Source organism: Tenacibaculum piscium, assembly GCF_021390755.1.
In the GTDB taxonomy this organism is placed as follows: domain Bacteria; phylum Bacteroidota; class Bacteroidia; order Flavobacteriales; family Flavobacteriaceae; genus Polaribacter; species Polaribacter piscius.
Window position 1 is genome coordinate 115344 of the sequence record NZ_JAJGWR010000001.1, and the last position, 57308, is coordinate 172651.

A 57308-nucleotide genomic window follows, 5' to 3' on the forward strand; every position below is an offset into this window, starting at 1 on the left:
ATAACCCATTATTAGCCGAATTTACGTTGCAAAATGATACGGAAATCGGTTTTCCAACAGTTGATTTATTTGTAAATGCAAGAGTTCGTAGAACTCGAATTTATTTTAAAGCAGATAATATTAGTTCTTTTGTGTTGGATAAAAATTATTTATCAGCACCGAATCATCCGTATCGAGATTTTGTAATTCGTTTTGGGGTGGTTTGGAATTGGTTTATTTAGAGCCTGTTTAAATTTTATCTAAAAAAAGTAATGTGAAAATAGCAAGGCAAGGGGTTAAAACCCCTTGTTGAAAAAATAAATTCAGCATGACGAGAATTTAGTTTTATTTAATTTTTAAACAGGCTCTTACTTTGATGTTTTGGCAAGTTCTCTAATTTTAATTCTGAAGGCGGCAAAAAGTAAGGTCATAAATGGGCTTAACCAGTTGAACATTGCAAAGAAAGCATAATCAACCACAGGTACACCTAACACGCCCGAATGATACGCTCCACAAGTATTCCAAGGAATTAAAACCGAAGTTACCGTTCCTGAATCTTCTAAAGTTCTACTTAAATTTTCAGGAGCTAATCCTTTATCTCGATACGCTTTTGCATACATTTTTCCTGGAACTACAATCGCTAAATATTGGTCAGAAGCCGTAAAATTCAATCCGATACAGGTAGCAACCGTACTGGCAAATAATCCAAAAACAGAATCAAATAAACCGAGCATAAAACTACTTATTCTTGCCAATGCACCAATGGCGTCCATAATTCCACCGAAAACCATCGCTAAAAGAATCAACCAAACCGTTCCTAGCATTTTTTTCATCCCACCTGCGGTAAATAAATCTTTTAAAACTTCATTATCCGTAGCCACAGAAGTTTCTACAGTAATTGCTTGCATCACGCCTTTATATGCCGATTTAAAATCTAAATTCTGTACGCCAGCAATTTGCGCGACTACATCTGGTTGAAAAATTAAAGCGAAAATTCCTCCTAAAACAGTACCTCCTAATAAGGCAATTAAAGGCGGTGTTTTTTTAACAATCAGTAAAATTACAAAGGCTGGAACTAAAAATAACCACGGAGTGATATTAAACGCTTTGTCAATATCGGCAAGCATATTTTGAGTGTCGGCCTCACCTGTTGCTGTTTGGGTAAATCCTAAGATGATAAAAAATATCATTGTAACTATAAAAGTAGGGATTGTTGTGTACGTCATATAACGGATATGTGTAAATAAATCCGTTCCTGCCATTGCCGGTGCTAAATTTGTGGTATCGGACATTGGTGACATTTTATCACCAAAATAAGCACCCGATAAAACAGCTCCAGCGGTCATTCCTAATGAAATTCCTAAAGCATCACCAATACCAATTAAGGCGATACCAACGGTTGCTGAAGTTGTCCAAGAACTTCCTGTGGCAATCGAAATTATTGCACTGATTATTAAACATGCCACTAAAAATATCGTCGGATTTAAAACTTGTAATCCGTAATAAATCATCGAAGGAATAATACCACTAATTAGCCAAGTTCCAGCTAAAGAACCAACCATCAGTAAAATTAAAATAGCGCCTGCGGTCGATTTGATATTTTCCGCAACTTCTTCCATCATTCTTTCGTAAGAAACCTTATTTTTAAAACCAACAATTGCCGCGACAGCTCCTCCTAATAATAATATAAATTGATTACTTCCACTTAACGCATCATCACCATATACAAAAACATTATACGCCAACATTATGATTAAAGCCAATACAGGAATTAAGGCTTCCCATATATTTAGCTCTTTATTTTCAATAATTTTTTGGTCTTGAATTTTAATTTCACTGATGTTTTTGTCTTCGTGCATTTATAGTATTTTTAGATATGTAATGTTACGATTTTACTAAGAATTACACAAATAGAATCCGTTTACAACATTATCGATAGATAAATTACACTAATTTGTTTATTTTGATGAATTTTTATCAGAAGATAATTATTGAATTATATCAAAAAAATAGCCTTGAAATTTTAAATTTCAAGGCTATTTTTATAGTATTAATAGGTTTTTAAAAAAGCTATTTTATTCTGATAATTCGGTAAAATATTGATAAAAATAAGGAATTGTTTCAATTCCTTTTAAGTAATTCCAAACGCCAAAATGTTCGTTTGGCGAGTGAATGGCATCAGAATTTAAACCGAATCCCATTAAAATACTTTTACTATTTAATTCTTGTTCAAATAACGAAACGATAGGAATACTTCCTCCGCTACGTTGTGGAATTGGTGTTTTTCCAAAGGTTTTGGTATAGGCTTTACTTGCCGATTTATAACCGATATTATCGATTGGCGTAACATACCCTTGTCCTCCGTGATGCGGTGTAACTTTTATTTTTACTGATTTTGGAGCAATACTTTCGAAATGATTTTTAAACAATTCGGTAATTTCTTTCCAATCTTGATTTGGCACTAAACGCATTGATATTTTGGCGTATGCTTTTGATGCGATAACAGTTTTTGCACCTTCGCCTGTGTAGCCTCCCCAAATTCCGTTTACATCTAAAGTAGGGCGGATTGCGTTGCGTTCATTCGTTGTGTAGCCTTTTTCCCCGTGAACATCTTCGATGTCTAGGGCTTTTTTATACGCATCTAAAGAAAAGGGAGCTTTTGCCATTTCAGCACGTTCTTCTGCGGATAATTCCTCTACAGTATCGTAAAAACCAGGGATAGTAATATGATTATTTTCATCTTGTAAAGAGGCAATCATTTTGGTTAAAATATTAATAGGATTTGCCACAGCTCCTCCGTATAAACCTGAATGTAAATCTCTATTTGGTCCTGTAACTTCTACTTCTACATAACTTAAACCACGTAATCCTGTAGTTATTGATGGAATATCATTGGCAATCATTCCTGTATCAGAAATTAAAATGACATCGTTGGCTAATTTTTCTTTATTTCGAGGAACAAACCAAGCTAAACTTTCAGAACCAACTTCTTCTTCACCTTCAATCATAAATTTGACATTACAAGGTAAATTTCCTGTGTTTGTCATGTATTCTAATGCTTTTACGTGCATATACATTTGTCCTTTATCATCACAAGCCCCACGAGCAAAAATTGCTCCTTCAGGATGAATTGCTGTTTTTTTGATGACAGGTTCAAACGGAGGCGAAGTCCATAATTCGATAGGGTCAGCAGGTTGTACATCATAATGACCGTAAATTAAAATTGTTGGTAACTTTGGGTCGATAATTTTTTCGGCATAAATAATAGGGTAGCCTGGTGTTTCACAAATTTCTACGGTATCACAACCTGCTTTTTCCAAACTATTTTTAACAAAATCGGCAGTATTTAATACGTCTTTTTTGTAGGCAGGGTCGGCACTTATAGAAGGAATTTTTAATAAATCGATAAGTTCATTTATAAATCTATCTTTATGTTGAGCAATGTATTTTTGTACGTTTTCCATCTGTTGTTATTTGATTTAACAAAAATAATAAAAATTTTGTGCTTCTGCTTTGTAGTTTCGAAGTATTGTTTATATTTGCACCCACAATTACCTAGTACGCGGGAGTGGTGGAATTGGTAGACACGCTAGACTTAGGATCTAGTGCCGAAAGGTGTGAGAGTTCGAGTCTCTTCTCCCGTACAGAATTTTAAATTCAATGAAATCAATGCTTTAAAAGTGTAAAAACTTTTAAAGCATTTTTTTTATGACTATAAATAAGTTAAAAGAACCTACAAAAGAACCTGTAAACGAGCAGTTAAAAACGCTAAGTTTACGCTTTAATATCTTAAAAAACTTGTATTCAGAACCGAAAATTTACCGATATAAAGAACTCATTAACGGCAAAAAGCAAATTAGTATAAACAAACAATGGCACGTTTACTACTATTATCGAAATCCGAAAAATGGTAAAATGGTTAAGTTTACGGAAAGAAAAGGAATTAACAGATTAAAGACTATTGCCAGTCGAAATTTAGCAAGTAAAAATTTACAAAAAGCATTAAAAAGATATTTGCAAGATGGATTTAATCCATTTGCTGAAAAAGAAATAAAAGTTGATGTAAATACTAAAATTTACACAAGTTCGGAAGCCTTGAATTTAGCTTTTAATCAAAAAGAACCAACTTGGAAAGAATCAACAATTGATGTAAATAAAGTATATCTTAATTCATTTACAAGATGGTTATCTGCCAATAACCTAAAAGATAGTCCTATTTCTGAAATAACTAGAAAGCATATTTCTTTTTATTTATCTTATTTAATCGAAGTAAAAAGTATCTCAAATACAAGTAGAAATAATCATAAACGATTACTTTCTTCTTTATTTACGCAATTAGAAGAAAGCGAAATTATACCGTTAAACTTTATCGGAAAAATAAGTTTCTTAAAAAGTACCGCCAAAAAAAATAAACCATTTAATGCAACGCAATTAGATGAAATTCTAAAATACACAAAAGAAAACGATCCTTATTTATATGACTACATTAAATTTATGTGGTATTCTTTTTTGCGTCCAATTGAAATAATACGTTTGAAAATTGAAAATATTGATTTTGATAATAATTCAATCGAAATTCAAACCAAAACAAAAGAACGTGATTATGTTAGATTAGTTTCTGCTAATAAAGAGTATCTGAAAACACTAAATTTAGATACTTTTGATAAAACAAAATCAATTTTTACTAAAGATAAAAAACCCGCTTTTTGGGAAACTAAAAAAGAAAAATCAAAAGAAAATTGGTTTACTAGAAGATTTAAAATCATTAAAACCAAGTTTAATTTATCTGATGACTATGGAATCTATTCTTTTAGGCATACGAGCGCATTAAGTTTATACTATCATTTTTTAAATAAACAAGGATTTAATGAGTATCAATCTGTTTTAAAAGTTCAGGAAATAATGCGCCATACTGACGAAAATACAACAAGAAAATATTTACGAGAAATAGGAGGGCAGTTGCCAAAAGACTGGTCTAAGAATTATGATTATGAATTAATCTAAAAACTACTTCTGTATCAATGCCATCATCTATTTACAATCAGAAAAAAGATGATACATAACTAAACTATAAAAAATGGCACAATCAATAGAACCAAATATTGCAGACCTAGCTAATGGCTGGATGAAATCATATAAATTACCGTATAAATTAGAACAAGAAAATATAAATAGTGAAATTGATAACGCTTTAAAAGATTACGAATCTAAAGGTGGCGGTAAAGGTGGAAATAGACCAGATGCAAAAGTTTTATTACAAGATAAAAATTTAAACTACTACCCTATATTAATTGAATACAAAGGTGAAAAAGGGAAATTAGTAAAACTAGATAAAGAAAATCAAGTTGAAAATATCACTATAAAAAACGAACCTAACTACAAAAATATAAGTTCTTTTGCTGTAAATGGAGCAATTCATTATGCAAATGCCTTACTACATCACACCAGTTACACCGATATTATTGCTATTGGTATGACAGGATATAAAGATGCTAAAGGTAATATTCATCACGAAATAGGTGTATATTTTGTATCTAAAGATAATTTAGGAGTTGGGCAAAAAGTAGGTGAATATTCTGATTTTTCTTTCTTAGCTCCTGAAAATTTTGATGCCTTTATCGAAAAAGTAAAATTATTAAGTCTTACTGATGAAGAACTTGAAAAACTAAAAGAAAGAAGAGAAAAAGAAATTGATAAAGTTTTAAAAAACCTAAATCAGCATATTTTTGACAATGAAAAAGGAGTTGGCGAAAATGACCGTGTTTATCTTATTGCCGCTTCTATTATTGCAACACTTGGGGTGGCGGGAAAAGTTCCTACTCTAAAAAAAGAAGATTTAAAATCTTCTCAAGAACACGGAAATACCGATGGCGAAATAATGGTTCGTAAAATTGAATCGTTTTTAAGAGAAAACAATATTCCTACCGATAAAAAAGACCTTATTATTAGAAGTCTTAAAAATACACTTTTAGCTTCTAATCTAAATAAAATTGAAAATGGTAAAACGCAATTAAGTCGAATTTTTACTAAAATTATTGATGATTTAGGTATTTATTACAAAATTGATTTAACTACCGATTTTACAGGAAAGTTATTTAACGAAATGTACGGTTGGCTTGGTTTTTCGCTAGATAAATTAAACGATGTTGTTTTAACTCCTGCTTATATTTCAAACTTATTGGTAAAATTAGCACGAGTAAATAAAGATTCTTATGTATGGGATTTTGCAACTGGTTCGGCTGGTTTGTTGGTTTCGGCAATGAATGAAATGTTGATTGATGCTAAAGAAAATATTACTTCGCCAAGTGAATTAGCTGAAAAACAAGTACACATTAAAGCCAAACAATTATTAGGGATTGAATTATTACCAAGCGTTTATATGTTAGCCATCTTAAATATGATTATGATGGGTGATGGTAGCTCTAACATCTTAAATAAAGATTCCTTAACCGATTTTGATGGAAAATATGGTTTTGGTGATACAGATAAAGAATTTCCTGCAAGTGCTTTTATTTTAAATCCTCCATATTCTGCTGAAGGTAACGGAATGGTTTTTGTTGAAACTGCCTTAAATATGATGCACAAAGGATACGCATCTATTATTATACAAAATTCAGCAGGAAGCGGAAAAGCAAAAGATTTTAACCTACGAATTTTAGAAAAACACACGCTTTTAGCAAGTATTAAAATGCCTGTTGATATTTTTATCGGAAAAGCAAGTGTGCAAACTAATATTTATGTGTTTAAAGTAAACGAAAAACATCATAAAGATGAAATGGTAAAGTTTATTGACTTTTCTAATGATGGATACACACGAAGCAACCGTAAAAAAGCAAGTAACAATTTAAAAGATACCGACCAAGCAAAAGAACGTTATCAAGAAATTGTAGATTTAGTGCGTTTTGGTAAAAGCAAACTAAAACTTTTTACTGATAAAGAATATTACGAAAACACCATTGACCCAAAAAATGGAGCTGACTGGAATCAAACAGCACCGATAGACACCAAACCAACATTAAACGATTTTAAAAAAACCGTTAGCGATTACTTAGCGTGGGAAATATCAACAATCTTAAAAAAACAAAATAACCAAAATGAAAATTCGGGAAAGTAATTTCCCCACTTAACAAAAAATTAAATAACGTTAAGTGGGGCGAGTTTAGAGTTGGTGATTTGTTTGAAATAGGTACAGGTTCATTATTATCAGGAGAAGAATTAATAAAAGGTAAAATTCCTAGAATTTCTGCTAAATCTGATAATAATGGTATTTTAGGTTATTATGATACCGCTAATAATACAAATTCAAGACATTTTAAAAATTTTATATCTGTTAATTTTTTTGGTACGAATGGTGGTATTTTTTATCATAAGGAAAAAACAAGTGTAGAAATGAAAGTTCATACTCTTAAAATCCCAAATAAAGAATTAAACGATAAAATTGCTAAATTTATAATTAGCACATTAAAAAATTCATTAACAGGATTTGGATATGGTAATCAACTATCAAGTTCTAAATTAAGAGAATTAAATTTTAAAATCCAACTACCAACGAAAAACGGGAAAATAGATTTTGATTTTATGGAAAATTTCATAAACAATTTAGAAACCGAACGCATCGCAAAATTAGATGCGTATTTGGTAGAAAATGGTTTACATGATTATGAATTATCAGCAAAAGAAAAACAAGTTTTATTAGATTTTGAAAATGATAAATTTCAATGGAGTGAATTTAAATTAGAAAATTTGTTTGGTAAAGCTACTCGTGGTAGAAGATTAAAAAGTGCTGATAGAATTTCTGGAGATTTACCATTTGTAACGGCAGGAGAAGCTAACGAAGGAGTTTCTGCATTTATCGGAAATAATATAATAGAATTTTCAGAAAATACAACAACAATTGATATGTTTGGTTCGGCAAAATATCGAAATTATAAATATGGAGGAGATGACCATATTGCGGTTGTTCATACTGATAAATTACCTAAAAAAGCATCAATTTTTGTAACATCGGCAATTCATAAATCATCTTATAACGGACAATTTAATTATGGTAGAAATTTTTATCCAAAACATGCTGATGTATTAAATGTTTCACTTCCAATAAAATCAAAAAAACCAGATTATGAAATTATGGAAACGTTGATTTCTGCAATTCAAAAAACGGTTGTAAAAGATGTTGTTTTATATGTTAAAAATAAAGGGAATTGTTAGATTTTCTTTTAAAAAAAATGCCCAAGTCATTCACAACTTGGGCAAAACAATCAAACAACAACTATTTTTTTAATTTCCCTTTAATTTCATACTTTTGCAGTAATTAAATGTACGTCAGAAATACAATATTACTACAAAAGTGTTTATTAGCTGGGAAGCTGTAAGCACTTTTTTTGTGCCTTATTTTATTCCGTAACTGTTAAAATTCCTTCAAAAATATTGTATTTTAAATCGGATAAATTTTTATTTTGATACCTATTTTTATCGGCATAAATATAATTTTCCTGATAATCGTCAAATTTTTGAGTGAACAAAATCACATCGCCATCAAATTGACTTTTTGAACCGCCTCGCATTTTTCCGTCCGTAGTTTGTTGGAAAATTACAATAAATATTTTACCATCGTATTTTTTACGTAAGTCTTTATCGACCTCGAAACCTTTTTCAATTTCTTGAAGTTTTGCAAAACTATCAATTACGATAACATCATTTGCTTTAATTAATTGATCCAAATCAGCAATAGATTTTATTTCAGGATTCGAGATGTTTGCCATTGCTTTGTCTAAAATATATTCGTGTACCTTATTCCAATATAAAGTGCTTTCAGGGTGTTCCTCAATACTGGCGTGTCCGACTTTGTAATTTTGAGCAAAAGCATTAATAAATCTAAAAGCACAACGAGTTTTCATAGAGCCTTGACCACCTGTAAGCGTAATTACTACGGATTCTTTTTGTTTTACCTCAATTTTACCTAAAAATTCACTGATATTTTCATCTTGAATTTTATAAAATTCAGCTACTTTATTTTGTCTATTCGCTAATTTTGATGCTAAAGAATTACCGCTAAGGCTGGTTCTTGGTTTTGCAAGTCCTCGTTGCTTATTTGCTTTGTTTAACCAATTTTGTGTTCTTTCTTTGTTTTTTTCTATTGATATGGTATTTGCAGATTCTAAATCTTTATTTTCATCTAAATATCTACCATAACGCATTCTATCTAAATCAGGCATTAATACGCCAAATTCCTCTGTCGGTTTACTTCTGATAGTTAAATAATTATCTAACCAGTTTCTAGCGTATGTTTCTTCATCTTTATAGTCCCATTCAAAATTAGGATTATGATTTTTATCTTTATTTTTGTGATTCACAAATTTAAAAGATTGCATTTTACTCATTTCTACTCCGTAGGTATCATCTAATGAATATTTAGGGAGCTTTATTTTTTTGTTAATTTGGTTAATGTTATATCTTATTATTTCTTTTTGCTTACGATGTTTTGTTCCTGTTTCGTTATTGTAATTTCCAGCACGTCCAACATAAAATCTCAATTCTTCAATTAAGAATATTAATTGTTTATTGTTAAGGGTTTTAAAATCTTTTTCAGTGATTTTCTTATCAACATAAACAGGTATATTATAATGATTCAAGCCGTCAATCATTGTGTAATAACTTTCCTTGAAATATTGATGTTTAAAATGATTGTCATTTAACAAATGAAACATATTATTTTGAGCTATATCATTATTATTTTTTGATTTTCTTTTAGGTTTTAATTGATTTTTATCTTTTGTAAATATCAATGGTATTAGCTTATTTATTGATAAAACATCTCTAATATTATCTAAAACAAAAACATCTTTCTCCACCTCTTTAACCGCAGGTTTTTCAACGGTTTTAGCTTTTTTTGTTGGAGGATTATTTACTTCAACACCTAAAAAAGCATACAAATCGTCAATATTACCACGGTAATAAGTATTTAATTGACGTTGCCAAACACCATTTGTAGGCGACCATTTAAAAGCGTGTCCTGCTTTTTTTAAAAAAGCTCTAACATCTGCATCAGGTTTACCATCAAATAAAATCTGAAATTTATTAATTTCTCTATTAATTATAATTGTACCGTTTTCAAATTCAATTTCCGTATTTCCTTTTTCATCAGAAGATTCTTTTAATCGTTTTTCAAGAACAATCTGTTTTTTCACCTCTCTTATATTCGCTGTTAAATTTGTTAAATAAAAGCTATTCGATTTAATACTGCTACCATCTTTATTTAATTTAACCCATGCTTCAATTGTTTTTTGCTTAAAAAAGTCTTCAAATCCTATGGTAATTTCTTTAATTTGAGCATCTCGGCTTAGTCCTTTTTTTCGCAATACTTTATTTATAACAGCATTTCCTTTTTTCATCAAAGAATGCTGTTCTTCTAAATCAATTAATTTTTTATTTAATTTTTCCAAAGCATCTGCCGAACCTGTTTTTATTTTTGAAGGAGCTTTAGCTTTAAAGAAATTATCGTATTTATCTACAAATTCAACTAATTCATTTAGCTTTTTATCAATTGCATCTGATTTTTTACGCATTCTAGCAACTGGGAAATTTGAAGCACCTGTTATCATAGTGGACATCATTCCGTTTTTAGACCTTAAATAAGCTAAGTATCTGTTTAGATACCCATTTTTAAAACGTATGAATTTAGCTTCAAAATCATCTTCTACACTTAATTTTATTGCTTTTTTATAGTTTACTTCGTAGGTATCTTTTAGCGTATTATAATATTCATTTTGATGAGATACGGCTCTTTTTTCAGGGTCAAAGCTTGTGCCTCTATGAGCGTCATAAGCTAATTGATACGGTATATCTTCTTTTGAAAAAAGTTCATCTTTGGGTGATGTTTTAGCTTTTTTTTTAACCGCAGGTTTATCAATAAATTCAGTAATATCATTTGCGGTTAATTTTTGATATTTTACTTGATTTTTATTGGTATGTTCATTGATAATATCCATTGCATCTCTGTATAATTCAGATACAGTAGTTTCCCAAATACCATCCGTTTTTTTCCAGCCATATTTTTTTATAGCAAATAATCTAGCGAGTTTTACAGGCGTTGTTTTTGGAAAATAAAATTGAATTTTATCTAATTTCACACTAGAAAAAGCCAACCCACCATTTTTAAAAGTAATTAAAGTATCAGTATCTTTTTTGGTTGGTTTTGGTTTTGGTGTAGATTTTCTTTCAAGATACATCTCAATATTTCCACTTACCACCCTTAACTCCTTTCTTAATTTCGGTAGATATACTTTATTCCATTTTTTAATATCGTTCTTGTTATCGCTCTTAACCTCTTCTATTCTCGATTCTAAATAATCTTTTTTGATATAAATATAATCGTCTAAACTTAGATTTGCATCTATATGTATCTTAGGTACTTTACTATCTATTAAATTAACGAAATCATCATCATCTACCCATTTAGATGCTACATAATGATTCCTGCTTTTAATATATTTAGTTAGGTTTGTTTCTAAAATACCATTTTTTTCAACCCAATTAGTTTTTGATGAATTAGTAAGCATTTGAGGATATTCACCTCTGAAAAATAAAAGTTGTATTTTGTCAGTTTTAGGATTTTTACAGCCAATACCTAAACCAGATTCTAATGCAAAAACAATACCTTTTTTCGTAGATTTTGTAGGAGTAACCGCAGGTTTATCAATCTTTTTAATTTCGGCTTTTTTGGTAGCTTTTACTTTTGATGCAACTTGTGTTAATTTACCGTTTTTGTAATGCCAACCTTTGCGTAAACGTCCGCAACTATCAAAAGGGGCATTTGCTGTTATGGTTTTTTTAGTTTCAGGAATTGCTACTGGATACGCTGAACCGTCAGAAATTGAAGCGGTTTTTTTAGTAGCCGTTTTTTTTGTAGATACTATTTTACCTAATTCTTTGTGAAAAGCTGGTACATTGTTAGCATCTAAATTTAACACAAAATCAGATGCTTTTTGTGCTGCACTTGCTCCACGCATCAGGAATTTATTATCTTCTTTTGCGATTTTCAACATACCACTCCAGCCTTTCAGATATTCAGCATGATTTTTATTTGTATGCCAAATAATTCCCGCTTGTGCAGATAAAAAAACCGCTCCAAATTCAGCGATAAGCTCTTCTTTTGCGTATTCTTTTGAACCGAATTTATTACCTAACTTTCTAGCTAATCGCTTTTTATTTCCTGTCGAATGTGTTAATTCGTGAAATAATGTACGGTAATAATCATTCGGAGTATCAAAACTCTGAAATCTTGGCATTTGAACTAAATCATTAGCTTCTTGATGGTATGCCTTATTACCTCCATGCTTAATAGTTGGTGCTGGTTTTGGATAGTTAGTTACGATTAATTCGGCAATTTCGTTTTTTTCGTTTGCTAAACTTTCGTCAGATTTTACAACTCTACCTAATTGTAATTCATCTAATTTGAAATCAATCTCTTCAATATCCGAACCATTAAAAACATTGTAATATTTCAAAATTGCAATACTATTTACTACATCATCAAAATCTTTTGCTTGATGCCCGAAATTTTTGATATATTTCATCATACGATCTTTGTCGTATGTTCCAAATTCTTTTTTTGTCTTCGGATTTTCGAACTTATAAAGCAATGTAAAATATACAATTGGCGTACCTTTTGAGCCTTTTTTTAACTTTCCTTTTTTCTCTTTAATTTGTTTAAAGGTCATAAAATAAGGATTATCCATAACTGCTAAAAAGTCATCTTTTAACATCCACGGATTAACGCCACGATAGGCGTTTTTTGATACAAAATTAATTGGAATCAAAAATCCGTCTTTTTCGTAATATTCTTTTTGCCCCCATTTTTTAACATACCCTTTACCAGTTGATTTTTCAACTAATGAAATCATTTTATCGGTAATCATTTGATAAATGTCATCATTTGTAAAGGGTTTTCCAAGTGCCGTTGGATCTTCAACCGTTTCAGGATTAGCGATAAAAGGCAATCCCAAACCTTCTAAATCAGAAATTTGTAAATAGTCCTCGTTCGTTGTTAGATTTTTTTTTTTACAACCACAAGTTGTTTTAGTACCACCACAACCGCACGGCTTTTTACCATTCAATCCCATTGAGAATTGCTTTGTTTTTTTATCCAAAGTAGCTACTTTGAACACACCACCTTTGCTAAATTTCCAACCTTTACGCAAACGTCCGCACTCGGTTAACGCTTCTTTGTACGCTCCTTTATGCCTTGAGCCTGCCAAGGCTGTTGGGTAATTTCGTAAAGAAATATCAAAAGCATCTACGCCTTTATTATCTAATAAAATTTTTGATAATCTGTAAACAATTTCAGTTTCGTTTGCTCTTTTTGCATTTGCGATAATTCGTTCTAACTGTTTACGTGTTACTTCTGATCCGTTTAAATTTTTAAATTGCTGTTGTATGGTCATTATAATTGTAATGTTTTAAATTTTTTATTGATTATTTCCTGATTTTTCACTCCCAAATACGTTGCTCCAGCAATGACTATCAAACCAAAAAATATTAGGCTTTTTTTTTTGATAAACCGTGTAATGGTTTATTGATACTTATATTATGGTCGGTTGCTAATTCATCTACTCGCCGATGCCAAACAGGGCAAAAATGCTTGCAATCTCGTAAACTGCTGTAATAACTTTTACGAGCTTGTGAATAGGCATTAAATAACTCTTTAGCATCTACGCTGTTAATTGCTGAAATTGTTTTACCTCCTGCAATTCCATCAACTAAAAGCTTTTTATTAAATGCGTTGTTTAGTGTACGTTGCATTATTATTGTAGCTCTTTTAGGGCTTGCGTTTATTGCGTGATCTGCAAATGTTTCAGCAATTGCTTGCGATGTTATTTTATCAGCATTGATACTGTCCCAAAATTGATTTTTGAAAATTGTATGTGCTACTTGTTGCGTAATATTTTTCATATCCGCAATGCTTGGCGGTCTGCCGATATTTCGTTCATAAACTTTAGCCGAAACACCAAAATTTGTACCGACTAATTGTTTTAAGGAATTGTAATTTCCGCTATCAGTTTTTAATATTTGATAACCTCCTTCTGCTCGTTGTATTTTCTTTTGAAATGTTGGGTAGCTTGCCATTGATTTTTATTTTTTAAACGACTACTAATAAGATGCTTGAATCAATACTCCAAGCTTGTCTTGCATTACCATCATATTGTTCTTGTGATAGATATATTTCTGATAAATTAGGATTATTTAAAGCTCTTAGACTAATATTCTTTGGTTCATTAGAAATATCAATTGACTTAATATTTTTATCCGTAATATCTAAATGCTTTATTCCTAGAGTCGTTTTTATTTTTATATCATTTGCATTTGTACCGTTACTTACATCTAGTGGTGGCATATTACCTACATGAGTAGTTCCATCACGCAATTCATATTTTACCAAGCCATCTGTACGAAGTGCAGTTACGTTAAAATCTGTACTTCTCTCTAAGGTAGAAAGTAGTGTATAATAATCATAAGTAGGTTCATCAGGGTCAGGCACTACCACGCCACCGCCTGTATCTGTTTCATCGCAACCACAATCGCCATCTGCTCCTTTATCGCCTTTATCGCCTTTATCGCCTTTAAAAGAATCGAACATATCTTGCACTGTTCCCGAATTACCAAGTTCGAGCCAAAGCGTATGTAAAGATTTTGCGGGAGAGCCTTTAGGTCCAGGTAAACCCATTAAACCTTGTTTTCCATTTCGTCCATTTTGTCCAGGATAACCAGTAAAACCACGGTCGCCTTGAATACCTTGGATTCCTTTTTCTCCTTTTATTCCTTGGATTCCTGTATCTCCTTTTTCTCCTTTTATACCTTGAATACCTGTATCTCCTTTTTCTCCTTGAATACCTTGGATTCCTTTTTCTCCTTTTATTCCTTGGATTCCTGTATCTCCTTTTTCTCCTTTTATACCTTGAATACCTGTATCTCCTTTTTCTCCTTTATCGCCAGTATCTCCTTTTTCTCCTTTATCGCCTTTTTCCGAATCTCGTTCAAAAACAAAACCTCGCCCATCAGTAGCTAATACTTTCGCATTTTTTAAGCCTTTTATTTGTAATTGTGTTGTTGTTACTTTTCTGCCCATTACATTAATTTATTAGATAATCTGTTTCAGATATTTTTGTAATAACCTTACTTAAACAGTGATAATTAAGTCCTCTTGCTCTATCACCGCCTGTAAAACCATATATAGTCCCTTTTCTATCCATAGAACTAATAGTATCGTACACTGTATCTGCTCCCCCTGTAAATATAAACTTCATATTTTTTCGTGTATTTACAACTGTTATTGAGTCGCCTATTTTTTTTATAGAATCTAAATTAATAACAATCAATAGAGGTGAAGCATTAACATATAAAACATCATTAACTTGATTATTGTTAAGCTCCAATTTTTGATTTTGTAATGTAATTTTCTGTACATTTCTACCTCCTCCAGCAATTACATTTCCTTTGGCATCAGTTGCCAAACTTGAAGCGTTTTTTAATGGTTTTATCTGTAAATGCGATGTTTTTAAGTTTCTCATTATATATTTTTAAAATTAAATTGTAATTGTTTTTTTGAAGCTCAAAAATTTCAAATCAACTTCAAAATAAAGGCGTTCCATAAACTCAACTTTGTTATTTTGCAACTGATTTAGCATTAACATTGCGCCAGTCATTAATGGAATACCGAAATTTATAGCTGGTAAATTATACGCTCCGAAAGCATCTAAATTTATTTTGTTTAGCTTCAAATTACTTCCTGCTAATTGTTTTTTGGTGTCTTTTTCGTACACTCGCAATGTTTCCATTTTTAACGCTCCTGTATTAATATTTAGAGCTTCATTTGTCGGGTTTCCGATTGTTAAATACAAATCGACAAACAAACGACCAGAACGAATTTTAAAATTCCGAACATCTCTAATTGCAAAAGTTAAATTATCTGATATTTTATCAAATTGATTTTTTTTAACCAACGCAAAAACGCCAATTCCTGAAACTACTGAAACCGCTAAAATTGTTTTTTTATTCATTTTGAAGATTTAAAAGAATTTGAACGGATTAAAAAATTTGATGTATAAAAAAGTACTTCCAGCCAACAAAAGAAATAGCCACCAATACCAGCGAATACCGTATTTTTTTACGCTTGTTTCTTTTTTAATTGCTGATTTTGATGAATTATTGACAATTTCTTTAATCGTTTTATCGCTTGTAATATTTGCCGTACTATCAATAATGGTATTGATTTTGATGCCGTTTTTTACCGTATCAAAAACAGCGATGTAACTATTTTTACCGCTTTTTTTGGACGTTTCAAAATGTTTAAATTTTGCTTTTACGATACTATCTAATTTTTTATCATTGGTGTTTAGGCTGATAAAAAATGTATCATTAATTGGCAATGATTTAATTTTTGTTTGCTTGTTTTCAACAACTTTTTCTGTTTTTTTAACCACTTCAATTTTTGAAGTTGAAGTGGTTTTTGTCTTTTTCACAGCACACGAAAAAACAACAAATAAGGTTATTATTAATAGTATCTTTTTAAGCATAATTTATGGTTTTCTTAATTTATAGCTTTCAAGCTCGATGTGTAATTGCTTTATATACTCTTTATGCTCTTTTAAAACTAAACTTTGTTCTTTAATTATTTTATCTGATTCTTCAATCATTTCTGATAAAAATTTGATGCGTCCCATGAAGTCAGCTTTTATAGCGTCAATCATTTCTGAATTAATCTGGAATGCTTTTTCGTGAAATTCTAATTTTTTCGATTTCATTGAAAAAAACCAGCCTAAAAATCCACCGCCACCAGTTCCGAATAAAAGCACCACTATATTTTGATAGTTATCTAAAAAAAATGATGTTTTCATTATGCGGTTACTTTCTTTTTTACTGTTTTAGTCGTTCTTTTAGTTGTTGTTCCTGTTTCGTTATATTTAGAATAGCCCCAAAAAGCAAGTGCAACACCTGCTACAATTAATCCAGCTTTAACGTTTGTTTTTATCGGAGTGATATCTACTGCATCTAACATTCCATCATTTTGCAGTTTCACTACTTTTGGCAGCATAGACAAAGGAAGTGTAATTGCTTTATGACCAACAAATGATACCTGTACAATATCATCAGGGCTTCCGATTGCTTTAAAATTCCCGTCAAAATCCGTCATTACGCCAACTTGTGAATTTTTATTGTAGATCGTAGCACCGACTAATATTTCATTATCATAATTACTGACTACTTTTCCTGTAAAATTAGCTGCTCCTTTTGCTCCATGATTACAGCTACACGGCTTTTTGGTTTTACAACCTGCTTTTTCTGTGTCAAAAACGACTACTTCTGTATTATATCCTGCTAATTTCATTAAGTTATTCATCTTTTTATTTATTTAATTGATTTTAAAAAGTCCAATTTGCTGATTCAATTCTATTTTTCACGATGCGATATACTTGCCCATCTTTTGGCGATAATTCAGCTCGTAACCAATAGACTAAATCTTTAGGGGAATAATTATCCAAATGCCTAGAAACGCCAGTAGGAGGAGAGCCATAACCGTTATATTCTTTTAATCCAAAAGCTTTATAAACGAGCTTAAAATCATCTGAATTATTTAATTTTTCAAATACTTTTTTTATTAAATCTTCATCCGTTCCATAAAAAGGAAAAGCTCCATTACACGCATTTAACAATTGTTGTGCATATTTTTGAGCGTCCTCTTTTGTAATGGTTACTTTGCTTAAATCAACTTGTACATTGATTTTTACGTTTTCGACCTTATCATCTAAAGCACTACCAATATTTTTATTGAATGATTTATAAATTTTATAGCCAACTAATAAAAGCACAATACCGCCACTTATATACAGCACTTCTTTTGTATTATCGGCTAAAAAAGCACCTGTTTTTTTGATGTTTTGTTTTGTATTTTTCATAGCAAATTTTATTTTTTATTTTAAAAAACCTTTTAAAATTGCAAACTGAAACGCATTTTCAAAATACCCCAAAGCGGTTTTATTTTCTGACAATTCAGCAATTCTAATAACTACATTATCAGATAAATTATTTAATTTATCTAATGCTTCTTTTTTTGATTTTATTTTTGCCATCGTTTTTTTTTAGCTTTTATTATTGATTTGATTTTCTATTAACTGCATCAATTTAGGAGAATTATTTTGAGCGATATAAAGTACTAATGATGCTGTTTTATCATTATTCACTTTAATCATTTCAATTGCTTGATTTTGCATTGCTGATAAATTAGTATCGCCTCCTAATTGAGCAGGAACAGTAGCTCCTTTGTTTAAAAGTGAGGGAAGTAACGGAAGTAGCCCCCCCAAGCTTTCCGCTACTTTTTGAAAACCCGCACTCTCAAATACGCTCTGTTTCTCTAGTATTTTTTGCTGAATTTTTAATTCGGCACGTTCTTCAGATGTTTCAACTTTTAATTTTAGCTTATGATTTTCTTCCTCTAAGCGTCTAATTTTTGAGCGATTATCTTTGTTTTCTTCTCGTAATTCTTCGGCTTGTCTTTTATAATCTCCAGCACGCTGGCTTTCGACCATTGCGCCTAAAAACTGCATATTTTGATTATCCATATTATTACCAGCCAAAAAATTAATATTTGAATTTTGTTGTTGTTGTTGTTGTTGTTGTTCTTTTTTGTTTTTTTTAGGGGATTTCATAACGCTTTGCTGATTGTTTTGATTTTCTGATTTTTCGGAAAATTCGGATTTTTCGGAAAATTCGGATTTTTCGGATTTTTCGGAAAATTCCTGTAAGTTTATAATGATATCATCAATACCTACTTTTCTGGCTTCTTTGCCGTAAGTTCTTCGGAAACTAAAAGTAGTTTCCGAAAAGCCTTTTTGCTTCAAATGCTTCAAAAAGGCATCAACAGAACCGTGTAATTTTTGAACATCACCTAAAGAAAACCACTTTTTATTCATAGACAATCCAGTACGTTGCACGGTTCTGTTTTCATTATCAGATACACTAACAGCGTGGTTAGGTTTGTTTAAATGAAGTGTTATTTCTTTGGATAAATTCATAATTATTGTACTAATAAATATCTAACTACTGATTTCATATTTGCATCAGAATTGTTTGTTGGTGCAAATCTTAGATGTCCGTTAATTATTGGAATGGCGCTTTCTAATTTATACGGATTTTCGCCTGTAATCGTATCCGTTTCTATATTGTTTAATCGCAAAGCATCATTGTTTTTAATTGGTTTTACTTCAATAAAAACAACGCCTTTGCATCCATTTAGCTCTGAAATATCTATTTCAAAACTGCCTATCTCAATTTTTTCTTTTAATAATGTTTCCATTATATTTCGCAAGAAATTTCTTGTTCAATTGTAAAAATAAATTCGCCACATGGAGGGAAATCATTTCCTAAAACATCCCATTTAATCGTAATTTGTTCATTGTGAACTAAATTAAACGGTGTTATTCTCTTGCCAGCGTTACCCCAATTAGCACGGTTATAATCTTTTAAATCAGTAGGTTCGCTCATTAAACGACCATGTGTATCTTCAATCCTAATATCAGTATGCGAACAAATAAATGCGTTTAAATCAGGCACATTCGTTCCTGTTGCTAATAATGGCGTTGCTTGCGGATCTGTTCCATCTTGGTAATCAATAGCAGTCCAAGTATCTAACGTTTTAACGTAAGAATTGAAATGGATACCTATTAATTTACCTTTTGGCAACGTATCATTTTGTTCCCCTCTTAGGTAATTAGCGATAGTATTTTGAAGAGTTGCTTTATCTTTATTTAACAACTCTTTGTTAATTTTAAACCGATGGTATATTGTTTTGATGTTTTTTACTTCTATGTTTTGAGCTTCCATTTTTTTGGATTTAATAAAAAACGCAACGCAATGCGTTGCGTTTTTTTATGTTAAAAAATTAAGGTAAAATGAATTATCTTTTCAAATAAACCTCGTGTCCTTGGAACATTGCAGATACAAACAATACCTTTCCTGCTGGTACTTTTGATGCTAATTGCGGTGGAAACTCAACAGTTAAATCAATAATTGATTCGTCTTCAACAAGCACTAAAGATGATAATTCACGGTATTTACTTCCGTCTTTTAAACTATCAACAATTGATGTAATTGGCAATTTGATTAAAACTTCATCTTTTTGCTTCATTACTAAATTCGCAAATTGTAAATCGTGATGAGTTTTTGAATAATCAAAATCCAAAGCGTGTGGTAATTGACCAGGAGTACCAATAGCAAAACCTAACGCAATTGAGTTAATAACCGCAGGGCGACCTTTAACTAATTTATTACCATTAAAATTGGTAGTTCCACGAACTTCCGTAGTTGCTCCATCTAATAAATCAACTGAACCTCCCACCTGTACCTGAGTATTTGCGTAAAGTGCAGCGTCTATTGGTTTGCTTTTTGCCGTGTTCCAATCGTACCCTTTTTTGATGATTTCACTTTTTAAAAAGCTGATTGTACGTAAATGAGCTTCGTTATTTTTTAAAAATTCTGACATTGTAATTGTTTTTTTAGTTTAATTTAATTGTGGTTGTTTTATTTTTTGTAATTCTTTTTATCCGAAAGTAATTTCAGGTGTTACACTTTGATAAATAGCATCTTCACTATAATCTTCATTATCATCTATTAGATCATAATCATCATATCCTGATAAAAAATTAATTTCACTTTCAGGATTTCCTAAGGCAGTTTTTAAAACACCTTTTGGCTCGGTAATAAATTCTTTGGCTAAAGAAATTAAAGAAGAACCTGCTACACCGATACTAACATCTTGAGCGAATGCAGTTGTTTTGTTTTTTCTGTTCAAAAAAACAGCTCCTAAAACACCAGTAGCTAATAAAACACCGTGTTTAATTTTTCCATTTTCAATCGGCACGACATCGGCTACTACATTTTTAATACCGATTCCTGCGGTATTTCCAATTGCGGAAACTAGCGTACTGCTTATTTTTTTTGTATCCATTTTTATCTATTTATAATTAATTTTTATTTTTAGTCATCATTGCGATAGCACCTAATATTACCAATGCTCCAACTCCTAAACCGATGTATAAAGTGGTATTATCTTTTTTCGGAGCTGGCTTATTTTGTTGCATCATCTGCATCATCATCATTTGCATTAAATTATCTGATGATGTATTGTTGGCTTTTGCTTGTTGATCCAAATTATTACGTAATTGCGGTGCAATATCTTTTCCGCCAACAATAACCTGTTTTCCGTGTTTTGCTTGTTCGATTTGCGCCCAAGTACCACCGATAGTTTGCAAAATGCCCATTAAATTAGCTCCCTGCATAAATGCGCTACCACCACCGCTAGGTGCATCTTGTGGTGTCGAAAAATTATCAGAACCCATTGAGTCCCAAGAAGCGTTATCTAAATATCCTAAACCAGCTCTATCCTTCAAAAGCCCTAGCTTACCTAATTTCATTATGTTCATAGATTATTATTTTATATAGTTTTCTTAGTTTTTTTAACAGTTTTTGTAACTGTTTTTTTACGCTTTTTTTCATCATCTTTATTAGCGTAAATAATAGCCCCAGCCAATACAGCTAAGCCCAAAAAGACTTTTGTTTTTTCTTTATAAAAAAATGAACTCGAATTAGATTCGTTAGTGTTATTTGATTCATTTAATGCATTATCTAATGCTACTTTTTCTGCTTTTTGCTTTGCGATTAATGCTAATCTATTTCTTTCTGCTTCGGCTTTTTGCTTTGCGATTAATGCTAATCTTGCTTTTTCTGCTGCTGCTGCTTTTTGCTTATTGATTAATGTTTGTCGAGGAGCTAATTTCATAGCATCTGCTTTTTGCTTTGCGATTAATGCTAATCTTGCTTTTTCTGATGCTTGCTTTTTTAGAAATGCTATTCTATTTTTTTCTGCTTCGGCTTTTTGCTTTGCGATTAATGCTAATCTTGCTTTTTCAGCTTCTTTTGCTTTTGCTGATGCTAAGGCTAATAATCTTGCTTTATTTTGTTTAGCTAACAGGGCTAATCTTGTTTTTTCTGCTTCTGCCAAGGCTAATAACCTTGCATTTGCTTTGGCTTTTGCATTTTTTTCAGCAAGTATTTTAGCTTGATTTTTATCCCAAGCAACTTTTATAGCTTCTTGACGTGCAACCTCTAGTTGTTTTTCTTGAGCAAGTTTAAGTGCGTTTGCTGCTGCATGACGTAAAGCTTCTGCGTGCGCTCTCTCTAATCGTTCAGCTTCTGCTAACTTTATTTGAACTGCTTTTTTTCTTGCATCTGGCGTTCTTAATTCCAACCATTTATCGAGTCCTAAAACATCAATTTGTAATCTATGTGCTGGAATAGTTCGGTCATTATTTCGGTCATCTCTTAATTTTGCTAAAAGAATACGTTCTTTTCGTTGGCGTTCAGCTTCGGCAATACGTGCTTCTTCAGCTATTTGAGAGGGATCTCGTTGTTCTAATCTTTTAGATTCTTCAAAAGAGATAGCACCTGTTTTACCAGCTAATCCTGTATCAAATTGTATATAATTTTTCATATTTTCCCGTTCTTTTTTAAATAAATAATACCGCCAATTAATGCTACACCGCCAATTATCATTGGTAGATTATCTTTTAAAACAAAACCAGTATTTACGGTTGCTTTTGTTTGCGTTGTTGTTGAAACTGCTGTTGTAACTACTCTTTGCGTTGGTGTTGGAACTAATGTTCTAACTGGAGCTGTATATCCATTATCGGTAGGAACATATTTACCTCCTTTTGGTCTGCTTGTGCTAGGATTACGAGTTTCTAATGCTTTTGAAGTTTCTTTTATTTTTGATAATTTTACCTCTGTTTCTAATACTTTTAATTTATCAATATTAGAATTAGTTTTATTAGCTTTTGATTTAGCTACAATTAACTCTCCTTTTACTTTCGCTTCACTTTGACCATATTTTATCTTTAGCATATCCAATAATGATATCCCTTTCACTTGTGCTTGTGCTTGTGCTTGCGCTATCTGATTTGGATGAATGTTAAATTTCTGACTCAAAGACTGATACTCTCCCAAACCACCAGCTAAACCTGTATCAAATTGTATATTTTTCATTATGCTGATACTTTTTTAATTACTTTTTTCTTTTTGATGGTTGTTGTTTTTTTGCCATTTTTCGAAAAATAAACAACACCGCCAAGAAATATAACACCTGCAAGTATTGGCAAATTCTTTTTTGATAAAATACCTGCTGAATTAACTTTAGGAGCTGTTACACTTGCATTTGCTTGAGCTTGTGCCTGTGTTTGAGCTTCGGCTCTTTTGATGTTATCTCTTTCAATTTTATAGTTGGCTATTTTTGTTTTTACCGCTTGTAATTGATTTTTTAATTGTGCAATTGTTTTTTTATTTGTTACAATAACTTCACTTGACCTGCGTATTCCTTCGGTTTGTTGCTTCCCTAATAAAGTATAACGCCCCTTAACATCGCCTAATGAATTACTAGCATCTCTTAAAGAGTTTTCGGCACGTTTTCGCCTGTTAATATGTTTACTACAAGCACCAGCCAAGCCTAATGAATCTGCAATAGATTGTTCTTGTTTTAATTTTAAAGTTTCGGCTTTTATTGTTTTTTCTAAATTGGCTAATTCAATTTTCAAACCTGCCCATTCGCTCGCTTGTTTTCCGTTTTCTAAAGCAGAATATTTACGATTCCATTCATCTTTTTGAGCTAAAACATCTCTTGTTTGACTCTCAAGACTTTCTGCTTGCTTTTTAGAAGTGCAAAGCGTCCAACCATTTAATCCTGTATCACTACCTCCTGTATCAAATTCAATATATTTCATATTTATTTTTTTATTATTAATACACTTGCACAAGCCAAAATCCCAACTCCAAACATTTTTTTAAATGATTTTGATTGTTTAATAGATTTATCTTTGGCAACTTCGGAGGTTAATCTTATTTCAAAATCACGCATTGCAAGTTCATTTGCGGTACGTAAACTTTGGGTTTCTTTTTTTAGAAAATCGGTATATTGTGTATCGTATTTAAGCCAGATTTTATACATATCACGCTGTAAAGGTTGTTCTGCTAAATACAAGAACTCTCCTCCTAAATGTGCGCTTTTTCTTAAATTTTGTACTTTTTCTATGTATGGTTTTATTTCACTTTCGTAACGATTATCACGTCCATCGGTATATTTACTTCTAAGATGTCTTAAATTGGTGTTTAACCATTTGTTAGAAGTTCCTTCAAAAGTTTCATCGCCTTCGCCATACGGCAAAATTGGTTCAATTCCGTATTTACTTTTATTTTTTCTAAGAACAATAAAACGATATTCAGCAGTTACTGGCGACTGCATATTCGGTACAACAAAATATAACGTTCGCTCACTTGTTGTGGCTGTTTTTGTGAACATTTCAAAATCATATTTACTGTATGATTTAATGAAATTTGCATAAATAGTATCAACAGCTTTTTTAATTTGCTCTAAATACTTTAATGATGTAGCAAGGGTTTTTCCTACACATTTATCGCTTGCTAAATACGCTGCTTCATTTCTTAAATGGGCAATTCCTAAATCTAATTCTTTAAAAATATCATTTAAAATATGTTGGATTCGTGGCTTATTATTAAATAAAATAGCTTCATCTAATAATTCAAGTTTATGTGTTAAAGGAGCTTTTAATTTTTTGTCAATATTCACTTTAATTAGTGGCAATTGATATTCAGGAACAACGCAATCAATTAATATAGAGTATAAAGTCATTACAACTTCATCAATAATTGGCTTTGCAGCTATAAATATTTGTTTTACAATTTCTGTTTTATAATTATCCCCTTGCGGATTTTGTCCTTTTGGATTTTGTACTGGTGGTTGAGTTCCTGCTAAACCGTAAATTGGTAATTCCGCCTCCATATAAATATCTGATTTTTCGTAAAATTCTGGTTCTTCTATTGTTGGGAGCGTTCCGTCTATTATAAAATAGCCGTGTTTTAGGTTTTTCGGGTTTTTCTGATTTTTCGGTACAATTACGTAAACGTGTGAAAATCCAGCAGTAGCACTTTGTTTTATTCGTCTTAAATAATGGTTAATTCCAAGATTTAATAACGTTGTACTTGCAAAAATGCTGTAACTTTTACAGTCTATACCGCTTTGGCGACTTGACCACGAACAGGCAGGAGAACGTAAGTTTTGATTACTTCCATCAATTTTATATTGAAAATGATGAAACAAAAAACCGTGAATTTCCTTACAAGTTTCAGATAGTCGTTTATCCGCAAAAGTTCCAGCTATCTTTTTAGTATGATGTTTATATTTTCTTGACCAAATCGCCATATTATTAATAGCTACTTTGGTATCTCCCTCGGCTAATTTGGTACTTGAACAATCGCTAAATGGCATCAATGCGTCATATTTTACACCGCTTTTAATAGGGCGGTATAAGGTTGCGTTTATTGATTTTGACATTGCGTTGCTCACTTTTATATCGGTTTGATACTGCAATAATAAATCAAGAAAAAAACATCATTTTGGTCTAGCGAGGTCTAGCGAGGTTAAGCGAGGTCTAGCGAGGTTTAGCGAGCTTTAGCGAGCTTTAGCAATGTTTAAATTATTTGTTTTTTCACAAAAAAAACCGAACTGTCAAGAATTACTTGATAGTTCGGTTTAAAAAAAGATATTCGTATTACAGTTAAATGTTAGTTGTAAAACATTAAAACGATTTCACAACAACATGTATAAATAATTAAAATACTACACCCACGTTCTTACAATGTTATTTTTTGCTAAATCAGATATTTGTAATTTATGCACCGTTTTATCATGCAGTCCATCACACAATACTTCTGCTTCTTTTAAAGTTTTTACACTTTCTACATAGTCCCACATATTTAACATAAAACTATCTTGTTTAATACTTAGTTGCACCAAATATCTATGTCCTTTTACTATATTTTGTTCTGTCATTTTATCCGTATTTTAACTATTCATACACAATGCGTTCCTTTATATATTAATCTCATCAAAATCAATTAGCTCTCTGTTAAAGTAATTTAACACAGCTTCGACCTCACTATCATCTAGGTTCTTTATCCTTTTAATATCATCTATTGGTCTATTTCGGTGCTTCGATACAACGTGCCAAACAACTTTTTTAAAACGATTATACGGCACGAATCTTAATTTAGCAGAAAGCATTGATTTTGTCATTTTTAAATACCTATTTTAAATAAATTTCTTATATTTGTAGTAGGTAGGATTTTTGTATTTTCCGACTGAATTTTTACTTTTAATAGCAATTTTTTAACCACTCTAAAAGGGTGGTTTTTTTTGCTTTAAACTATCATTATAATTATTGGCGGTGCTATCCAGCAAATGAAATTTATAATTAAATAAATTGGTGAACTACATACTTTTTTTGCATTTAAAATAGATGCTTCATGTCTTTTACTGTAATTCATAAAGCCAGCACCTATATTATAGTATATCCTTTTTTGAACATCATCTAATTCATTCCATTTTACCGAATTTTTCGAATTTCTGAAATAAATAAATCCAAAATATACCGATAATCCAAAGAAGAATAATCCGATATAAAGTAGGTAGTCTATTTCCAAAATTCCACCAATGGCTGATAAACTATAAAAGATGCAAAGAGGTGTAGCACCTCTTAACATATAAATTTCTTTTCCGAATATTTTGGTTAAATAACCTAAAGCAAAATGCTTCACTATTAATTTTCTAAACATAAATTATAATTTTTATTTTGTTTGTTTTTTCCCTCGGTAAAACTTCAATATATCAGCACGATTTTCAGCGTACCAATCGCAATAACCTTGATCCATTTCTTTTAACATTTCTTTTTCAGATGCTTCTTTTACCGTCCCTTTGTAAAATTCGTGAGCCGTTTTTAATCGTTCCGTTCCATCGACTATTTTATAAACGATTCTTGTTTCGTTATTTTCGGTTATTTTAGTGGTTGTTAAAAAATAAACGATGTTACCTTGAATGTTGTCATTACTCATATTTTCTATTGATTTTTGGTTAATTTGATTTTGATTTTTTTATCATTAAAAGCAATAAAAAGCTTACGATTAATGCAATTATTATTAGTACTAATAATAAGTTTGTGATAAAATAGTTGTAATCCATAGCGTTGAATTTTTGTTATTTCTTAATGTTTTTAGGATTCATTTCACATGATCCTTTGTGTCTATCTCTACCTTTTTTATTTTTCCATACAGAACTACAATAGGGGCAGGTTGTGTCAATACTATCTAATAAACTGATTTGATTTCCTGTTCTAATCTGTTCTGTTCTGTTCTGTTCCGATTCTGTTTTTTCTGTTTGAACCTGTTTTAGTTCTGTTATAATCTGTTCGGCATCTGTTCTGTTCTGTTCCGATTCTGTTTTTTCTGTTTGAACCTGTTTTAGTTCTGTTATAATCTGTTCGGTATCTGTTCTGTTCTGTTCCGATTCTGTTTTTTCTGTTTGAACCTGTTCTAGTTCTGTTATAATCTGTTCGGCATCTGTTCCGTTCTGCTCCAATTCTGCTTTTTCGGTTTTTTCTACTTTAAGAACAAAAACTTGATTTAACCAGTAACCGATATAAGTAACAAAACCGCAAAATATCAGTAAATTAATAATTTCAATCCAATCAGTTTTGTGCATAATATCTAAGATTACGCAAAGCATCAGAAAATCAAAAAACGCAATGGATACAATTACCCACTCTTTTTTTTCTGGAATATTAACAGCAATATTTAGCATTGCTTTTGCTACGAAATATCCAAAAAACAATGACGGAATTACACGTAAATAATCGTTTGGAATTAAATATTCAAACAGGATATAAAAAAAAGATGCCTGTTTTATGCCATAAAAAAGATTATAACTTTGAATAGATACGGCTAACGAACGCATAGAAGTCAGCGATTTATAAAGCGGTATTTTTGCCTGATTTTCTCGGAATATTTTTATTTGATTTAACATATTTTTTCAGCTTTAATTTTTTAATAAACAGGGCGATTTTAAACGCCCTATTTTAATTTTATGGCAACGCATCATAGTTCCATTTACTAAATTCTGTTTTAACTACTTTTGGAGGAGCGATAAATACATCTTTAATTTCCTTTTCTCCTTTATGAATACGCATTGATTTATTAGCGTATCTAGTTTTGTAATAAGATGCAACCTTAATAATACTTCTTTCTTCTTTTGTCGTAAGTATATTATTATCAGTCATATATTTTCTTATTTTTAAGTAAGAAACACCTGTCTTGCGGGACATTGTTATCATTGATTCTTTTAATCTATTTTTTATGATATAATCTTGATTATCTAAATCCATTTTTTTCAGCTTTAATTTTTTAATAAATAGGGCGGTTTTAAAGGCTCTGTTTTATTTTATTCTCTATCTCTATGTAAATCTTGTATTTCTAAAATCATTTCTGATTTTTCATTAAGAAATACACAGATAATATATCTTGGATACTCTTCACAAAGTTTTAAAAAATCAGATAATAAAATATGTGAATAGAATTTAAGTAAGTTTTTTCGATAACCCTTTGGAAGCAATTGAATAAGGCTTTTATTCTCTTTTATAATAGTTAAGTTGTATTTATATAAAAGGTCTTCTAAATAGATTTTGAACTCTTCTGATTTTTTCATCTTATTTTTTATTAAATTAAATAATTGCTTCTAACGTTTCAAACTTCACAACCCTATTAGTATTGCTATCTTTTTCTAAAGCGATACTGTATCTTGCCCTTTCTAAATCAATACTATTAACAAAAACAGTAGTTCCTATGCTAAAATCATAAATAGTCGATTTGGTTAAAATCACTTTGGCGCCTTTGTTTAATTTAGGTTTAATTTCATTTGCAATAACCCAACATCTAACATTATCGTCTTGCTTTTTACTAAATGAAATTTCTATCCATTCTAACAATTCTATGAAATCAGCATCAATTTCATATTCAGCAGCACCGTAACATTCTAAATATTTTGCTATTTCATATCCACTATCTTGAAAGCAAACACCAGTTAAGTCTGAAATTATATCAGATTTATCAGAATCCGAATTGCCAAAGCATATAATACGCTTTGCAATTTCATCAATTACTTCAGCATATTGCTGTGCTGTAATTCTTAACGGGCGTTCTTTTTGAAACGTTTCGCTGTCCGAGAATAATTTGCTTGTATTTTCCATTGTATTTTTATTTTTCAAGTTTAATTTTTTAATTCCAATTAATAATATTGCACATTTCTTGTATGTTTTCGGCTAATTTTCGTCCGTATCGCTTTGATATTTCTAACATTGATAAATCTGTTGTAATAAAAGTTTTAGCCTTGCTTAAATACCTGCTTTCTAAAATTTCGCCTATCAATTCATAATCATTAAAAGCTAAATCTTCAGATCCAAAATCAGTAATTAAAAAAGGGTTTAATTTTGCTTTTGTTAAATCAAAATCATGCCTTAAACTATTTTTTGAAAATTCATAAGCATTTACGAAAACACTTGCATAGCTCATCGAAAAAAAGGCTCTCTCAAATCCATATTTTTGATATATTTCATAACCAGCTTTTTGGATAATTTGTAATAAAACTGTTTTTGCTACGCATTTACTATTTCCGATAATTAGTAAACCTTTGTTTAAATTAGCTTTTTGGATAATTCCTTCTTCATTAAAATTTTCATCTCCAGAAAAATATCTTAAAACAGTTTTTAAAATCTTTTCGTACTGGATAGTTTCGTCAAACTTTCGTCCTGCTAAAATTATTTTTGAAGCTTCTTGAAACTCTTCCCAAAGTATTTCTTTTGGTATTTGATTTGATGTTTCTATTGTATTTTCCATGCTTATAAATTTGTTCTAAAAGAAGTGCCACGCCAATTGATAATATTGCACATTTCAGGCAAACGGTCTGCAACTCGAACTCCGTATCGTTCCAATATTTCAAGCATTGTTAAATTGGTGGTTATAAATGATTTTGCTTCATTTCTGTAACGTTCAAAAAGTACTTTTTCGAGTAATTCATATTGATTAAATGCCAAGGTTTCAACGCCTAAATCATCTATAAATAAAGTGCCTTTTTCGTATGATTTTAAATTAAAATCAGTACTAATTTTAGTTGAGTTCATAAAATCGGAAACAAAATTCCCGCAACTGATACCACGAGTAAAAAGTGTTCTTTTGATTCCGTATTTTTTGTAAATTTGAATACCTGTTTTTTGAAAAATTTCCATCAGTAATGTTTTTCCAACACCAATATTTCCAGAAATTAATAAACCTTTGTTTAAATCAGGATTATTTTTAATCAAACCAAACTCGTTAAAATGTTCAGAACCTGCGAAATACCTAAAGATTGTAGCGACTATTTTTTTATTTTCAGCATTTATAACAAACTTTTTACCGTCTAAAATTTCTTCTGAAACTTTTAAAAATTCCTGCCAAAACATTTTTTCAGGAATCGTTTCTATGGCTTTTTTAGCCATTATCTTTTTTAAAACGCCGTTAGTTATCATAATTTGAAAATTTTTCTTTTAAATCGTTGCTAGGTTCTAAATTTTGCCCTTGTTTACTTTGCCCTTGTTTACTTTTACTTTTAAAACTACTTTTTTTATCATTTGCCCACTGTTTTTCATTTTCCTGCCATTTTTCCAAGCGATTTTTTAAATTAAAAAACTTTTGTTCTTCAAAACGCATTTTTAAACCGCTTGTATCTTTTTCAGCCCAATAGTTAAAAAAGTTTTTTAAAATACTTTCAGGAAAATTGGTGTGGGTGAAAATTTCTTTTTTGAAATTTCCCTCTCTCTCTACTATATTTTCTTTTACTTTACTTTCCTTTACTTTACTTTGTGTACTTAATTGGGGTTTAGGTGTACTTAATTCGGGTTTAGGTGTATTTAATGTAGTTTCTACTGAATTAATAAGATTTATAGCGGGATTTATACGTGTTTGTTTTCTACCAGCGCTTTTAACAACTCTAGTCCAGAACTCTTGTACTTTTAAGTTTGTAATTACATTTTCACTCGATAGCAATTCTTTATTAAAAAGCTTCACTGAACAGCAAAAATTAATTACATCTTTTACAAGATTCTCTTTTACTTTTAGGCTATCGGCTACGTCAAAGGCAGAATCGGAATCCCACGCTAAAAAATGTCCTTTATCCCTGTAAATCTCTGTCAAAACAAACAAGTAAATTGTGAATCCCGAAGAACCATAACTACTTATTAAACGTCTAATTTTTCTATTTTGAAAAATATTTGTATCTACATTAAAATAATCCAAACCTGTTTTTTCAGGTCTTGCCATTTTAATTGATTTTAGAACTTTTATTTATAAATCTGTAATTTTCACTAAAAGCAATTCTTAAAAAGCTTCACTAAAAGCAAAAAATATTTAAAAGTTCTTATTTGTATTTTGCCTTTGCAAGGCGATTTCTTACTTTTTCATTATGATTTTCAACTAAATCATTATAAAAATATTCTTCTGTTAAATTAACAGGAAGCGGTTTTACAAACCTCTTTTTCTTTGCAGTTGGAGTTGGAGTAGTGGTAGGGGCAACAACTTTTAAAAACAAAGCTCTTTCTTCTTCATTAAGATTTCCGAAATGAAGCATTGCGTTTTCTATGTTGTTATCCTGTGCCATTATGCTACTCTTTCTACAAGTTCGTTTATAGGAGTTCCTAAATGTTCAGAAATAGCAAACAATACGTTATAGTGTGTTAAGAATTTATGATTGGTAGAAATTTGGCGTTCCAACGCTCTAACGGCAACACCTGAATCTCTTGATACTAAGGCAATTGTTACGGTATCTTTTAATTTTTCTAAAACTTCTTGCTTTAGAGTAAAATTTGGTACTATATTTGTTTTCATAGTTAAAATGTATTTGTATTTATGTATCGAACCAAACTTGGGGCTTCGTTCGGTACAAATATAGTAATATGTTTCTATATACAAGTAATATATTTCTATTAATTTATGACAGCGAAAGAAAAAATACGGCAATACCTTGTTTTTAAAGGGATTAGTATGAGTAAGTTCTCAAGAGAAATAGGTGTGTCTAATCGTTTTTTAGCTACGGACGGAACGATTATGTCAGATAAAATAAAAGTTATTAGAAATATATTTCCTGACTTAAATATAAGTTGGTTATTATTTGATGAGGGCGAAATGTTGGTTTCCGAAAAAAGCGAAAAAGCCGAAAAAAGCGAAATTGAAATAGAAAATAAAGAGTTAAAAGCAGAAAATAAAGAGTTAAATAAAGAAGTTCGAGAATTAAATAGAGAAAATAGAGAACTTAATACAGAAATAAGAAACCTGAATAATGAAATTATAGAACTTACTACTGGGAAATCTAAAAGAGTAGGCTAATAAGTAATAGTTTTATGAAAGTTGTTTTTAAAAAGTGAAAAATTAAAATACAAAGGGGCGTATTTGTCCCTCTGTGCTGAAAAAGAGAATTTAATAGTAAATTTAATAAATCTTAGTTATGAAGAATTTTTTTAAAGTAAGTTTAGTTGCAATAGTTTTAATGTTTGCTTCTTGTGATGACGGAGGAGAACCTACGGTATTTGATGATACATTAACTGTTAATGTTTTTTCTTTCAATAATGGAACAACCATGAGCGAGGTATCTGGAGCAAAAGTATTAGTTTATAAATCTTTGCAAGATGCAGCTGATGAAGAAAATTTAGTTACGCAAGGTTTAACAAATGAAAAAGGACAATTTGAAACATCAAAAAATATAGTAAAAGGAGTTAATTATTTTGTTACTGTTGAAAAAGATTGTCAAAATAATTTTATAAGTCTTTTTACAGGTAAAGAGAGTAATTATAAATCTGAAAGAACCACAGATGTTTCACAGTTAGCTACAATTTCAATAGATGAAACTGGAGTTGTAAAATTAGTAAATGGAAATGAATTTGGCGTTTTAGTTTTATTGGATAATGTAGAGATTGGTATTCTTAAAGCTGTTAATGTTGATGAATATGACGATGTGTATCTTAATTTATACGCTGGTTCATATAATGGTTTGAAATTATTTAATGCTAATACAAATGAAGAAATAAGTAGTTCTTTTATTAAAACTACGTGTGGAGGAGAAAATGATTATATTCTTAACTAAGAAAAGAAAATAAGCACCTTTAAAAGAGCCTATAAACAATTAAAAAAGTAGTTTTTGTTACTTTTTAAAGTATTGATTATCAGTTGTATTTTTTTGTATATCATTTACTTTTGAACTTAGGATCTAGTGCCGAAAGGTGTGAGAGTTCGAGTCTCTTCTCCCGTACTTAAATTATTAAAACCCTTAATTCTTTTGAATTAAGGGTTTTTTGTTTTTATCTAAAACTCCATGCTTTATAATTTGATGAGCGTTCTAATTTATCTTCAATATTGTCAGGTAATTCAGGGAAAAAATCGATACCTGTTTTTGCTTCTAATTCATCAATAGAAACTACAAATTCGTATAGTGGTCTTTTACTTTTTTTATGAGGCATTAAAAAAGCGATGGCTTTGATTTCAGGTTTTGTATAATCTAAAATTATTTTATAAAATTCTTTGGGAATCGATACTTTTTCTTTTCCAATGGTTCTTAATTTATTATTTAGAATACCACCTGTAATTACGTATATATTATCATGTTTCTTTGCCCAATAGCGTGTTTTTTCTTCTAATCTTAGCCAAATTCCAGCATTAAAACTATGTCTTTGTGGTGTAACATTAGAGGTGTAAAAAGTTTCATTATATGCTTCTACAGAATATTTTTTATCGGCAGCAGGACATAAATGACCTTTATCGTATCCTGATTTTTTATAGCTTTTATAATTTGCAGATCTTGTTTTTACTTTGGGATCATTAATAAAATAAGGACGCTTAATTTTAGTGGTATGAATATCGTTTTTACTTAAAGAATACGCTACCCATTCGGCTTGTTCATGTTTTTCGTTGTACGATAATTGATATCCATCATGCTTTACAACAACGCCCGTTGTAGAGGTTGGTAAATAATTAAAACCACTAGGATTACGGGTTGTTTGTGTAATATCGATAGCAGTATCATCAGGATTTGGTTTTAATAAGCATCCAGAAATAAGGACAATAATTGCTACGAATAATTTTATTTTTTTAGAGATACTCATTAAATATTCTTTACTATTATTTTAGTTGTTTTTTAAGATAATTTCTTGAAAATCAGCTGTTTTTTCAACTTGGTTAAAAATTGTTTGAAATTTTACAGGAGGTACTGATAATTTTCTTTTTACTAAATCTAACCAAGCTCCATACACGGTAATTACTGCGGATAAATCGCCTTTTTCATTAAAAACTTCATGTTGAATTTTCCAACGTTCGCCTTTGTTTGATAATCCAATAATTTTTAAATTTACCGAAATATCAGTTCCCATGTGAACTTCACGTAAAAATTTGGTATTTTCTTCAAATAAAATAGGACCTGTTTTTTCTTTGGTAAAATCTTGAATGGTAATATTATGTTCTTTAAAAAAACGCAATCGAACTTCGGCTGCATAATCGTTGTATGCAGTGTGTCGCATATGAATATTGGCATCAAAATCTGCCCATCGTGTTTTGAATTGTACGCTAAAACTCATCTGTTATTTTTTGATAACAAAAGTACATCATAATTTATAATATTAAAATTCAGTCAAACTGTTTTCAAAAATCATTTTTAATAATGGATTATCTACGTTTTTTATATAAATAAAAACGAATTCCTGTTATGTAAAGAATTAGTGGAATAAACCCTGTAATAAAAACTAAAATACGATGAAAAAAGCCGAATGATTCGCCAATATGAATTGGATACATTTGTGCTGTTATTCTCAAAGATAATGGATTTTTATAAAAAGAATTTATTTTAACTATTGTTAAATTTTTATCTGTAAAAATATCTGTTGATTTTCTAAGTCCACTTTCAATTTTAAGCGTATTTATAAACCTAAATCGATACTGTTCCTTTTTTTTTGAAGGATAATATATTGACCAAAGTTTATCATCAGGAAATAATCTTTTTGTTTGCTTTTCAATATCGAAAAAATCACCGATGTTGGTTTTATGAATACTAGAATTTTCTGCTATTTTATAGGCTGGCAATACCGATAATAATGTTCTATATTCTTTATAAAAAGTAAAATATGCTCCTGAAAAAGAAAGCGTTATTAATGGAATTATAAAATAAATTCCTGCTACTTTATGCAAATTATAATTAAATTTCTTTTTAGAAGAATACCAATTTATCGTAAACCCTTTTTTCCATCTTCTCTTATAACTTCTGTGCCACAATAAAAACCCTGAAATTAATATCAAAAAGCAAAAAATAAGAGATGATATTCCTATAATATAACTTCCATAAGGTTTAAAACATAAATTTCTATGAAGTTGTAACAGTGTTTTAAAAAAGGAGTTTGTTTTTAAATTACTTCCTAAATAAACACCCTTTTCAGGATGATAATAAGAAGTTGTTCCGTTTAAAAAAGTTAAAATAATGTAATTATTTTTTCGATAAGGAAGTTGTATCTTTTTTATAGAATCACCATGTATTTCTGTTAGTTTAGCGACTGTCTGAATATTTTTTTGATAAGATATTTTTGTTTTATCAAAAGTATCAATATGTAATTCTTTAGCTGTTAAATAAGAAGATATTTCAGGTTGCCAGACATATAAAGCACCTGTAATTCCTGAAAAAGAGACAATAGCTCCAACGGTTAAACCAAGCCATAAATGAAGTGTTTTAATTATTTTATAAGGTTTCATTTGCTAGGTATTATGTTACACTATTTATTAGAAAAAGCGAATGAAAATCATTCGCTTTTTATTTTGATAAAGTTACTTATTTGAATTCTTCACGAGTTAAAATTCATAAACTACGCCTAATTTGGCATTTATTCCTTCTCCTGCGGTAGTTTGATTTTTTAATGGTGCTGCCCATTGTGCTCTTGCAGGTAAAAAGAATTTATTTAATAGATTGTTTACGGCAACGGATAATTTTATATTATTTTTTATCGTGTATGTACTTGAAAAATTAAGCATTGTGTATCCTTTTACAGGTACTTCTCTGTAAGTATACGAATATATTCCTGCTTTTTCCTTCGGATTAAATCGATTGCGATTTCCTGTATAAATTAAACGTATTGATGATGTTAGCTTTTTTATTGGTTCAATAGTAATGTAAGCAGTTGTTTTAGGTGCAGAAATAACATCTCCTCCGATATAACTTAAATCATTTGGATTTTCAGGAGTATGTTTTAATCCTTCAACAAAAGAGTAAGAACCACCAAATTGTAATTTATCATTTAAGAAAGTAAAATCGGTAGCTACTTCAGCTCCATATATTTTTTGTGGATTTTTAGATTGTTCAAATCGATTAATATCATCATTAAAAATAAGTCCTAATCCGAAGTTTGAATTGCTGTAAAAACCTACTGCTTCAAAACGAATATGTTTAAATTTTGATAAAAATCCAAATTCGTAATTATTTGTTTTAATTGCGTTAATATCTAAAATATTTACATTATCAGCTTTTGCTGTTCTTAATGTTCTACCTAAATCAGGTAAAGAAAATCCTTGAGAATAACTTGCATAAGGTATAAATTCATCATTTTTAATATATCTAATTCCGATGTTTATAGCAGTATTTTTAAAATCTAAATCACCACCAATAACATTAATAGGATTTGTAAAATTGCCATCAAATTTAGATGAATACGGAAGTGTTGTAAAATCTTTAATACTCAATTTCATTGCATCATAACGAATACCTGTTTTTAATACCCAATCTTGATGATATTTAAATTTAGCTTGTAAATATGGAGCGTAGCTAAATAAATCTAAATTAGGAACCCATAAGCGTCCATCTAATAATCCTTGATTTGTTTTATCTTTTAAAACATCGACACCATAAGTAAAAGAGGTGTTTATAGCTGAATTAGTATTTAAAACAGTATGAAAATTGGGTCTAAAGCCTATTTTTTCTGAGTTTACAACAGATTGTCCGCCTCCAACAAATGATTGAGAGTAAAAAAATATATTTTTACTTTTTTGATAAAATATATCGGTATCTAAATTTGTTGTACCGTTAAAAATATCAGATAATTCATGTTTTAATTGTGCATTTGTAGTGGTAACTCCTGTTTCACTTCCTAGTATTGGATTTGTTGATGTTGGTAATATTCCTTTTCCTGGAGTTATTTTGTAATCTCCTTCTTTATTGAATACGGTTATTGATCCTAATGTAGCAACAAAAGGAGATTTTTGACGAGTTTGATAATGATTCGTCATTAAACTTAATTTTTGGTTGTCATTAAGTTGGTATCCTACTTTTAACAATCCGCTAAATGTTTTGGTGTTATCTAAACCATAAGTAGGCAGTAATACATCAGCATTTGCATCATATTTATTACCCGTTTGTTCGAAACTTCCAGAGGCAAAATATGAAAATTTATTAATATTTCCAGATAAAGATTGATACGCTCCCCATCCTAACGCATCTTTAGTTTTAGTTAGATTTGCCGTTTGCCACAAGTTTGTTGTACCGCTTAATTTTTTATATTTATGTGGTTTTTTAGTAATATAGTTTACAATACCACCATCTCCACCGTTACCGTAAATAGCAGTAGCTCCTTTTATAACTTCAACTTTAGCAATATCATTTGGGTTTAATGATTTCAATCCTACTTTCGCATTTCTAAGAGGAGTAGATTGTGGTATTCCATCGACCATTACAAGTAATTGTCTTCCTCGAAGTGTTTGTCCCCAGTTAGAATAGCTTCCAGTACTAGATGCTAAACCAGGAACCGAAAATTCTAAAATATCATTAATATTACTAGTTGTGGTATTTAATTTTTCTAACTCTTTTGTTCCTATAATTGTTATAGAAGCGGGTATTTCTGATATTTTTTCTGAAGTTCTTCCTGCAGAAATAACAACTTCATCTAATTTACTAGAATCTTCTTCTAAAGTTATGTTTAGGATTGTCGTATTTTTATTGATAATGATATTTTTAACTTCTGTTTTGTATCCTAAAGATTGAAATGTAATTAAATATGGTGTTTTTTCTAAGTTTTTTAATTCGTATTTTCCATCAAGATTTGTTGTTGTTCCTTTTTCTATTTTTTTTATAAAAATAGAGCTTCCTACAATTGGTTCTCCATGTTTATCGGTAATCGTTCCTGTTAATACATTTTGTGAGTAGGCACTGAGTATTGAGAATAATGTTATAAATAAAATTTTATATACTTTCATTTTGGTTATTTTTGGATGCAAAAATATGAATTATTCTTATTTAGAGTAAATAAAAATAATTATATTTTATATTTATTTTATCCTTTCACATCCAAGGCATCCCGAAGTGTATTTCCGATAAGCATAAAAGCCATGACCAAACTCATAATTGCGAATCCAGGAATTAAGGCTAAAAAAGGTTTTCCTAAAATGATATAATTATAATGATTTTTAATCATCGCTCCCCAAGATGGCGTTGGCGGTTGTGCGCCAATTCCTAAGAAACTCAAGCCACTTTCAATTAAAATTGCACCTGCAAAATTGGCGGCAGATATTACAATAATCGGGGCTAAAATATTAGGTAAAATATGCTTGAAAATAATTCTAAAATCAGAAAAACCTAAGGCTTTAGCGGCTTCTACATATTGTTGTTGTTTGGTGGTAATTACTTGTCCACGCACGACTCGTGCGACTTCGACCCACATGGTTAATCCCACGGCGATAAACACTTGCCAAAATCCTTTTCCCAAGGCTAAAGTGATGGCAATCACTAATAATAAGGTTGGAATCGACCATGTTATATTGATAATCCACATGATAAAAGCATCTATTTTTCCGCCAAAATATCCTGCAATTGCTCCCATCGGAATTCCGATTAAAAGCGAGATGAAAACAGCGATAAATCCGATAAAAAATGAAATTCTTGCCCCGATTAATAATCTGCTTAATAAATCGCGTCCATATTTATCAGTTCCAAACCAAAATGTTTTTTGTTGAATATATTTTTCAGGATGCTTTTTAAATTCTTTTTGAAATAAAGAAATCGGAATTATTTTTGATAAATTATCGGAATATTTTACAATTTCTAATTGATTTTCTTTTATTTGATACGATTTTATAGGAATTTCGGTAGGAATATTTTTTTTTCCATCCATAAAAACGGAAAACCACGATTCTTTTTCTGTTGATTTTGATGGGATTTGAAGCATCAATACTGAAAACAAAGGCGGTTTTGAATGAATTTCTAAATGCATTTGATTTGCTGAATTACTATTGTCAGGAGCAATTACGTAACAAAAAACAGCCATACATCCGCAGAAAAGTATAAACAAAAAGCTAAAAATACCCGTTTTACTTCGGATAAATTTTTGCATTGCTAATTGCCATAAAGAACCATTTTTTTTAGAATTCAGCATCAAAATAAATGATTATTGTTTAAGTGTTGAAATATCTGTTCCTGTTGGACTTTCAAAAATTTCTAAGTTAAAATAAGGAACACTCGCTAAAATATGGTCAAAAATATCAGCCATATCTCGTTCATAAGCAATCCACGATTTGTTTTTACAAAACGCATAAATTTCCAGCGGAATCCCATTTTCGGTAGGTTGCAATTGACGCGACATAAATAATAATTCTTGATTTATCTTCGGATGTAGTTTTAAATATTCGTCTAAATATTTACGAAACATTCCGAAATTTGTCAAATTCCTACCGTTAATCAAAATAGATTTATCAATGTTATTTGCTGAATTATAGGTTTTTACATCATTATAAGCTGTTGTTACATACTCTTTCAACAAGGCTATTTTTTTATAATCGGCAACTTCTTCATCCGTTAAAAAGTGAACGCTATTTATTTTAATAAATACTGAACGTTTTATTCTACGTCCGCCAGAATTATCCATCGCACGCCAGTTTTTAAAGGATTCAGAAATCAATGAATAGGTAGGAATACTCGTTACAGTATTGTCGAAATTTTGAACAATTACTGAGGCTAAATTAATCGCCGTTACGTTTCCATCGGCATTGTATTTGTCAATCGTAATCCAATCATTTAAACGCACGGTGTCGTTTACTGTTATCTGAATACTCGCTACAAAACCTAAAATGGTATCCTTAAAAATAAGTAATAATACTGCCGAAAAAGCTCCCAAAGCGGTTAAAAAACGAATCAGTGGTTTGCCTGTAATTATCGAAAATGAAATGATAAAACCAATAATCCATAAAATAATCATGAAAATTTGAACATAACTCTCCAAAGGCTTGTCTTTAAAGGCAATTAAAGTGCGTAAAAAATCTTTAATGGTCAATAAAACACTTCGGATAAACCAAATAATCGAAAATAAAATAGCTAAATTAATAAATCGCTGTCCGTAGTTTAACGAATTTGGAAAATCAACTAAAATAGCAGAAAGTAATGAGTACAAAAATATAAACGCAAAAATTCGTGAAATATTTAAAAATACTCGATTCTCCAGTAGAAAATCATCAAAATTATTTTTTGTTTTGACAACTAATTTTTTTATAAATCGTGTTCCGTAATGACGAAATAATTTAAAAAATATATAGCCTAAAATTCCGACAACAAGTAAATTAGCGATCAAATTTAAGTTGATTGCTAATGTTTCTGATATTGAAAAATGATTCTTGAATAGTCGATAAAAAGATTTAGTTATCATAGTTTTATTTGAATCTCAAAATTGAACATCAAAAGTAGGTATTTATTAGGCAACTTTTAAACTGATTTTTTAGTATTCTTAATCCTTTTAAAAAGCAACAAATTAAGAATGATTTTAAAAATGTGTATGTTTGTAATGTAAAAAATAAAGAGTAGATACATACAATATAAAAAATTAATAAAAAATGAAAGCATATATTTTTCCTGGTCAGGGAGCGCAGTTTACAGGAATGGGATTGGATTTATATGAGAAATATCCGATAGCTCAAGAACTTTTTGAAAAAGCCAATGATATACTCGATTTTAGTATTACTGATGTAATGTTTGAAGGTTCTGCAGAATCTTTGAAACAAACAAAAGTAACGCAACCCGCTATTTTTTTACATTCGGTAATTTTAGCAAAGGTTTTAGGTGATACTTTTCAGCCAGAAATGGTCGCAGGACATTCGTTAGGAGAATTATCGGCATTGGTTGCAAATGGTGTTTTATCTTTTGAAGATGGCTTAACTTTAGTTTCAAAACGAGCTTTGGCGATGCAAAAAGCCTGTGAAATAAAGCCGTCAACCATGGCAGCTGTTTTAGGTTTAGAAGATAAAATAGTGGAAGATATTTGTGCCGAAATTGATGGTGTGGTAGTAGCGGCAAACTATAATTGTCCTGGTCAATTAGTGATTTCAGGAGAAGTAACAGCTGTTGAAAAAGCCTGTGAAGTATTAACAGAAAAAGGTGCAAAAAGAGCGATTATGTTACCTGTTGGTGGGGCATTTCATTCACCAATGATGGAACCTGCTCGTGAGGAATTAGCAAAAGCAATTCAAGAAACTACTTTTAATACACCGACTTGTCCTGTGTATCAAAATGTAGTAGCGAAAGCAGTTTTAAATCCTGATGAAATTAAAGAAAATTTAATAGCACAATTAACCGCTCCAGTAAGATGGACGCAGTCTATTCAAGCGATGATTGCTGATGGTGGAACTGAATTTATTGAAGTTGGACCTGGGAAAGTATTACAAGGTTTGATGCGTAAAATTGATAGAAGTGTTACTGCAAGTGCAGCAGTTTTACCTGTAGAATCAACTGAAATTTAAGATTATTTCAATTAAATTTTAAGTGAATTTATACCAATAAAAAACCTCAAACTAAATAGTTTGAGGTTTTATTTTGTGCTAATATTATATTTCTAGCTATTTCAAGAAAATAAAATATTAGTTATTTTCGTAAAAAGTAACGGTTCCGCTATCTTCATTAGAAACTACTAATAAAGCTTTTCCTGTTGGGCTGTCTTCGGCAGATATTGCCAATAAACCTTCAGGACCTTCATCGCCATCGTGCGATAAAATGTTTAAAAATAGGGGTGAAGTTGGGTTAGTAACATCATACATTAAAACTTGATCGTTTCTTTCTAAACCAACAAATAAAATATAACGCTCATTTCCGATATTTAAAATCTCAACACTTTCAGGTTCAGCACCTTTGTCATCACTTCTTTTATCGTTATCATTAAAACGGCTTTGTGTAGCTTTTAATGTTTCTGTTGCAATGCTGTTTCCACTATCGTATAAAAGTGTACCATTATCACCCGACCACACACTAAACGAACGTGCTCCATAACTATAAAGTTCTTCAAATTTCCCGTCATTATTGGCATCGCCTAAAGTAGTTGTTGTTTTTAAACGTCCTAAATTAGCTTTGTCTAAATAATTTAAAGAGGCATCAAAAACGGTTTCATCTAACGTTAAATCTTCCATTCGAACTTCTTCGCTAAAACCTTTATAATCTCTAGCATCTCCTTCATTTGCAGAGAAAATATAATCGATTCCGTTAATATTTGCATATTTAATAGCATCTGGTTGATAGATTCCTTTTACTGGCCAGTTTTTTAATTCTTTTTTATCATCTTTATCACTGGCATCCATGCTATTTTTAGCAAGATTATAATCTTTAAAACCTAATGGATAAATTGCTTCAATCGTTTTTGAGGCTAAATTTATTTTTGCGATTCCGTTATTTTCTTGCAGAGAAACCCAAGCTGTTTTTGAATCATCAGAAATAGCAATATATTCTGGTTCAACATCTTGCGATAAAGAAGCATTTGGTCCAAAAACTCGAAATCCTTTTGATGTTAAATCCTTTTTTTGAGCTTCGAAAGCATCAAAATTTAAGGTTGTTACTGCTTTACTTTTAATATTGATAATACTAATTGTTCCTTCAGGATCATTGGTATAGTCATCGTTTGGTTCGCCTTCATTTGCTGAAATAATTGTTTTTCCATCAGGAGAAAAAGCTACCATATCAGGTAATGCTCCTACGGTAAATTCACTAATTAAGGAATTATCCGAAGTATTGTACAATAAAATTTTTCCGTTATTTTGTTTGATAGTTGCTTCTACAGCAACGGCTAATTTTCCGTCAAGAACGGCAACACTGTTTGGCGAACCATAACTCGTAAGATTTATGTTACTTTTTTTTGGATTATTGATGTCTGAAATATCGTTTATTGCTATTTGATTAGCTTCCACATTAACTGTAAATAATTTTTTCGATATTTTATCGAAAGCTGAAATTTCTGAAGCGCCTTCACCACCAATTTTGATACTTGTTTTATAACTAAAATTTACGTCTGTATTTATTGATTTTTTTACAGATTCGTCATCATTTTGACAGCCGATTGCCAAAACACTTAAAGTGCTTAAAATAATTTTTTGAAATGTTTTCATCAGTAATTTTTAGGTAGTTTTTAAAATTGTTTTTAAGTCGTTTTTATTGCTACAAAACTGATGTATTTCTTTGATATCAATGTTATGAAAACAGTAATTAATAGTCAATTTGATATTAATTACAAGATATTAAGTTGTATAAAAAATACGATACAATATTTTTATATCGCATCGTATTTTAGAAAAAATTATAAGGTTGAAAAATAAATTATATAAATTTTTTTACTGATTTTCTTGCCATTTCCAAGAAGATAATAAGGCTTCTTCTAAGGTTTTTTCGGTTTTCCAATTCAGTTCTTTATTAGCGATGGTGGTATCGGCATAAATTGCTTTTATATCTCCAGCTCTTCTTTTTACAATTTTATAATTTAGTTTTTTTTGGGTAGCTTTTTCAAAAGCATTAATAATTTCTAAAACAGAACTTCCTGTTCCTGTTCCAATATTAAAAAGTTCGAATTGTTGTTTATTTTTTTTATTTAATAAGCGTTCTAAAGCGATAATATGAGCTTTTGCTAAATCGACTACATGAATATAATCCCGAATTGCGGTTCCGTCAGGTGTATCGTAATCATCGCCAAAAACGGCTAATTCTTTTCTGATTCCTGCGGCAGTTTGGGTTACGTACGGAATTAAATTTTGAGGAACGCCGTTAGGGAGTTCACCAATTTTTGCACTTTCATGTGCGCCTATCGGATTAAAATAACGCAATGTAATGGCATTAAAATCATAAGCTTTACAACTTTCTTGAATGATTTCTTCACCAATTTGTTTGGTGTTTGCGTATGTTGAAGCGGCTTTATTAGAAGGAGTATTTTCAGTGATAGGTAATTTTTCAGGTGTTCCATAAGCCATACAAGAGGAACTAAAAATAAAATTATCTAGTTTTCTATTTCGGATTTCTTGCAATAAATAAATTAAGCTATTGATGTTATTTTCATAATAATCTAACGGATTTTGAACACTTTCACCAACGGCTTTAAAAGCGGCAAAATGAATAATTCCATCAACAGTATTGTTTTCAAAAAAAGTAGTAACGTTTTGTTTTACACGCAAATCAAATTGATGAAAATCAGGTTTTACGCCTGTTATTTCGGTAATTTTATCTAAAACCGCAATGTTGGAATTAGATAAATCATCAATAATAATAACTTTAAAACCTTTGTTTTGCAACTCGACAACGGTATGAGAACCGATAAATCCTAAACCGCCAGTAACTAATATCTTTTTCATGATTTTTGTTATTTTATTGTTCTTATTTTTTAAAGATTAGGCTTTTTAATATTTAAAAGTTCGAATATCTTTTCATCTTTTGGAGCTAGTAAAATCATATAAAATAAAAGGATAACACCAAAAAGAATAAAATCGGGTTTTAAAAGCAGTATCAAAAAACAAGCGATTTCTAATATCGCCCACTTAAAAATAGAAGCACGTTGATAAATATCAAATTTTTGTGTATCAGTAGTTTCTTTTTGTATGTTTTTTAAAATATTTTTAAACACAAAATTACTGATTACATAAGCTGTTGCGGGAATAAAAGAATAAATTAAGGAGGCGTTATCGATTTCTAAATTTAAGATATTTTTAAAATCACCGATTAAAAAATATGCCAAAGTTACTCCTGCAACTAGTGCTAAATGAATTATTTTAAGTGTTTTTATTTTTTGATTCATGCTTTTTAATGACTGTTTTAGATAAAAAATTATAGCATTATTCTCCTATAAAATCTAAAATTGTTTTGGTGATGAAAGTTAATTGTTCTTCGTCTAATTCGGTATGCATCGGCAATGAAATAACTTGTTCAATTAATTGATTAGTTACTTTAAAATCATCTTCATTGTAGCGTTCGTCTTTATAGGCTTTTTGGGCGTGTAAAGGCACGGGATAATAAATCGCATTTGGAATATTATTGTCTAATAAATGCTGATGTAATTCGTTGCGTTTTCCGTTGGTAATTCTCAAGGTATATTGATGAAAAACATGTGTTGAGAAATCGCTAATTGTTGGTGTTATAATGTTTAAATTAGTAGCAAAAGCATCAGAATAATAAGCGGCAGCTTTTCTACGAGCATCACAAAAACTATCTAATAATGGTAATTTTATTTGTAAAACTGCGGCTTGTAAACTGTCTAAACGAGAATTTACACCAACCACATCATGATAATAACGTTTGTACATTCCGTGATTTACAATTCCTCGAATGGTGTGTGCTAAATCATCATCATTGGTGAAAATTGCGCCACCATCACCATAACAACCTAAGTTTTTAGAAGGGAAAAAAGAAGTCGTTCCTACGTTTCCAATAGTTCCAGATTTCTTTTTTGTTCCGTCAGAAAATGTATAATCGGCACCAATTGCTTGGGCGTTATCTTCGATTACAAACAAATTATGTTCTTTCGCTATTTCCATTACGGCTTCCATATTGGCACATTGCCCAAATAAATGAACAGGTACAATAGCTTTTGTCTTTGGTGTAATCGCCTTTTTTAAAGCCTCAATATTGATGTTGAAAGTATCTAAATCTACATCAACTAAAACAGGCGTTAACTTTAATAATGCAATAACTTCTACGGTTGCAGCGAAGGTAAAATCGGCAGTAATTACTTCATCACCTTGTTCTAAACCCAACCCCATCATGGCGATTTGCAACGCATCAGTTCCGTTAGCACATGGAATTACGTGTTTTACGTCTAAATATTTTTCTAAATCGGAAGCAAATCCTTTAACTTCAGGACCTCCAATATAGTAGGCAGTGTCTAAAACACTTTCAAAAGCTTTGTTTACTTGCGGTTTTATTTTTGCATATTGACCTTGTAGGTCAACCATTTGAATTTTTTTCATCAGAAAAATGAATTTGTTAAGCATCAAAAATACGAATTAAATTTCTCTTATCTTTGAAGAAAAGAGTTGATAAATAAGCGTATTTAAGGCTTTTTTTTATTGATATAATTTTTTATAGATGCTTATATTTCTTTATAAACTTCATTAAAAGGGATTCTAAAACGTTCGCCATATACGCCTTTTTCGGTTCGGATTCCACAGCTTACAATCATGTTAATTTCTGCACTTCGTGGGATGTTTAGTAACCGTTTTACACGCCAAGTATCGGCACCTTCCATCGGGCAAGTATCGTAGCCTTCTGCTGCCATTGAAAGCATAAAATTTTGTGCTGCCAATCCTGTTGATTTATGTGCTACAATTCGCATATCGCTATTGCGAACCTCTCGATATATTGGACGAAATAATCCTGTGATTAAAATAATTAGATATTTTAACCAACCAAAAATTCCCAAGAAATCAAAATAGGTAAACGGAATAATTTTTCCGTAATAAGTTCGTGCCATTTTCTCTCGACTAGTTTGCTTTTCTTTGGGCGTATCTTTTCCAAAAGTAGCATCTAAAACGGCTAAATTTGCTTTTACACGTTTTTTCCAGACATCTTTTCGAGTTACAAAAACGACCAATTGTTGTGCTGTTTTAGCAGCATTTTGATTAAAACATAGTGGCGCCATTTTAGCAATTGTATCTTTTGAGGTAATATGATAAAATTCCCACAATTGCATATTGCTACTATTTGGAGCGAGTGTTGCTTGTTCGATACATTTTTTTACAATGCTACTTTCAATTGATTTTTCGGCGTCAAAAACTCTAACAGAACGCCTAAAGTTAATGGCTTGTGATACTGTTTTTTCTATCATTTTAGGTTGATTTAATCAAAAAATTAAAATTATGAACTTATTTTCAAGAGTCTTTTTAATGATGCTAATTTCCCTTTGTATGGGGCGTATCGAATAGAAATATCTAACCAATTTCCTCTGGTAACGACACTTTTTTTATGAGAAAAAGTATCAAAAGTTTTTTTACCATGATAACTCCCGATACCACTTTGTCCAACGCCTCCAAAAGGCAAGCGATGATTTACAAAATGAACCATGGTATCATTAACAGTACCACCTCCGAAGGCATATTTTGCAATCAATTTTTTAGCAAAATGTTGGCGTGTGGTAAAAATATAAAATGCCAATGGTTTATCATATTTCGTAATAATGGTATCCAGTTCTTTTTCTTGTTGATATGAAATTAACGGAAATATAGGACCAAATATTTCTTCTTTCATTACCTGGCTATCTAGGTTTGGTTCGTTGATAAGTGTTGGCGAAATATAGCATTCTTTTTTATCTATTTTTCCTCCAATTAGGCAATTTTCATTTTTTAAAAGTAGTGCTAATCGGTCAAAATTTTTGGTATTTACAATTCTTGGAAAATCGGCTGAATTTTGAGGATTTTCTCCGTAGGCATTTATTATTTCTTCTTTAAAATGAATAATAAATTTTTCTTTCACAGAGTGATGAATCAACAAATAATCAGGAGCGATACAAGTTTGTCCAGCATTGACAAATTTTCCCCAAACTAAGCGTTTTGCAGCTAGTTTTATATTGGCAGTTTCATCAATAATACAAGGACTTTTTCCGCCTAATTCTAGGGTTGTTGGAGTAAGATGTTCGGCGGCTGCTTTGGCGATAATTTTTCCTACGGGAACACTTCCTGTAAAAAAAATATAATCCCAACGTTGTTTTAATAATTCTTGTGATGTAGCCACGCCACCTTCTAGAACAACAACATGATTTTTGTCAAATACGGCAGTTATAATTTCTTGAGTTATTTTACTGACGTTTGGTGTTAGTTCAGAGGGTTTTAAAATCACGGTATTTCCAGCTGAAATAGCACCTATAAGCGGTGCAAATGCTAGTTGATATGGATAATTCCAAGGGGCGATAATTAAAACAGCTCCGTAGGGTTCATTATATATTTTAGCTGATGAAGGAAAGTTTAAAAGTGTTGGTAAAACTCGTGTTGGTTTGCTCCAGGAATGACAGTTTTTAATCGCCATTTTCAATTCACTTAATACGATAGAAGTTTCTGTTAATACAGCTTCGTATGCTGATTTTTTAAAATCATTATATAAGGCTTTTATAATATCGTCTTCTCTTCTGATAAGTTCTTTTTGAAGCTTTTTTAAAGCAGTTATTCTAAAAGAAATATCTTTAGTTTGCTGTGTTGTGAAAAAGTTTTTTTGAGTTTGTACTATATCAGGAATACTCATGGTTAAAATTTGTTTAAAGATACAAATTTAACCGTTTCTTTTGATGTTAATTATTGCTGTTTTATCAGGATAATTATAAGCAAGCATCCCAAATAGGATCTTTAGGCGTTGGAGCTGTAATTTTGATACGTTCTTTACTTACAGGATGTATAAAATCAATGTTACGAGCGTGTAAATGAATGCTTCCATCTTTGTTACTTCGTCTTGCTCCGTATTTTAAATCGCCTTTTATGATAGCACCAATATTGGATAATTGCACTCGAATTTGATGATGACGCCCTGTTTCTAAATCAATTTCTAATAACGAATAATTATCTAAATTTTTAAGTGTTTTGTAATGAAGAATTGCTTTTTTACTACCGTCAATTTCTTTCGAATATGCCGTTGATTTATTATTCTTCGGATTTTTCTTTAAGAAATTGATAAGTGTATCTTCGGATTTCTTAGGTTGATCTTTCACAACCGCCCAATAGGTTTTTTTGATTACTTTATCGCGCAACATTTTATTCAATCGCTCTAATGCTTTTGAAGTTTTTGCGTAAATAACAACGCCTGAAGTTGGTCTATCTAACCGATGAACAGTTCCTAAATAAACAGCGCCAGGTTTGTTGTATTTGTCTTTAATGTATTCTTTAACAACCTCAGAGAGTGGTTTGTCCCCTGTTTTATCACCCTGAACAATATCACCAGCTCTTTTATTGATAATCATTAAATGATTGTCTTCATGTAAAACGTGTAAATTGTTTTTTGTAGAATGCATTTTTTTAATAGCTCTTAAAAATGGAGTAATTTGGATATTAAAGGAAAGGAATTATTGAAAATCTTTAAGGATATCTTGATTTGTTTGCTCAATAAATGTTAAAAACTCTTCACGTCCTAAACCTGTTTCTGATGAGGTAAGAAAAGAGGTTGGAAGTATTTCCCAGTGTTTTAATAATTTCTTTTTATAGTTTGCTATTTGATTGTTTATTTTAGAAGTTCCTAATTTATCGGCTTTTGTAAAAACGATGCCAAAAGGAATTTGATTTTCTCCTAAAAACTGCATAAATTCTAAATCTATTTTTTGCGGATCGTGGCGAGAATCAATTAAAACAAAGGTAAAAACAAGTTGTTCTCTTTCTTTGAAATAATTTTCAATAAAAAACTGAAAAATAGTTCGTTTCTTTTTAGATATTTGTGCGTATCCGTATCCAGGTAAATCGACTAAAAACCATTCTTCATTTATTTTAAAATGATTGATAAGTTGTGTTTTTCCTGGTTTTCCAGATGTTTTAGCTAAATCTTTACGTTGCATCAACATATTGATTAACGAAGATTTACCAACATTCGAGCGACCTATAAAAGCATATTCAGGAATTCTATCCTTCGGTGCTTTCATAACATTACTGTTGCTCATTACAAAATCAGCAGATTTTATTTTCATAAATAATAAGTTACGCTATTTTGCGATTATATATTTCGTTTAGAAAGCCAGCTTTCTAAAATTTCATTAAATTCTTGAGGAGTTTCCATCATGGCAGCGTGTCCACATTTATCAATCCAGAATAAATCAGAATCTGGTAATAATTTATGGAAATCTTCGGCAACTTCAGGCGGTGTTACGCCGTCTTGTTTTCCCCAAATAAGACAGGTTGGTTGTTGCATTGTAGGTAAATCGTTCGCCATATTATGACGAATTGCACTTTTAGCAATCGAGAGTGTTTTTAAGGCTTTAATTCGGTCATTTACAATGTCGTAAATACCATCAACAAGTTCTTTGGTGGCAATTTCAGGATCATAAAAAACTTCTCTTGCTTTGGCTTCAATGTATTCGTAATTACCTCTTTTCGGATAACTATCGCCCATTGATTTTTCATATAATCCAGAGCTACCTGTTAAAACAATTGCATCAACATCTTTCGGATAATGCTTTGTATAATATAACGAAATATGCCCACCTAAAGAATTTCCTAAAAGAACAACATTTTTAAGCTCTTTATATTCAATGAAATCGTGCACATAATCGGCTAAATTTTTTACGTTAGTTTTTAGTAAGGGGAGCGTGTATAGTGGTAATTCAGGAATTAAAACTCGGTATCCTTTTTTAGAAAAATATTTAAAAGTTTCATCAAAGTTACTAAGAGCGCCCATTAAACCGTGCAATACGATTAATGCTCTACCTTCTCCTGCTTCTGCGTATGTAAATTTACCTTCTTTCTTTAGAAAATCAGTCATTAATTTTTCGGTTTGACTTTAGCACAAATGTACTCTTTTTTTACGAAATTTTCATTTTTATTATTTGATGCTTTTTTTTTTTGATAAATATCTTGAGCATCAATTTATTATAAGAAGCATCAAAATTTATGAACAAAGTGGTGATAAGTGGTAAGAAGTGGTAATTTTTTTTTATTTTTGATGCAAACTATAAACGTTTAATTTGATCAGTTTAATTGGAACATATCAATGCACGGCAGATGTTAAAGGAAGATGTATGCTTCCTGTGGCATTAAAAACGCAATTATCTGATATACTGAAAGATGGGTTTATTATAAAGCGGTCGGTATTTCAGCCCTGTTTGGAATTATATCCGATGGAAGCTTGGAATTTGGTGATGCAAAAAATACATACATTAAATCGATTTGTAAAGAAAAATAACGATTTTATTAGAAGATTTACCGCTGGTGTTAAAGTCGTATCAGCAGATGCTTCAGGAAGATTGTTACTACCCAAAGATTTATGTGAATACGCTGGTATTAAAAAGCAATTAGTGCTTTGTACTGCTGTTGATATCATAGAAATCTGGGACAAAAATAAGTACGAACAAGTAATTGATGATGCTGTTGTTGATTTTGCTGATTTAGCAGAAGAGGTAATGGGTAATACAGATAAAGATGAAGTATCATAATCCAGTTTTGTTAAAGCAAAGTGTTGATGCACTGAATATTAAAGAGGACGGCGTATATGTCGATGTAACTTTTGGTGGCGGAGGTCATTCAAAAGAGATCCTAAGTAGGTTAGGTGAAAATGGAAAATTATTTGCTTTTGACCAAGATCCAGATGCTTTAGAAAATACAATTGACGATCCGCGTTTTGTGCTGATTGGTGAAAATTTTCGGTTTATTGCTCGTTTTTTACGATTCTACGGAATTCGAAAAGTAGATGGAATTTTAGCCGATTTAGGCGTTTCTTCTCATCAATTTGATGAAGCAGAAAGAGGGTTTTCGACTCGATTTGATGCCGATTTAGATATGAGAATGGATCAAAAATCTGATTTGTCAGCCAAAAAAATCATCAACAAATATAGCGAAGAAAAATTAGCCGATATCCTATTTTTATATGGCGAACTTCGAAATGCAAGAGCTTTATCAAAAAAAATTGTAACCGCAAGGCAAGAACAAGAAATTCAAACCAGCTTTCAATTGAAAGAAGTATTAAAAGAATTTCTTCCAGAGGCAAAAGAACATAAAATATTAGCACAAATATTTCAAGCCGTTCGAATTGAAGTAAATCAAGAATTGGAAGTTTTAAAAGAGTTTTTAGAACAAATCCCTGGATTATTACAAGAAGAAGGACGATTAAGCATTATTTCGTATCATTCTTTAGAAGATAGATTGGTGAAGCGTTTTATAAGAACAGGATTGTTTGTGGGAGAACCAGAAAAAGATTTTTATGGGAATATTTCAGTTCCTTTAAAGAAAATTGGGAAGTTGATAATACCAACATATCAAGAAATTAAAGCCAATAACAGAGCTAGAAGTGCCAAATTACGAATCGGAACATTAAAATAAATCTAAAAGCAATTTAAAAGTAACTTAAAAGTGAAATGAAAATAATGTTAAAAGTCAAATAATGTTAAAAGTGAAAAAAGGTCTTTACGACGTTTTAAGAGGTAAATTTTTAACAGATGAAGATTCCTTTAAAAACTGGCGGATTCTAGTTTTTATAGTTGTTTTATTATTGATTGTGATATCAAGTTCACATAGTTTAGATGCTAAAGTTGTGAAAATCGCAGTGTTAAATAAAAAAAAGAGCGAGTTAAGAGCCGAAGATTTTGATACTAGTACCGAATTGACAAAAATGAGACTCGAAAGCAGTATTCGAGCAAAAGTAAAAGATAAAGGGTTGTTTCCCGCAAGGAAGCCTCCTCAGAAAATAAAAGTAACAACTAAAAAACAATAAAAAAAATAATGGTGGTAAAAAAAAGTATATTAAACAGACTCTATGTAGTTGTAGCTTTAATGACGCTTTTTTTAGTTATCATTGTTTTTAGGGTTTTTAAACTTCAGTATTTAGATGGTGATAAATATCGAAAACTTTCGCTAGAAAAAACCGTTAAAAATGATACCATATTTGCAAATAGAGGAAATGTATATGCCGCTGATGGAAATTTATTAGCAACTTCGATCACAAAATATACTATTAGGATGGATGCAGTTGTAATAAATTCGAAAGTATTTGAAAAAAATATCCGCTCCCTTTCCGATTCACTATCCAAAATGCTAGGCGAACCTGCTAGCTATTATCAAAAAAAAATTAGAAGAGCTCGAAAACGAAAAAATCGCTACTTATTGATAGCTCGAAATATAGGCTATAATAATTGTGCTAAAATGAGGAAATTTCCAATCTTCAATGAAGGACTTTACAGAGGCGGATTTATTGCCGAACAAAGTACTGTTAGAGTACATCCGATTGGCAAAATTGCCGCAAGGACAATAGGATACGATAATAAAAAAGGAGGCGCAGGTATTGAAGGTGCTTTTGCCGATTATATGCAAGGTGAAAATGGATGGCGATTAAAACAAAAAATTGCCAAAGGACAGTGGAAACCTATCAATGATGTAAACGAAAAAGAACCCATAGATGGTAGCGATGTTATTACAACTATTGATGTGAATATTCAAGATATCACGCATCACGCATTGCTTAGACAATTGGAATCTTTTGAAGCCGATCATGGATGTGCCGTAGTCATGGAAGTCGAAACAGGAGAAATTAAAGCGATCTCCAATTTAGGAAGAACATCCGAAGGAAAATATTACGAAAAAAGAAATTATGCCGTTTGGGAAAGTCATGAACCTGGTTCAACCTTTAAACTAGCAAGCTTAATGGCCGTTTTGGAAGATAGACTTGCTCATACATCTGACATTGTAGATTGCGGTACAGGTACAGTTTATATTAATAATAGAAAAGTAGAAGACAGTAAAAGCGGCGGACATGGTAAAATATCATTGGCTCGTGTTTTTGAAGTATCATCAAATGTTGGAATTGTAAAAACAATTCAAAAAAATTACGATAAAAATCCAAAGAAATTTGTAGAACGAATTAAATCTTTTGGACTAGATCAACTCACAGGCGTTAAAATAAAAGGAGAAGGAGAACCATATATTCCAAATCCTTCAGAAAAAAATTGGAGTCCAATATCCTTAGAATGGATGGCGTGGGGATACGGAGTTCACTTAACAGCTCTCCAAGTATTAACCTTTTATAATGCCGTTGCCAATAACGGAAAACTCGTAAAACCCTTTTTTGTAAAAGAATTAAGAGTTGGAGGAAACGTAGAGAAACGTTTTGAACCTCAAGTTTTAAAACAAAAAATAGCATCGCAAAGTACCATCGATAAAGTAAGAACTATCATGGAAAATACCGTAAAAAGAGGAACTGCTCAAAATATCTATTCTTCCAATTTTTCGATGGCAGGAAAAACAGGAACCGCACAAAAATGGATTCCTAAACACAAAGACAAAAACGGAAATACAGTATACGGACACTATTCAAAGAAAAAATATGTTGCCTCGTTTACAGGCTTTTTTCCCGCTGATAAACCTAAATATTCTTGTATTGTAGTGGTTCATAGTCCTAAAAAAGAAAAAGGATATTATGGTTCTAAAGTCGCAGCGCCAATATTTAAAGAAATTGCTCAGAAAATTTATACCACAACACCTATTAATAATCAGTTGGTTTCTGATGAAATTTCCTCAGAAAGTATTGAGCAAGAATATCAAGATTATTATGAAAAATTAAAAAAATACAAAACCATAATGCCTAGAGTTGTCGGTATGAGCGGTATGGATGCCGTTGCATTATTAGAAAATATGGGCTTACGAGTCGAGTTTACTGGAATAGGAAAAGTAACCGAACAATCTATTGATTATGGAACAAAAGTATCCAAAGGAGCAACCGTTTATTTAAAATTACTGTAATTGAAAAAATTAAAAGACATATTATATAAAGTAGCAATACTTAAAACTGCTGGAAATATTGATATTCTAATCAATACGATTCAGTTTGATAGCCGATTTATACAAAAAAATGACCTCTTCATTGCTCAAAAAGGAAGCACTGTTGATGGACATCAATTTATAGAAAAAGCCATCGATTTAGGAGCAACCGTAGTTGTGTGTGAAAAAATTCCAGCACATATCCCTGAACATAAAAAAGAAGCAATTACCTATGTTGAGGTTGAAAATACCAATACAGCATTGGCAATTATGGCAACTAATTTTTATGATAACCCATCAAAAAAAATAAAATTAGTAGGAGTTACAGGAACTAACGGAAAAACAACCATCGCTTCTTTATTGTATCAATTGTTCAAAAAAGCAGGGTATAAAGTTGGTTTGTTATCCACCGTGAAAATTATGGTCGACGAAATAACGCATAAAACAAGTCATACAACGCCAGATTCTTTGACGATTAATAAATATTTATCGTTGATGATTGACCAAGGCGTAACCCACTGTTTTATGGAAGTTAGCTCGCATGGAATCCATCAGAAAAGAACCGAAGGATTGCATTTTGTAGGCGGTGTTTTCACTAATTTATCACACGATCATTTAGATTATCATAAAACATTTGCAGAATATCGTGATGTTAAAAAATCGTTTTTTGATACGTTACCAAAATCGGCATTTGCTTTGGTTAATATGGATGATAAAAACGGGAAAATAATGCTTCAAAATACCAAAGCAACCCAAAAAACATACGCCCTGAAAACAGGTGCTGATTTTAAAGGAAAAGTAGTAGAAAAACGTTTTTCAGGAACGTTGTTAATTATAAACGGCGTTGAGGTTTGGAGTAAATTAATTGGTGAATTTAATGCCTCTAATTTGTTGGCTATTTTTGGCGTTGCCGATTTATTAGGACTCGAAAAAATAGAAATTTTAAGGCTGATAAGCGATTTAGAAAGTGTTAGTGGACGTTTTGAATATACGATTTCAAGCGATGGCGTAACCGCAATTGTTGATTACGCACACACACCTGACGCTCTTAAAAATGTACTAGAAACCATTAATGATATTCGTACAGGAAACGAAAATGTACTAACTGTCGTTGGATGTGGTGGCGATAGAGATACCACAAAACGTCCGAAAATGGCAATGATTGCTTCGCAATTAAGTACGCAAACAATTTTTACTTCGGATAATCCTCGAACTGAAGATCCGCAAGTAATTCTTGACCAAATGGAAGCAGGAGTATCGCCTGAAAATTACAAAAAAACATTGACGATTCTAAATAGAAAACAAGCCATCAAAACAGCTTGTAAATTAGCGATAACAGGCGATATTATCGTAATCGCAGGAAAAGGACATGAAAATTATCAAGATATTAATGGTGTTAAACATCATTTTGATGATTTAGAAGAAGTAATGAATTGTTTTAATCAACTAAAAAAAGCATAATGCTCTATTATATATTTCAATATTTAGAAACCGAATTTAATTTAACAGGCGCAAGTGTGTTTCAATTTATTACGTTTCGTGCCGCTATTGCATTTATAGCTTCTTTATTGATATCAACAATATTTGGTAAAAAAATAATTAGCTTTTTAAGAAAACAGCAAATTGGGGAAACCGTTCGTGATTTAGGATTAGCAGGACAAGTCCAAAAAGCAGGAACGCCAACAATGGGAGGACTTATCATTATTTTAGCAACCTTAGTTCCCGTAATTTTGTTCGCTAAATTAGAAAATATTTACATCATTATTTTACTGATAACCACCGTTTGGATGGGTTTAATTGGTTTTACAGATGATTATATCAAAGTATTTAAAAAAGATAAAGCAGGTTTAAAAGGAAAGTTTAAAGTGTTAGGTCAGGTTGGTTTGGGCGTGATTGTAGGAACAATGCTTTATTTTCATCCTGATGTTACGATTAAAGAGCAATTGCCTATTGCACAGCAAGTTGTTCAAGCTAACGGAAAAATAAAAGTATTTGGAGAAGCTCATAAATCAACAAAAACAACCGTTCCTTTCTTAAAAAATAATGAATTAGAGTACGCAAAAGTATTTCGCTTTTTAGGTGATGATTATCAAAAATATGGTTGGATAATTTTCATATTTGTAGTTGTTTTTATTGTAACAGGAATTTCAAATGGTGCAAATTTAACCGATGGAATTGATGGATTGGCAGCAGGAACATCAGCAATTATGGTAATCGCCTTGGCAATATTTGCATGGGTTTCGGGAAATATTATTTTTGCCGATTATTTAGATGTTATGTACATTCCGAATTCTGGAGAAATGACCGTTTTTATATTCGCTTTTGCAGGAGCTTTAATCGGTTTTCTTTGGTATAATACGTATCCAGCTCAAGTATTTATGGGAGATACAGGAAGTTTAACAATCGGAGGAATTATCGCTGTAATCGCCATTGCTATTCGTAAAGAATTGTTATTGCCAATTTTAGCAGGTGTTTTTGTCGTTGAAAATTTATCGGTAATACTGCAAGTTTTTTACTTTAAATACACTAAAAAAAGATTCGGAGAAGGAAAAAGAATCTTCAAAATGGCACCCTTACATCATCATTATCAAAAATTAAATTATCACGAAAGTAAAATAGTTACCCGCTTTTGG

63 protein-coding genes and 1 tRNA gene (2 of these 64 cut by a window edge) are annotated in these 57308 nt (G+C 30.9%); 14 read left to right on the forward strand and 50 right to left on the reverse strand.

Annotated features, from left to right (window positions below):
* Positions 1 to 221 carry the 3' portion of a putative porin gene (locus L0U72_RS00515; RefSeq protein ID WP_233898120.1) on the forward strand. It extends 1771 nt beyond the left edge of the window, so only the last 221 of its 1992 coding nucleotides appear in the window; its start codon lies off the left edge, out of view; its stop codon occupies positions 219 to 221.
* A gap of 126 nt (positions 222 to 347) precedes the next feature.
* Here L0U72_RS00515 and nhaC read toward each other — a convergent pair whose 3' ends face one another.
* Both nhaC and L0U72_RS00525 read right to left on the reverse strand, forming a co-directional pair.
* Complete coding sequence (nhaC, locus tag L0U72_RS00520) at positions 348 to 1838, reverse strand: Na+/H+ antiporter NhaC (protein ID WP_233898121.1); 1491 nt, start codon at positions 1836 to 1838, stop codon at positions 348 to 350.
* 216 nt (positions 1839 to 2054) lie between these two features.
* Positions 2055 to 3443, reverse strand: a complete 1389-nt coding sequence (locus L0U72_RS00525; RefSeq protein WP_233896840.1) for a dipeptidase — start codon at positions 3441 to 3443, stop codon at positions 2055 to 2057.
* 98 nt (positions 3444 to 3541) lie between these two features.
* Here L0U72_RS00525 and L0U72_RS00530 point away from each other — a divergent pair.
* The 4 genes from L0U72_RS00530 to L0U72_RS11770 all read left to right on the forward strand — a co-directional run bounded on the left by L0U72_RS00530 (position 3542) and on the right by L0U72_RS11770 (position 8187).
* Positions 3542 to 3623, forward strand: a tRNA-Leu gene (locus L0U72_RS00530).
* A 64-nt stretch (positions 3624 to 3687) separates the two neighbouring features.
* Positions 3688 to 4983, forward strand: a complete 1296-nt coding sequence (locus L0U72_RS00535; protein ID WP_233898122.1) for a tyrosine-type recombinase/integrase — start codon at positions 3688 to 3690, stop codon at positions 4981 to 4983.
* A gap of 73 nt (positions 4984 to 5056) precedes the next feature.
* A complete protein-coding gene (locus tag L0U72_RS00540) occupies positions 5057 to 7093 on the forward strand; it encodes an HsdM family class I SAM-dependent methyltransferase (protein ID WP_233898123.1) in 2037 nt (678 codons plus the stop codon).
* Complete coding sequence (locus tag L0U72_RS11770) at positions 7093 to 8187, forward strand: restriction endonuclease subunit S (protein ID WP_317206236.1); 1095 nt, start codon at positions 7093 to 7095, stop codon at positions 8185 to 8187. The genes L0U72_RS00540 and L0U72_RS11770 overlap by 1 nt, the downstream gene beginning before the upstream one ends.
* Before the next feature lie 185 nt (positions 8188 to 8372).
* On the opposite strand, the gene L0U72_RS00550 is transcribed toward L0U72_RS11770, so the two are convergent.
* The 33 genes from L0U72_RS00550 to L0U72_RS00710 form a co-directional block, all read right to left on the reverse strand.
* Positions 8373 to 13421: an ArdC family protein gene (locus L0U72_RS00550; protein ID WP_233898125.1), complete on the reverse strand. Its 5049-nt coding sequence runs from the start codon at positions 13419 to 13421 to the stop codon at positions 8373 to 8375.
* Between the two features lie 94 nt (positions 13422 to 13515).
* On the reverse strand, positions 13516 to 14103 hold the full coding sequence (locus L0U72_RS00555; protein WP_233898126.1) for a glycoside hydrolase family 108 protein: 588 nt from the start codon (positions 14101 to 14103) through the stop codon (positions 13516 to 13518).
* Positions 14104 to 14116: 13 nt separating this feature from the next.
* Positions 14117 to 15103 carry a collagen-like triple helix repeat-containing protein gene (locus tag L0U72_RS00560; RefSeq protein WP_233898127.1) on the reverse strand — a complete coding sequence of 329 codons (987 nt, stop codon included), beginning with the start codon at positions 15101 to 15103 and terminating at the stop codon, positions 14117 to 14119.
* A gap of 4 nt (positions 15104 to 15107) precedes the next feature.
* Positions 15108 to 15545 (reverse strand): hypothetical protein, encoded by a 438-nt coding sequence (locus L0U72_RS00565; RefSeq protein ID WP_233898128.1) that lies wholly within the window; start codon positions 15543 to 15545, stop codon positions 15108 to 15110.
* Between the two features lie 15 nt (positions 15546 to 15560).
* Positions 15561 to 16034, reverse strand: coding sequence for a hypothetical protein (locus L0U72_RS00570; protein ID WP_193700569.1), 474 nt, complete (start codon positions 16032 to 16034; stop codon positions 15561 to 15563).
* A 9-nt stretch (positions 16035 to 16043) separates the two neighbouring features.
* Entirely contained in the window at positions 16044 to 16550 is a 507-nt protein-coding gene (locus tag L0U72_RS00575; protein ID WP_193700570.1) for a hypothetical protein, read from the reverse strand.
* 3 nt (positions 16551 to 16553) lie between these two features.
* Entirely contained in the window at positions 16554 to 16871 is a 318-nt protein-coding gene (locus L0U72_RS00580; RefSeq protein ID WP_233898129.1) for a hypothetical protein, read from the reverse strand.
* Positions 16871 to 17374 carry a carboxypeptidase-like regulatory domain-containing protein gene (locus L0U72_RS00585; RefSeq protein WP_233898130.1) on the reverse strand — a complete coding sequence of 168 codons (504 nt, stop codon included), beginning with the start codon at positions 17372 to 17374 and terminating at the stop codon, positions 16871 to 16873. The genes L0U72_RS00580 and L0U72_RS00585 overlap by 1 nt, the downstream gene beginning before the upstream one ends.
* Positions 17375 to 17396: 22 nt before the next feature.
* Entirely contained in the window at positions 17397 to 17930 is a 534-nt protein-coding gene (locus L0U72_RS00590) for a hypothetical protein (protein ID WP_233898131.1), read from the reverse strand.
* 15 nt (positions 17931 to 17945) lie between these two features.
* On the reverse strand, positions 17946 to 18104 hold the full coding sequence (locus L0U72_RS00595) for a hypothetical protein (protein WP_233898132.1): 159 nt from the start codon (positions 18102 to 18104) through the stop codon (positions 17946 to 17948).
* Between the two features lie 9 nt (positions 18105 to 18113).
* Positions 18114 to 19046, reverse strand: coding sequence for a hypothetical protein (locus L0U72_RS00600; RefSeq protein WP_233898133.1), 933 nt, complete (start codon positions 19044 to 19046; stop codon positions 18114 to 18116).
* A gap of 2 nt (positions 19047 to 19048) precedes the next feature.
* A complete protein-coding gene (locus L0U72_RS00605; RefSeq protein ID WP_233898134.1) occupies positions 19049 to 19327 on the reverse strand; it encodes a hypothetical protein in 279 nt (92 codons plus the stop codon).
* A complete protein-coding gene (locus tag L0U72_RS00610; RefSeq protein ID WP_233898135.1) occupies positions 19327 to 19854 on the reverse strand; it encodes a hypothetical protein in 528 nt (175 codons plus the stop codon). The genes L0U72_RS00605 and L0U72_RS00610 overlap by 1 nt, the downstream gene beginning before the upstream one ends.
* A gap of 73 nt (positions 19855 to 19927) precedes the next feature.
* On the reverse strand, positions 19928 to 20512 hold the full coding sequence (locus L0U72_RS00615; protein WP_233898136.1) for a hypothetical protein: 585 nt from the start codon (positions 20510 to 20512) through the stop codon (positions 19928 to 19930).
* A gap of 57 nt (positions 20513 to 20569) precedes the next feature.
* Positions 20570 to 20977, reverse strand: coding sequence for a hypothetical protein (locus tag L0U72_RS00620; protein ID WP_233898137.1), 408 nt, complete (start codon positions 20975 to 20977; stop codon positions 20570 to 20572).
* A 16-nt stretch (positions 20978 to 20993) separates the two neighbouring features.
* The gene (locus tag L0U72_RS00625) at positions 20994 to 21452 is read right to left on the reverse strand and encodes a hypothetical protein (protein WP_233890555.1); all 459 of its coding nucleotides are present in this window, start codon (positions 21450 to 21452) and stop codon (positions 20994 to 20996) included.
* A gap of 11 nt (positions 21453 to 21463) precedes the next feature.
* Entirely contained in the window at positions 21464 to 22519 is a 1056-nt protein-coding gene (locus tag L0U72_RS00630; RefSeq protein WP_233898138.1) for a hypothetical protein, read from the reverse strand.
* Positions 22516 to 23070, reverse strand: a complete 555-nt coding sequence (locus tag L0U72_RS00635; RefSeq protein ID WP_193706560.1) for a hypothetical protein — start codon at positions 23068 to 23070, stop codon at positions 22516 to 22518. Before L0U72_RS00635 ends, L0U72_RS00630 begins: the two co-directional genes overlap by 4 nt.
* Positions 23070 to 23801: a hypothetical protein gene (locus L0U72_RS00640; protein ID WP_233898139.1), complete on the reverse strand. Its 732-nt coding sequence runs from the start codon at positions 23799 to 23801 to the stop codon at positions 23070 to 23072. Before L0U72_RS00640 ends, L0U72_RS00635 begins: the two co-directional genes overlap by 1 nt.
* A 2-nt stretch (positions 23802 to 23803) precedes the next feature.
* Positions 23804 to 25429 (reverse strand): hypothetical protein, encoded by a 1626-nt coding sequence (locus L0U72_RS00645; protein ID WP_193706562.1) that lies wholly within the window; start codon positions 25427 to 25429, stop codon positions 23804 to 23806.
* Between the two features lie 285 nt (positions 25430 to 25714).
* On the reverse strand, positions 25715 to 25927 hold the full coding sequence (locus L0U72_RS00650; protein WP_233898140.1) for a hypothetical protein: 213 nt from the start codon (positions 25925 to 25927) through the stop codon (positions 25715 to 25717).
* A 39-nt stretch (positions 25928 to 25966) separates the two neighbouring features.
* Entirely contained in the window at positions 25967 to 26170 is a 204-nt protein-coding gene (locus L0U72_RS00655) for a hypothetical protein (RefSeq protein WP_193706564.1), read from the reverse strand.
* 125 nt (positions 26171 to 26295) lie between these two features.
* Positions 26296 to 26709 (reverse strand): hypothetical protein, encoded by a 414-nt coding sequence (locus tag L0U72_RS00660; protein ID WP_233898141.1) that lies wholly within the window; start codon positions 26707 to 26709, stop codon positions 26296 to 26298.
* Positions 26710 to 26721: 12 nt separating this feature from the next.
* The gene (locus L0U72_RS00665) at positions 26722 to 26985 is read right to left on the reverse strand and encodes a hypothetical protein (RefSeq protein ID WP_233886006.1); all 264 of its coding nucleotides are present in this window, start codon (positions 26983 to 26985) and stop codon (positions 26722 to 26724) included.
* A gap of 142 nt (positions 26986 to 27127) precedes the next feature.
* Positions 27128 to 27952, reverse strand: a complete 825-nt coding sequence (locus tag L0U72_RS00670) for a hypothetical protein (protein WP_233898142.1) — start codon at positions 27950 to 27952, stop codon at positions 27128 to 27130.
* A gap of 58 nt (positions 27953 to 28010) precedes the next feature.
* Positions 28011 to 28250, reverse strand: coding sequence for a hypothetical protein (locus tag L0U72_RS00675; protein WP_233898143.1), 240 nt, complete (start codon positions 28248 to 28250; stop codon positions 28011 to 28013).
* Positions 28251 to 28366: 116 nt separating this feature from the next.
* Positions 28367 to 28630 carry a hypothetical protein gene (locus L0U72_RS00680; protein ID WP_233898144.1) on the reverse strand — a complete coding sequence of 88 codons (264 nt, stop codon included), beginning with the start codon at positions 28628 to 28630 and terminating at the stop codon, positions 28367 to 28369.
* Positions 28631 to 28646: 16 nt separating this feature from the next.
* The gene (locus L0U72_RS00685; protein ID WP_233898145.1) at positions 28647 to 29171 is read right to left on the reverse strand and encodes a hypothetical protein; all 525 of its coding nucleotides are present in this window, start codon (positions 29169 to 29171) and stop codon (positions 28647 to 28649) included.
* Positions 29172 to 29199: 28 nt separating this feature from the next.
* The gene (locus tag L0U72_RS00690) at positions 29200 to 29817 is read right to left on the reverse strand and encodes a P-loop NTPase family protein (protein ID WP_233898146.1); all 618 of its coding nucleotides are present in this window, start codon (positions 29815 to 29817) and stop codon (positions 29200 to 29202) included.
* Between the two features lie 2 nt (positions 29818 to 29819).
* Positions 29820 to 30485, reverse strand: a complete 666-nt coding sequence (locus tag L0U72_RS00695) for a P-loop NTPase family protein (protein WP_233898147.1) — start codon at positions 30483 to 30485, stop codon at positions 29820 to 29822.
* Entirely contained in the window at positions 30475 to 31251 is a 777-nt protein-coding gene (locus L0U72_RS00700) for a DUF4373 domain-containing protein (RefSeq protein ID WP_233898148.1), read from the reverse strand. The genes L0U72_RS00695 and L0U72_RS00700 overlap by 11 nt, the downstream gene beginning before the upstream one ends.
* Positions 31252 to 31372: 121 nt before the next feature.
* Positions 31373 to 31612, reverse strand: a complete 240-nt coding sequence (locus L0U72_RS00705) for a hypothetical protein (RefSeq protein ID WP_233898149.1) — start codon at positions 31610 to 31612, stop codon at positions 31373 to 31375.
* Entirely contained in the window at positions 31612 to 31839 is a 228-nt protein-coding gene (locus tag L0U72_RS00710) for a hypothetical protein (protein ID WP_233898150.1), read from the reverse strand. Before L0U72_RS00710 ends, L0U72_RS00705 begins: the two co-directional genes overlap by 1 nt.
* Before the next feature lie 156 nt (positions 31840 to 31995).
* Between L0U72_RS00710 and L0U72_RS00715 the strand changes: the two genes are divergently transcribed.
* A complete protein-coding gene (locus tag L0U72_RS00715) occupies positions 31996 to 32337 on the forward strand; it encodes a hypothetical protein (RefSeq protein ID WP_233898151.1) in 342 nt (113 codons plus the stop codon).
* A 118-nt stretch (positions 32338 to 32455) separates the two neighbouring features.
* The gene (locus tag L0U72_RS00720) at positions 32456 to 33091 is read left to right on the forward strand and encodes a hypothetical protein (RefSeq protein WP_233898152.1); all 636 of its coding nucleotides are present in this window, start codon (positions 32456 to 32458) and stop codon (positions 33089 to 33091) included.
* A gap of 214 nt (positions 33092 to 33305) precedes the next feature.
* On the opposite strand, the gene L0U72_RS00725 is transcribed toward L0U72_RS00720, so the two are convergent.
* From L0U72_RS00725 to L0U72_RS00750, 6 genes are all read right to left on the reverse strand, one after another.
* Positions 33306 to 34106, reverse strand: coding sequence for a DNA/RNA non-specific endonuclease (locus L0U72_RS00725; protein WP_233898153.1), 801 nt, complete (start codon positions 34104 to 34106; stop codon positions 33306 to 33308).
* Positions 34107 to 34127: 21 nt separating this feature from the next.
* Positions 34128 to 34574, reverse strand: a complete 447-nt coding sequence (locus tag L0U72_RS00730; protein ID WP_101918118.1) for an acyl-CoA thioesterase — start codon at positions 34572 to 34574, stop codon at positions 34128 to 34130.
* 88 nt (positions 34575 to 34662) lie between these two features.
* Positions 34663 to 35736 (reverse strand): PepSY-associated TM helix domain-containing protein, encoded by a 1074-nt coding sequence (locus tag L0U72_RS00735; protein WP_233898154.1) that lies wholly within the window; start codon positions 35734 to 35736, stop codon positions 34663 to 34665.
* 96 nt (positions 35737 to 35832) lie between these two features.
* Entirely contained in the window at positions 35833 to 38223 is a 2391-nt protein-coding gene (locus tag L0U72_RS00740; RefSeq protein ID WP_233898155.1) for a TonB-dependent receptor, read from the reverse strand.
* A 77-nt stretch (positions 38224 to 38300) separates the two neighbouring features.
* Positions 38301 to 39398 (reverse strand): ABC transporter permease, encoded by a 1098-nt coding sequence (locus L0U72_RS00745; protein WP_233898156.1) that lies wholly within the window; start codon positions 39396 to 39398, stop codon positions 38301 to 38303.
* A gap of 12 nt (positions 39399 to 39410) precedes the next feature.
* The gene (locus tag L0U72_RS00750; protein ID WP_233861263.1) at positions 39411 to 40661 is read right to left on the reverse strand and encodes a mechanosensitive ion channel family protein; all 1251 of its coding nucleotides are present in this window, start codon (positions 40659 to 40661) and stop codon (positions 39411 to 39413) included.
* A gap of 184 nt (positions 40662 to 40845) precedes the next feature.
* Here L0U72_RS00750 and fabD point away from each other — a divergent pair, with 184 nt between their 5' ends.
* On the forward strand, positions 40846 to 41748 hold the full coding sequence (fabD, locus tag L0U72_RS00755) for an ACP S-malonyltransferase (RefSeq protein WP_233896844.1): 903 nt from the start codon (positions 40846 to 40848) through the stop codon (positions 41746 to 41748).
* 117 nt (positions 41749 to 41865) lie between these two features.
* Here the strand turns inward: fabD and L0U72_RS00760 are convergent, their stop codons facing one another.
* The 9 genes from L0U72_RS00760 to L0U72_RS00800 all read right to left on the reverse strand — a co-directional run bounded on the left by L0U72_RS00760 (position 41866) and on the right by L0U72_RS00800 (position 50692).
* Positions 41866 to 43377 carry a choice-of-anchor I family protein gene (locus L0U72_RS00760; RefSeq protein WP_233896845.1) on the reverse strand — a complete coding sequence of 504 codons (1512 nt, stop codon included), beginning with the start codon at positions 43375 to 43377 and terminating at the stop codon, positions 41866 to 41868.
* A gap of 222 nt (positions 43378 to 43599) precedes the next feature.
* Complete coding sequence (gene galE, locus L0U72_RS00765; RefSeq protein WP_101918111.1) at positions 43600 to 44607, reverse strand: UDP-glucose 4-epimerase GalE; 1008 nt, start codon at positions 44605 to 44607, stop codon at positions 43600 to 43602.
* Between the two features lie 29 nt (positions 44608 to 44636).
* Positions 44637 to 45047, reverse strand: coding sequence for an MFS transporter (locus L0U72_RS00770; protein WP_101918110.1), 411 nt, complete (start codon positions 45045 to 45047; stop codon positions 44637 to 44639).
* Positions 45048 to 45084: 37 nt separating this feature from the next.
* Positions 45085 to 46215 (reverse strand): DegT/DnrJ/EryC1/StrS family aminotransferase, encoded by a 1131-nt coding sequence (locus tag L0U72_RS00775; RefSeq protein WP_233898157.1) that lies wholly within the window; start codon positions 46213 to 46215, stop codon positions 45085 to 45087.
* Between the two features lie 122 nt (positions 46216 to 46337).
* Positions 46338 to 47072, reverse strand: a complete 735-nt coding sequence (locus tag L0U72_RS00780) for a nitroreductase family protein (protein ID WP_233885827.1) — start codon at positions 47070 to 47072, stop codon at positions 46338 to 46340.
* Positions 47073 to 47101: 29 nt separating this feature from the next.
* Positions 47102 to 48478: an aldehyde dehydrogenase gene (locus tag L0U72_RS00785; RefSeq protein ID WP_193700498.1), complete on the reverse strand. Its 1377-nt coding sequence runs from the start codon at positions 48476 to 48478 to the stop codon at positions 47102 to 47104.
* A 73-nt stretch (positions 48479 to 48551) separates the two neighbouring features.
* Complete coding sequence (locus tag L0U72_RS00790; protein WP_233898158.1) at positions 48552 to 49238, reverse strand: RluA family pseudouridine synthase; 687 nt, start codon at positions 49236 to 49238, stop codon at positions 48552 to 48554.
* A gap of 51 nt (positions 49239 to 49289) precedes the next feature.
* A complete protein-coding gene (gene yihA / locus L0U72_RS00795) occupies positions 49290 to 49901 on the reverse strand; it encodes a ribosome biogenesis GTP-binding protein YihA/YsxC (protein ID WP_101918105.1) in 612 nt (203 codons plus the stop codon).
* A 26-nt stretch (positions 49902 to 49927) separates the two neighbouring features.
* Positions 49928 to 50692 carry an alpha/beta fold hydrolase gene (locus L0U72_RS00800; protein ID WP_101918104.1) on the reverse strand — a complete coding sequence of 255 codons (765 nt, stop codon included), beginning with the start codon at positions 50690 to 50692 and terminating at the stop codon, positions 49928 to 49930.
* A gap of 202 nt (positions 50693 to 50894) precedes the next feature.
* Here L0U72_RS00800 and L0U72_RS00805 point away from each other — a divergent pair, with 202 nt between their 5' ends.
* The 6 genes from L0U72_RS00805 to mraY form a co-directional block, all read left to right on the forward strand.
* A complete protein-coding gene (locus L0U72_RS00805) occupies positions 50895 to 51362 on the forward strand; it encodes a division/cell wall cluster transcriptional repressor MraZ (RefSeq protein ID WP_233898159.1) in 468 nt (155 codons plus the stop codon).
* Positions 51349 to 52245 (forward strand): 16S rRNA (cytosine(1402)-N(4))-methyltransferase RsmH, encoded by an 897-nt coding sequence (gene rsmH / locus L0U72_RS00810; RefSeq protein WP_233898160.1) that lies wholly within the window; start codon positions 51349 to 51351, stop codon positions 52243 to 52245. Before L0U72_RS00805 ends, rsmH begins: the two co-directional genes overlap by 14 nt.
* Positions 52246 to 52306: 61 nt before the next feature.
* Positions 52307 to 52636: an FtsL-like putative cell division protein gene (locus L0U72_RS00815; RefSeq protein WP_233885825.1), complete on the forward strand. Its 330-nt coding sequence runs from the start codon at positions 52307 to 52309 to the stop codon at positions 52634 to 52636.
* An 8-nt stretch (positions 52637 to 52644) separates the two neighbouring features.
* Positions 52645 to 54657 (forward strand): penicillin-binding protein, encoded by a 2013-nt coding sequence (locus L0U72_RS00820; RefSeq protein ID WP_233898161.1) that lies wholly within the window; start codon positions 52645 to 52647, stop codon positions 54655 to 54657.
* Complete coding sequence (locus tag L0U72_RS00825; RefSeq protein WP_101918099.1) at positions 54658 to 56136, forward strand: UDP-N-acetylmuramoyl-L-alanyl-D-glutamate--2,6-diaminopimelate ligase; 1479 nt, start codon at positions 54658 to 54660, stop codon at positions 56134 to 56136.
* Positions 56136 to 57308, forward strand: the 5' portion of a protein-coding gene (gene mraY / locus L0U72_RS00830; protein ID WP_233898162.1) for a phospho-N-acetylmuramoyl-pentapeptide-transferase. 54 nt of this gene lie beyond the right edge of the window; the window shows 1173 of its 1227 coding nt (coding positions 1-1173); the start codon lies at positions 56136 to 56138; the stop codon falls past the right edge of the window. Before L0U72_RS00825 ends, mraY begins: the two co-directional genes overlap by 1 nt.

What these genes read in the sequence shown, in the direction of transcription:
- nhaC (WP_233898121.1), bottom strand. Translation starts at nt 1,838, where the DNA reads ATGCACGAAGACAAAAACATCAGTGAAATTAAAATTCAAGACCAAAAA.
- L0U72_RS00525 (WP_233896840.1), bottom strand. Translation starts at nt 3,443, where the DNA reads ATGGAAAACGTACAAAAATACATTGCTCAACATAAAGATAGATTTATA.
- L0U72_RS00535 (WP_233898122.1), top strand. Translation starts at nt 3,688, where the DNA reads ATGACTATAAATAAGTTAAAAGAACCTACAAAAGAACCTGTAAACGAG.
- L0U72_RS00540 (WP_233898123.1), top strand. Translation starts at nt 5,057, where the DNA reads ATGGCACAATCAATAGAACCAAATATTGCAGACCTAGCTAATGGCTGG.
- L0U72_RS00550 (WP_233898125.1), bottom strand. Translation starts at nt 13,421, where the DNA reads ATGACCATACAACAGCAATTTAAAAATTTAAACGGATCAGAAGTAACA.
- L0U72_RS00555 (WP_233898126.1), bottom strand. Translation starts at nt 14,103, where the DNA reads ATGGCAAGCTACCCAACATTTCAAAAGAAAATACAACGAGCAGAAGGA.
- L0U72_RS00560 (WP_233898127.1), bottom strand. Translation starts at nt 15,103, where the DNA reads ATGGGCAGAAAAGTAACAACAACACAATTACAAATAAAAGGCTTAAAA.
- L0U72_RS00565 (WP_233898128.1), bottom strand. Translation starts at nt 15,545, where the DNA reads ATGAGAAACTTAAAAACATCGCATTTACAGATAAAACCATTAAAAAAC.
- L0U72_RS00570 (WP_193700569.1), bottom strand. Translation starts at nt 16,034, where the DNA reads ATGAATAAAAAAACAATTTTAGCGGTTTCAGTAGTTTCAGGAATTGGC.
- L0U72_RS00575 (WP_193700570.1), bottom strand. Translation starts at nt 16,550, where the DNA reads ATGCTTAAAAAGATACTATTAATAATAACCTTATTTGTTGTTTTTTCG.
- L0U72_RS00580 (WP_233898129.1), bottom strand. Translation starts at nt 16,871, where the DNA reads ATGAAAACATCATTTTTTTTAGATAACTATCAAAATATAGTGGTGCTT.
- L0U72_RS00585 (WP_233898130.1), bottom strand. Translation starts at nt 17,374, where the DNA reads ATGAATAACTTAATGAAATTAGCAGGATATAATACAGAAGTAGTCGTT.
- L0U72_RS00590 (WP_233898131.1), bottom strand. Translation starts at nt 17,930, where the DNA reads ATGAAAAATACAAAACAAAACATCAAAAAAACAGGTGCTTTTTTAGCC.
- L0U72_RS00595 (WP_233898132.1), bottom strand. Translation starts at nt 18,104, where the DNA reads ATGGCAAAAATAAAATCAAAAAAAGAAGCATTAGATAAATTAAATAAT.
- L0U72_RS00600 (WP_233898133.1), bottom strand. Translation starts at nt 19,046, where the DNA reads ATGAATTTATCCAAAGAAATAACACTTCATTTAAACAAACCTAACCAC.
- L0U72_RS00605 (WP_233898134.1), bottom strand. Translation starts at nt 19,327, where the DNA reads ATGGAAACATTATTAAAAGAAAAAATTGAGATAGGCAGTTTTGAAATA.
- L0U72_RS00610 (WP_233898135.1), bottom strand. Translation starts at nt 19,854, where the DNA reads ATGGAAGCTCAAAACATAGAAGTAAAAAACATCAAAACAATATACCAT.
- L0U72_RS00615 (WP_233898136.1), bottom strand. Translation starts at nt 20,512, where the DNA reads ATGTCAGAATTTTTAAAAAATAACGAAGCTCATTTACGTACAATCAGC.
- L0U72_RS00620 (WP_233898137.1), bottom strand. Translation starts at nt 20,977, where the DNA reads ATGGATACAAAAAAAATAAGCAGTACGCTAGTTTCCGCAATTGGAAAT.
- L0U72_RS00625 (WP_233890555.1), bottom strand. Translation starts at nt 21,452, where the DNA reads ATGAACATAATGAAATTAGGTAAGCTAGGGCTTTTGAAGGATAGAGCT.
- L0U72_RS00630 (WP_233898138.1), bottom strand. Translation starts at nt 22,519, where the DNA reads ATGAAAAATTATATACAATTTGATACAGGATTAGCTGGTAAAACAGGT.
- L0U72_RS00635 (WP_193706560.1), bottom strand. Translation starts at nt 23,070, where the DNA reads ATGAAAAATATACAATTTGATACAGGTTTAGCTGGTGGTTTGGGAGAG.
- L0U72_RS00640 (WP_233898139.1), bottom strand. Translation starts at nt 23,801, where the DNA reads ATGAAATATATTGAATTTGATACAGGAGGTAGTGATACAGGATTAAAT.
- L0U72_RS00645 (WP_193706562.1), bottom strand. Translation starts at nt 25,429, where the DNA reads ATGTCAAAATCAATAAACGCAACCTTATACCGCCCTATTAAAAGCGGT.
- L0U72_RS00650 (WP_233898140.1), bottom strand. Translation starts at nt 25,927, where the DNA reads ATGACAGAACAAAATATAGTAAAAGGACATAGATATTTGGTGCAACTA.
- L0U72_RS00655 (WP_193706564.1), bottom strand. Translation starts at nt 26,170, where the DNA reads ATGACAAAATCAATGCTTTCTGCTAAATTAAGATTCGTGCCGTATAAT.
- L0U72_RS00660 (WP_233898141.1), bottom strand. Translation starts at nt 26,709, where the DNA reads ATGTTTAGAAAATTAATAGTGAAGCATTTTGCTTTAGGTTATTTAACC.
- L0U72_RS00665 (WP_233886006.1), bottom strand. Translation starts at nt 26,985, where the DNA reads ATGAGTAATGACAACATTCAAGGTAACATCGTTTATTTTTTAACAACC.
- L0U72_RS00670 (WP_233898142.1), bottom strand. Translation starts at nt 27,952, where the DNA reads ATGTTAAATCAAATAAAAATATTCCGAGAAAATCAGGCAAAAATACCG.
- L0U72_RS00675 (WP_233898143.1), bottom strand. Translation starts at nt 28,250, where the DNA reads ATGTCCCGCAAGACAGGTGTTTCTTACTTAAAAATAAGAAAATATATG.
- L0U72_RS00680 (WP_233898144.1), bottom strand. Translation starts at nt 28,630, where the DNA reads ATGAAAAAATCAGAAGAGTTCAAAATCTATTTAGAAGACCTTTTATAT.
- L0U72_RS00685 (WP_233898145.1), bottom strand. Translation starts at nt 29,171, where the DNA reads ATGGAAAATACAAGCAAATTATTCTCGGACAGCGAAACGTTTCAAAAA.
- L0U72_RS00690 (WP_233898146.1), bottom strand. Translation starts at nt 29,817, where the DNA reads ATGGAAAATACAATAGAAACATCAAATCAAATACCAAAAGAAATACTT.
- L0U72_RS00695 (WP_233898147.1), bottom strand. Translation starts at nt 30,485, where the DNA reads ATGATAACTAACGGCGTTTTAAAAAAGATAATGGCTAAAAAAGCCATA.
- L0U72_RS00705 (WP_233898149.1), bottom strand. Translation starts at nt 31,612, where the DNA reads ATGGCACAGGATAACAACATAGAAAACGCAATGCTTCATTTCGGAAAT.
- L0U72_RS00710 (WP_233898150.1), bottom strand. Translation starts at nt 31,839, where the DNA reads ATGAAAACAAATATAGTACCAAATTTTACTCTAAAGCAAGAAGTTTTA.
- L0U72_RS00715 (WP_233898151.1), top strand. Translation starts at nt 31,996, where the DNA reads ATGAGTAAGTTCTCAAGAGAAATAGGTGTGTCTAATCGTTTTTTAGCT.
- L0U72_RS00720 (WP_233898152.1), top strand. Translation starts at nt 32,456, where the DNA reads ATGAAGAATTTTTTTAAAGTAAGTTTAGTTGCAATAGTTTTAATGTTT.
- L0U72_RS00725 (WP_233898153.1), bottom strand. Translation starts at nt 34,106, where the DNA reads ATGAGTATCTCTAAAAAAATAAAATTATTCGTAGCAATTATTGTCCTT.
- L0U72_RS00730 (WP_101918118.1), bottom strand. Translation starts at nt 34,574, where the DNA reads ATGAGTTTTAGCGTACAATTCAAAACACGATGGGCAGATTTTGATGCC.
- L0U72_RS00735 (WP_233898154.1), bottom strand. Translation starts at nt 35,736, where the DNA reads ATGAAACCTTATAAAATAATTAAAACACTTCATTTATGGCTTGGTTTA.
- L0U72_RS00740 (WP_233898155.1), bottom strand. Translation starts at nt 38,223, where the DNA reads ATGAAAGTATATAAAATTTTATTTATAACATTATTCTCAATACTCAGT.
- L0U72_RS00745 (WP_233898156.1), bottom strand. Translation starts at nt 39,398, where the DNA reads ATGCTGAATTCTAAAAAAAATGGTTCTTTATGGCAATTAGCAATGCAA.
- L0U72_RS00750 (WP_233861263.1), bottom strand. Translation starts at nt 40,661, where the DNA reads ATGATAACTAAATCTTTTTATCGACTATTCAAGAATCATTTTTCAATA.
- fabD (WP_233896844.1), top strand. Translation starts at nt 40,846, where the DNA reads ATGAAAGCATATATTTTTCCTGGTCAGGGAGCGCAGTTTACAGGAATG.
- L0U72_RS00760 (WP_233896845.1), bottom strand. Translation starts at nt 43,377, where the DNA reads ATGAAAACATTTCAAAAAATTATTTTAAGCACTTTAAGTGTTTTGGCA.
- galE (WP_101918111.1), bottom strand. Translation starts at nt 44,607, where the DNA reads ATGAAAAAGATATTAGTTACTGGCGGTTTAGGATTTATCGGTTCTCAT.
- L0U72_RS00770 (WP_101918110.1), bottom strand. Translation starts at nt 45,047, where the DNA reads ATGAATCAAAAAATAAAAACACTTAAAATAATTCATTTAGCACTAGTT.
- L0U72_RS00775 (WP_233898157.1), bottom strand. Translation starts at nt 46,215, where the DNA reads ATGAAAAAAATTCAAATGGTTGACCTACAAGGTCAATATGCAAAAATA.
- L0U72_RS00780 (WP_233885827.1), bottom strand. Translation starts at nt 47,072, where the DNA reads ATGATAGAAAAAACAGTATCACAAGCCATTAACTTTAGGCGTTCTGTT.
- L0U72_RS00785 (WP_193700498.1), bottom strand. Translation starts at nt 48,478, where the DNA reads ATGAGTATTCCTGATATAGTACAAACTCAAAAAAACTTTTTCACAACA.
- L0U72_RS00790 (WP_233898158.1), bottom strand. Translation starts at nt 49,238, where the DNA reads ATGCATTCTACAAAAAACAATTTACACGTTTTACATGAAGACAATCAT.
- yihA (WP_101918105.1), bottom strand. Translation starts at nt 49,901, where the DNA reads ATGAAAATAAAATCTGCTGATTTTGTAATGAGCAACAGTAATGTTATG.
- L0U72_RS00800 (WP_101918104.1), bottom strand. Translation starts at nt 50,692, where the DNA reads ATGACTGATTTTCTAAAGAAAGAAGGTAAATTTACATACGCAGAAGCA.
- rsmH (WP_233898160.1), top strand. Translation starts at nt 51,349, where the DNA reads ATGAAGTATCATAATCCAGTTTTGTTAAAGCAAAGTGTTGATGCACTG.
- L0U72_RS00815 (WP_233885825.1), top strand. Translation starts at nt 52,307, where the DNA reads ATGTTAAAAGTGAAAAAAGGTCTTTACGACGTTTTAAGAGGTAAATTT.
- L0U72_RS00820 (WP_233898161.1), top strand. Translation starts at nt 52,645, where the DNA reads ATGGTGGTAAAAAAAAGTATATTAAACAGACTCTATGTAGTTGTAGCT.